The 49,505-nt window shown below is 62.1% G+C and carries 36 protein-coding genes and 3 pseudogenes; 20 read left to right on the top strand and 19 right to left on the bottom strand.

Features of this window, described 5'->3' with window-relative positions:
• Positions 1-1,314, bottom strand: a 1,314-nt coding sequence (locus UCMB321_RS13995; protein WP_040067697.1) for a methyl-accepting chemotaxis protein, incomplete at its 3' end; no start/stop codon positions are given.
• Between the two features lie 458 nt (positions 1,315-1,772).
• Here UCMB321_RS13995 and UCMB321_RS13985 point away from each other — a divergent pair.
• Positions 1,773-2,063 carry a DUF1652 domain-containing protein gene (locus UCMB321_RS13985; RefSeq protein WP_040067683.1) on the top strand — a complete coding sequence of 97 codons (291 nt, stop codon included), beginning with the start codon at positions 1,773-1,775 and terminating at the stop codon, positions 2,061-2,063.
• Between the two features lie 102 nt (positions 2,064-2,165).
• Here the strand turns inward: UCMB321_RS13985 and UCMB321_RS13980 are convergent, their stop codons facing one another.
• Both UCMB321_RS13980 and UCMB321_RS13975 read right to left on the bottom strand, forming a co-directional pair.
• On the bottom strand, positions 2,166-4,631 hold the full coding sequence (locus UCMB321_RS13980; RefSeq protein WP_040067681.1) for a UvrD-helicase domain-containing protein: 2,466 nt from the start codon (positions 4,629-4,631) through the stop codon (positions 2,166-2,168).
• An 83-nt stretch (positions 4,632-4,714) separates the two neighbouring features.
• The gene (locus tag UCMB321_RS13975) at positions 4,715-4,915 is read right to left on the bottom strand and encodes a hypothetical protein (protein WP_040067678.1); all 201 of its coding nucleotides are present in this window, start codon (positions 4,913-4,915) and stop codon (positions 4,715-4,717) included.
• Between UCMB321_RS13975 and UCMB321_RS13970 the strand changes: the two genes are divergently transcribed.
• Positions 4,914-5,612, top strand: a complete 699-nt coding sequence (locus UCMB321_RS13970; RefSeq protein ID WP_040067675.1) for a pirin family protein — start codon at positions 4,914-4,916, stop codon at positions 5,610-5,612. The genes UCMB321_RS13975 and UCMB321_RS13970 overlap by 2 nt on opposite strands.
• A gap of 71 nt (positions 5,613-5,683) precedes the next feature.
• On the opposite strand, the gene pgm is transcribed toward UCMB321_RS13970, so the two are convergent.
• Together pgm and UCMB321_RS13960 are read right to left on the bottom strand one after the other, a co-directional pair.
• Positions 5,684-7,330 carry a phosphoglucomutase (alpha-D-glucose-1,6-bisphosphate-dependent) gene (gene pgm, locus UCMB321_RS13965; protein ID WP_040067673.1) on the bottom strand — a complete coding sequence of 549 codons (1,647 nt, stop codon included), beginning with the start codon at positions 7,328-7,330 and terminating at the stop codon, positions 5,684-5,686.
• 161 nt (positions 7,331-7,491) lie between these two features.
• Positions 7,492-7,761 carry a DUF1652 domain-containing protein gene (locus UCMB321_RS13960; RefSeq protein WP_040067670.1) on the bottom strand — a complete coding sequence of 90 codons (270 nt, stop codon included), beginning with the start codon at positions 7,759-7,761 and terminating at the stop codon, positions 7,492-7,494.
• A gap of 426 nt (positions 7,762-8,187) precedes the next feature.
• Between UCMB321_RS13960 and eco the strand changes: the two genes are divergently transcribed.
• The gene (eco, locus tag UCMB321_RS13955; RefSeq protein WP_040067669.1) at positions 8,188-8,667 is read left to right on the top strand and encodes a serine protease inhibitor ecotin; all 480 of its coding nucleotides are present in this window, start codon (positions 8,188-8,190) and stop codon (positions 8,665-8,667) included.
• 11 nt (positions 8,668-8,678) lie between these two features.
• Here eco and ilvA read toward each other — a convergent pair whose 3' ends face one another.
• Together ilvA and UCMB321_RS13945 are read right to left on the bottom strand one after the other, a co-directional pair.
• Positions 8,679-9,707 (bottom strand): threonine ammonia-lyase, biosynthetic, encoded by a 1,029-nt coding sequence (gene ilvA, locus UCMB321_RS13950; RefSeq protein WP_084615021.1) that lies wholly within the window; start codon positions 9,705-9,707, stop codon positions 8,679-8,681.
• A 208-nt stretch (positions 9,708-9,915) separates the two neighbouring features.
• Entirely contained in the window at positions 9,916-11,502 is a 1,587-nt protein-coding gene (locus UCMB321_RS13945; RefSeq protein WP_040067668.1) for a RimK family protein, read from the bottom strand.
• Between the two features lie 92 nt (positions 11,503-11,594).
• On the opposite strand from UCMB321_RS13945, the pseudogene UCMB321_RS13940 reads away from it, so the two are divergent.
• Positions 11,595-12,050: pseudogene (locus UCMB321_RS13940) on the top strand (GNAT family N-acetyltransferase); the annotation flags it as partial.
• Between the two features lie 6 nt (positions 12,051-12,056).
• Here UCMB321_RS13940 and UCMB321_RS13935 read toward each other — a convergent pair.
• Complete coding sequence (locus UCMB321_RS13935; RefSeq protein WP_040067666.1) at positions 12,057-12,401, bottom strand: hypothetical protein; 345 nt, start codon at positions 12,399-12,401, stop codon at positions 12,057-12,059.
• Between the two features lie 108 nt (positions 12,402-12,509).
• A complete protein-coding gene (locus tag UCMB321_RS13930) occupies positions 12,510-18,857 on the bottom strand; it encodes a TcdA/TcdB pore-forming domain-containing protein (RefSeq protein ID WP_167337441.1) in 6,348 nt (2,115 codons plus the stop codon).
• 473 nt (positions 18,858-19,330) lie between these two features.
• Here UCMB321_RS13930 and UCMB321_RS31425 point away from each other — a divergent pair.
• The 3 genes and pseudogenes from UCMB321_RS31425 to UCMB321_RS13920 form a co-directional block, all read left to right on the top strand.
• Positions 19,331-19,550: pseudogene (locus UCMB321_RS31425) on the top strand (site-specific integrase); the annotation flags it as partial.
• Between the two features lie 12 nt (positions 19,551-19,562).
• On the top strand, positions 19,563-21,152 hold the full coding sequence (locus UCMB321_RS13925; RefSeq protein WP_040067664.1) for an ABC-F family ATPase: 1,590 nt from the start codon (positions 19,563-19,565) through the stop codon (positions 21,150-21,152).
• Between the two features lie 285 nt (positions 21,153-21,437).
• Positions 21,438-22,631, top strand: a complete 1,194-nt coding sequence (locus UCMB321_RS13920) for an MFS transporter (RefSeq protein ID WP_040067662.1) — start codon at positions 21,438-21,440, stop codon at positions 22,629-22,631.
• Position 22,632: 1 nt separating this feature from the next.
• Here UCMB321_RS13920 and UCMB321_RS13915 read toward each other — a convergent pair whose 3' ends face one another.
• Together UCMB321_RS13915 and UCMB321_RS13910 are read right to left on the bottom strand one after the other, a co-directional pair.
• Positions 22,633-23,673: an alpha/beta hydrolase family protein gene (locus UCMB321_RS13915; RefSeq protein WP_040067660.1), complete on the bottom strand. Its 1,041-nt coding sequence runs from the start codon at positions 23,671-23,673 to the stop codon at positions 22,633-22,635.
• A 251-nt stretch (positions 23,674-23,924) separates the two neighbouring features.
• The gene (locus UCMB321_RS13910; RefSeq protein WP_040067658.1) at positions 23,925-24,536 is read right to left on the bottom strand and encodes an FMN-dependent NADH-azoreductase; all 612 of its coding nucleotides are present in this window, start codon (positions 24,534-24,536) and stop codon (positions 23,925-23,927) included.
• Positions 24,537-24,666: 130 nt separating this feature from the next.
• On the opposite strand from UCMB321_RS13910, the gene UCMB321_RS13905 reads away from it, so the two are divergent.
• Both UCMB321_RS13905 and UCMB321_RS13900 read left to right on the top strand, forming a co-directional pair.
• Entirely contained in the window at positions 24,667-25,575 is a 909-nt protein-coding gene (locus UCMB321_RS13905) for a LysR substrate-binding domain-containing protein (RefSeq protein WP_040067656.1), read from the top strand.
• Positions 25,576-25,586: 11 nt separating this feature from the next.
• Positions 25,587-25,931: an MmcQ/YjbR family DNA-binding protein gene (locus UCMB321_RS13900; protein WP_422393971.1), complete on the top strand. Its 345-nt coding sequence runs from the start codon at positions 25,587-25,589 to the stop codon at positions 25,929-25,931.
• A gap of 28 nt (positions 25,932-25,959) precedes the next feature.
• On the opposite strand, the gene UCMB321_RS13895 is transcribed toward UCMB321_RS13900, so the two are convergent.
• Positions 25,960-26,787, bottom strand: a complete 828-nt coding sequence (locus tag UCMB321_RS13895) for an undecaprenyl-diphosphate phosphatase (RefSeq protein ID WP_040067652.1) — start codon at positions 26,785-26,787, stop codon at positions 25,960-25,962.
• A gap of 295 nt (positions 26,788-27,082) precedes the next feature.
• Between UCMB321_RS13895 and UCMB321_RS13890 the strand changes: the two genes are divergently transcribed.
• From UCMB321_RS13890 to UCMB321_RS13855, 8 genes and pseudogenes are all read left to right on the top strand, one after another.
• Complete coding sequence (locus tag UCMB321_RS13890; protein WP_040067651.1) at positions 27,083-28,717, top strand: methyl-accepting chemotaxis protein; 1,635 nt, start codon at positions 27,083-27,085, stop codon at positions 28,715-28,717.
• A gap of 61 nt (positions 28,718-28,778) precedes the next feature.
• A pseudogene (locus UCMB321_RS13885) lies at positions 28,779-29,300 on the top strand (AAA family ATPase).
• Between the two features lie 454 nt (positions 29,301-29,754).
• Complete coding sequence (locus tag UCMB321_RS13880) at positions 29,755-30,195, top strand: hypothetical protein (protein WP_040067649.1); 441 nt, start codon at positions 29,755-29,757, stop codon at positions 30,193-30,195.
• The gene (locus UCMB321_RS13875) at positions 30,192-30,764 is read left to right on the top strand and encodes a hypothetical protein (RefSeq protein ID WP_040067648.1); all 573 of its coding nucleotides are present in this window, start codon (positions 30,192-30,194) and stop codon (positions 30,762-30,764) included. The genes UCMB321_RS13880 and UCMB321_RS13875 overlap by 4 nt, the downstream gene beginning before the upstream one ends.
• 52 nt (positions 30,765-30,816) lie before the next feature.
• Positions 30,817-32,064, top strand: coding sequence for an autotransporter outer membrane beta-barrel domain-containing protein (locus tag UCMB321_RS13870; protein WP_040067647.1), 1,248 nt, complete (start codon positions 30,817-30,819; stop codon positions 32,062-32,064).
• Between the two features lie 70 nt (positions 32,065-32,134).
• The gene (locus UCMB321_RS13865) at positions 32,135-32,815 is read left to right on the top strand and encodes a C39 family peptidase (RefSeq protein WP_040067646.1); all 681 of its coding nucleotides are present in this window, start codon (positions 32,135-32,137) and stop codon (positions 32,813-32,815) included.
• Between the two features lie 33 nt (positions 32,816-32,848).
• On the top strand, positions 32,849-33,589 hold the full coding sequence (locus UCMB321_RS13860) for a hypothetical protein (RefSeq protein WP_040067645.1): 741 nt from the start codon (positions 32,849-32,851) through the stop codon (positions 33,587-33,589).
• A 46-nt stretch (positions 33,590-33,635) separates the two neighbouring features.
• Positions 33,636-34,910 carry a hypothetical protein gene (locus UCMB321_RS13855; protein ID WP_040067687.1) on the top strand — a complete coding sequence of 425 codons (1,275 nt, stop codon included), beginning with the start codon at positions 33,636-33,638 and terminating at the stop codon, positions 34,908-34,910.
• Positions 34,911-34,975: 65 nt separating this feature from the next.
• On the opposite strand, the gene UCMB321_RS13850 is transcribed toward UCMB321_RS13855, so the two are convergent.
• Positions 34,976-36,301, bottom strand: coding sequence for a sigma-54 dependent transcriptional regulator (locus tag UCMB321_RS13850; RefSeq protein ID WP_040067642.1), 1,326 nt, complete (start codon positions 36,299-36,301; stop codon positions 34,976-34,978).
• 359 nt (positions 36,302-36,660) lie between these two features.
• Between UCMB321_RS13850 and UCMB321_RS13845 the strand changes: the two genes are divergently transcribed.
• Complete coding sequence (locus tag UCMB321_RS13845) at positions 36,661-36,924, top strand: hypothetical protein (RefSeq protein WP_040067640.1); 264 nt, start codon at positions 36,661-36,663, stop codon at positions 36,922-36,924.
• 189 nt (positions 36,925-37,113) lie between these two features.
• Here UCMB321_RS13845 and UCMB321_RS13840 read toward each other — a convergent pair whose 3' ends face one another.
• From UCMB321_RS13840 to cobW, 4 genes are read right to left on the bottom strand one after another with little or no spacing between them, the layout of a single operon-like run.
• Positions 37,114-37,854 (bottom strand): vWA domain-containing protein, encoded by a 741-nt coding sequence (locus UCMB321_RS13840; RefSeq protein ID WP_084615015.1) that lies wholly within the window; start codon positions 37,852-37,854, stop codon positions 37,114-37,116.
• On the bottom strand, positions 37,779-38,792 hold the full coding sequence (locus tag UCMB321_RS13835) for a magnesium chelatase ATPase subunit I (protein WP_040067635.1): 1,014 nt from the start codon (positions 38,790-38,792) through the stop codon (positions 37,779-37,781). The genes UCMB321_RS13840 and UCMB321_RS13835 overlap by 76 nt, the downstream gene beginning before the upstream one ends.
• Before the next feature lie 12 nt (positions 38,793-38,804).
• Positions 38,805-42,578 carry a cobaltochelatase subunit CobN gene (cobN, locus tag UCMB321_RS13830; RefSeq protein ID WP_040067633.1) on the bottom strand — a complete coding sequence of 1,258 codons (3,774 nt, stop codon included), beginning with the start codon at positions 42,576-42,578 and terminating at the stop codon, positions 38,805-38,807.
• 3 nt (positions 42,579-42,581) lie between these two features.
• Positions 42,582-43,649, bottom strand: a complete 1,068-nt coding sequence (cobW, locus tag UCMB321_RS13825) for a cobalamin biosynthesis protein CobW (protein ID WP_040067630.1) — start codon at positions 43,647-43,649, stop codon at positions 42,582-42,584.
• Positions 43,650-43,854: 205 nt separating this feature from the next.
• Between cobW and UCMB321_RS13820 the strand changes: the two genes are divergently transcribed.
• Complete coding sequence (locus UCMB321_RS13820) at positions 43,855-45,147, top strand: glycosyltransferase (RefSeq protein ID WP_040067628.1); 1,293 nt, start codon at positions 43,855-43,857, stop codon at positions 45,145-45,147.
• Positions 45,148-45,156: 9 nt separating this feature from the next.
• On the opposite strand, the gene UCMB321_RS13815 is transcribed toward UCMB321_RS13820, so the two are convergent.
• Both UCMB321_RS13815 and cobF read right to left on the bottom strand, forming a co-directional pair.
• A complete protein-coding gene (locus UCMB321_RS13815; RefSeq protein ID WP_245220795.1) occupies positions 45,157-47,490 on the bottom strand; it encodes a glycoside hydrolase in 2,334 nt (777 codons plus the stop codon).
• Between the two features lie 123 nt (positions 47,491-47,613).
• Positions 47,614-48,369 (bottom strand): precorrin-6A synthase (deacetylating), encoded by a 756-nt coding sequence (gene cobF, locus UCMB321_RS13810; RefSeq protein WP_040067624.1) that lies wholly within the window; start codon positions 48,367-48,369, stop codon positions 47,614-47,616.
• Between the two features lie 128 nt (positions 48,370-48,497).
• Here cobF and UCMB321_RS13805 point away from each other — a divergent pair, with 128 nt between their 5' ends.
• Positions 48,498-49,403, top strand: coding sequence for an AraC family transcriptional regulator (locus UCMB321_RS13805; RefSeq protein ID WP_040067621.1), 906 nt, complete (start codon positions 48,498-48,500; stop codon positions 49,401-49,403).
• Positions 49,404-49,505 lie beyond the last annotated feature (102 nt).

The following is a 49,505-nucleotide window of genomic DNA, read 5'->3' as shown; positions in this document are numbered from 1 at the left end:
GGTGCCATTCTGGATCCCGGCGACCATCTGCTCGATTTCCTTGGTCGACTGCTGGGTGCGATGGGCCAGTGCCCGCACTTCATCGGCCACCACCGCAAAGCCGCGCCCGGCCTCGCCCGCCCGCGCCGCTTCGATGGCAGCGTTGAGGGCCAGCAGGTTGGTCTGCTCGGCAATGGCGCGGATCACGTCCAGCACCTGGCCGATGTCACGGCCCTGGGTCGCCAGGCCCTCCATCAGCACCGAGGTGCTTTGTACGTCCCGGGTCATGGCCTGAATCGCGTCCACTGTCTCCACCACCCGGTTGCGCCCTTCCAGCGCCGCCTGGTTGGATTGCTGCGAAGCCTCCGAGGTCGACACCGCGTTGCGCGCCACTTCTTCTACCGCACTGGTCATTTCGTTGACCGCCGTGGCGGCCTGCTCGATCTCGTTGTTCTGTTGCTGCAGCCCGCGGGAGGCCTCCTCGGTCACGGCGCTGAGCTCTTCAGCCGCCGACGCCAACTGCGTGGCCGAACCCGAGATCTGCTCGATGGTCTTGCGCAGGTTGCCTTGCATCGCCGACAACGCCGTCAGCAAACGGGCCGGCTCATCCTTGCCCTCGATGGCAATGGCCTTGGTCAGGTTGCCGCCGGCAATGGTCTCGGCGGCGGCGACCGCCTGGTTCAGCGGAGCCACGATGCTGCGGGTCAACAACCAGGCCAGCAACACGGTCATCAGCGCCGCCAACAGCGAAACCACGATGATGCCGGTACTGGCATTGCTGTATTCCTCGCCAGCCAGGTTCGACGCAGCCTTGGCCCCGGCCTTGTTGATCTCCACCAACTGGTTGAGCTGCACCCCCATCAGGTCCGTGCCGGCCTTGATCTGGTTGTTGATCAGGCTACGCACCTCCTCGACGTTGTTCTGTCGCGATAACGCCATCATCTGGTTCTGATCCCGGAGATAGGTGTCGAGCGTCGCCGCGAACTCCTTGTACTTGGCCAACTCCTCCCCATCCGCAGGCAAATCGGCATAACTTTTCACGTCCTTGCGAATTTTCTCCACCAGGACTGCAACGCGCGTTTCGGCGTCTTGCAGGGAGGCCGGATCACGGTTGATCAGTATGCGAAAAGACAAAATCCGCATACGCAATACACCTTCAAGCACATTGCCCAGATACCCCACACTGGGCAGTTGGTTCGTTTCCATGTCGATGGACGCCTGGCGAATCACTGTCATGCGGGTCTGGGAAAAGACGCCCAGCACAATCACCAGCAATGCAATGAATGCAAAACCGAGAAAGGCGCGAGGGGCGATATTCATATTTCGTAGGGACATGGGCTGCTCTCTATAAGACTGAGGACTACTAGCTTCCATGCCTGAGACGTGTCAGGTAGCAAAAGGCCATACCGACAGTGCTGGCCCGTTCTTCTTATCGACGGCGGGCTTGAACGGATTATCGGCAGGTGTTGTGACTTTATTCAGGGGGCAGTGAAAAAATATTTGATCTTATGGGTAGCATGCAAATAAGTGTCTCACTACTGATACACCGAAACCCTTGCCCACTCGAAGTTATGGCCATACGCCACCAACTGTACATACATGTGCAGATCATCGTCGTCGGACATGAAGCACTTGAACCAATGTAATAGACGCAGATCAAACTCCACGCAAACAATCACCGAGCGGCCTGAAAAAACGCTCCTGGTCCGCTGAACGGATGCTATTTTTATGCACTCTACTGGCGCGACCATGAGGTTGTGCCGTTCCTACCCGCGAGCAAAAGGAAGCGCTCAATGAAACAGGTGGGCAACATGAGTAATGTCTTCAGCAAGGTGACCTTCCCCAACGCTTGCCAACTGATGCGCTGGCATTTTCATCCCATGGGCTTCGAAGCCAGCATGGACGCGCCGGACAGCATGATCGCCCGGCTGTTCGACCGGGCCAGTGGCGAAACGCTGATCACCCTCGCCGGCATTCCCTGCGCCACGGTGATGAACGCCGCCGATGTGGAGCGCATCATCGAGGCGATTGAAGACGAACTCGAATCCTTCGTGCCACCCATGGGGCTGCGCGCCGTCAACTGACTGTATTGAATGAACGAGCCGGCTTGCCGGCAATAGCGATGGTGAATGTGACATCGCCATCGCCAGCAAGCCGGCTCCTACGGTCCGATACCTAGCAGGAATTCAGGGTTTGACGCGTAGATCGGCGAAGTATGCCTTGTCTCCCGCAATCCGATCCGAGGCTTTAGGCCCATTCCCGGCCTGGGCTTCCGGCCCGTCCAGATACCAGTAACAGTGTTTCACCGCCCGCGTGATGCCAACGTAGGCCAGCCTCAGGATTTCGTCCTTCTGCGCGTTGTCGTAGGCCTCGGCATCGCCGTCATCGCCCAACCCGGCCATGCGATAGACCTGGTTCTTGTACGGCGAGCGGGTCAGGTGCAGGCAATCGCCCAGCAGGAACACCACGTCGGCCTGTAGCCCCTTGGCACTGTGGTAGGTCAGTTGCCTGAGCCGGCGCTGCTCGGCAGGCAAGCTAGAATCAACATTAACCACGGACGAAATATACTCATTAATCAGTGACTTATCGCTACTTTTTCGAAATAACATCAAGATACTTTCACCGCGCCGGTAGTGCTCCTCCAGACGCTTGGCCAAACCGGCGTCGTCCCGATCCAGCACATTGACCGGCCACAGCGCCTTCGGCTCGCCGCTGGCCTTGGCCTTTTTCCCGGCAATCGCCGGTGCCGCGCGGACGATATGCTCGGCCGCGTCGATGATGTGCTGGTGACTGCGATAATTGTCGCTGAGCATGACCCGGGTGGTCCCCGGCGACGGGAATTGCTTGCTGAACTCCATGAAGTACTTGGGTGAGCTGCCACGCCAGCCGTAGATGGACTGCCAGTCATCGCCCACGCACAACAGCGACGAATGCCGGGCCGCGCGACCCACCTGCATGGCCGGGCCACGACGACGGATTTCCCGCAGGCTGGCCCGCAACCAGGAGACGATCTGCGGTGAAACGTCCTGGAACTCGTCGATCATCAGGTGCGACAACGGACGCAACAGCTCGTCGCTGAGCAGCGCCTGGTTTTCCGGGGTGTTTTCGCCGAACAGCGAGAACATGCGGTTATAGGTCATGATCGGCGGCGACTGGGCCAGCAGATGCGCTTCCAGGGCTTTCCAGAACAGGCTCAGGGCCTCGAAGAAGAAGCGGTCCGGATCGTCCTGGGCGAAACTCATCCGCGCCACGGCCGCGGATACATCCAGGCCGAGGTTCTCGATAAAACCGGCCGCCATGACGAAACAGTCGAGCAGCGGCGCGGACGCCAGTTCGCCCTTGACCTTGTAATCGAAGCCGGGACCGGCCGTGGCATCCCCAGCCAGAGAGGACAGGACGCACTTGGCCGACTCATAACTTTCAAGCCATATCAAAGGCTTACGACAGAAAGCTTGAAACAGGGTGCGCTTCACCGCCCATTCGGCCCGTACCGTGAGCTTGGCCCCGGGACGGCTGATCTGCGGGTTCTCCCGAGGGTCGAAGCCCAGTACCACCCAGGCTTCCAGTTCAGGAATGTAGCCGTGGCAATGGAAGGGCGAACCGTTGATCTCGATGACCTCACGGTCCGGCTCGATCCCGGGAATCGGCCAGGCGCCCGCGCGAAACCACAGATCCTCCAGGGTGTCGCACAGCTCCTCGTCGCGCTTGGACGCCAGCTCGGTGACCGCCATGCGCTTGCGCACATCCGGGTGGTCCTGATCCAGCTCCCGAAGCTGCAAGGCCTGTTTGTAGAGCGGCACCAGCACTTCGCGAAAACGCGGATTATCACTGTGCAGCCGGTGATAGCAGGCATTGAGCTGCTGGCGCTGGGCGTCGTTGATACGCAGATCGAACGGGTTGCTGTCGGCCCCCTCGTCAGCGAACAGACCGCGCTCGCTGAGGTTCTCGAACGCCTGCAACTGGCCGAATCCCGGCAGGCTGCGGACCATTGGCAAAATCCGCGAGTGGAAGGTTCGGACCACCTCCCGGGCCTCCCGGGGACTCAGCACATGCCCCCAGAGGCCCATGACCTCCACCAGCTTGGCCATGAAGTCCTTGCGCGACTCACGGGTAAAGGTCACCACCGTCATCGCGTCCAGCTCGAAGCCCAGGTAGTGGGTCAGCAGCAGGATGCGCAGGACCAGGGAAGTGGACTTGCCGGCACCGGCGCCGGCGATCACCGCCGTGGACGGCGTGTCGCTGAAGATCATTTTCCATTGCGCCGCACTGGGCTGCGCCTGTGCGGGCAGCAGTCGCGCCACATCGGCCTTGATACGTTTCTTCAACTCGGCCGTCAGCGGCAGGCGCCAATCGTCGAACAGGTTATCGTCGACCCCGGGCGCGCGGTGCTCCTGCGGACGCGTATCGCGGATCAGCAAGACCTGGCGTCCCTCCTCCAGGCCGTCGAGCCGGCCTTCGTTGTAACCGTACTCGACGCCCGCGCCATGCCCGCTGCGGAAGCCGTCGGCCTGGCCCTGCAACCAGGACGCCACGTGCTGGGCGCGAAGACGACTCAACCCGCCCCCCAGCAGCCTGGCCAGCAGACGTTTGAACAGAGGCAGTTGAGCCAGGGAGGAAAGTTCGGCAGGCGGTTCGGGTGTCGGTGATGGCACGCTGACTCCAGGTAGGCGACGGTCTGGGCGGAAGGCCTATGGTCGCTCCATTGCGTCCTGAGTTCTAGTCAATTGCTTGTCGATCAGCCATTTAGGCGACGAATTGAAAGTTGGGCGACAACTATTGCCTCCGAATACACATCTAATAAATAGATTGTTTTAAGGCATTTTTTACGCTTTTTATCGATATCAATCTGATAGATGATCACTGCCATCAACCACCGGTTACCGTCCTGCCCCGGCGCCTGCCGGCCCACGACGAACCTGAACAGGAGAAGACTCATGCTGCAACTTCGCCCCTTCAAGACCCTGGGCGGTGCTCATCACGGCTGGCTGGATGCGCACCACCACTTTTCGTTCGCCGAGTACTACGACCCGCAACGCATGAACTGGGGCAACCTGCGGGTCTGGAACGACGACGTGATCGCGCCCGGCACCGGCTTTCCACAGCACCCGCACCGGGACATGGAAATCATCACCTATGTGCGTGAAGGGGCGATCACCCACCAGGACAACCTCGGCAACAAGGGCCGCACTGAAGCCGGTGACGTGCAGGTGATGAGTGCCGGGACCGGGATCGCCCACAGCGAGTACAACCTGGAGTCGAAGCCGACCAAGATCTTCCAGATCTGGATCATCCCCAACGAGGCCGGTCTGGCACCGTCCTGGGGCGCCAAGCCGTTTCCCAAGGGTGAACGTGGCGAAGGCTTCGTCACCCTGGCCAGCGGCAAGGCCGGCGACGACCAGAGCCTGCGGATTCGTGCCGATGCACGCCTGGTGGCGGCCAACCTGAAGGCCGGGGAAACCGCCGAGTATCGCCTGGACAGCGGTCGTCGCGCCTATCTGGTGCCGGCCACGGGGGTGATCGAGGTCAATGGCCTGCGCGCCGAGGCTCGCGACGGGGTCGCGGTGGCCGATGAGCAGGTGCTGCGGGTGACGGCCGTACAAGACAGCGAAATCATCCTGGTGGACCTGGCCTGACCTGCTGAGCGGCTCAATAAAAAAGGGTGAACGACAATCGTCGTTCACCCTTTTTTGTCACTGGTGTTTTATCAGCTCGGCGAAATCGCCCCATCCACCAGCACCTGCGCCTCTTCCACCAGGCGCTTGAGGTGATCGTCACCCATAAAGCTCTCGGCGTAGATCTTGTAGATGTCCTCGGTGCCCGAAGGACGTGCGGCGAACCAACCGTTCTCGGTCATCACTTTCAACCCGCCGATGGCCTGGTCGTTGCCCGGCGCATGACTGAGGATGCGCTGGATCGACTCGCCCGCCAACTGCGTGGAGGTCACCTGCTCCGGGGCCAGCTTGCTCAGCAGGGCCTTCTGCGCCGGCGTCGCCTTGGCGTCGACCCGCACGGAGAACGGCTCGCCCAGCTCATCGGTCAGGGCGCGGTAGATCTGGCTCGGGTCGCGACCGGTGCGCGAGGTCATTTCCGCCGCCAGCAGGGCCGGGATCAGACCGTCCTTGTCGGTGGACCAGACGCTGCCGTCCTTGCGCAGGAACGAAGCCCCGGCGCTCTCCTCGCCACCAAAGCCCAGGGAACCGTCGAACAGACCGTCGGCGAACCACTTGAAGCCCACTGGCACTTCGTACAGGCGACGGCCCAGGCGCGCCGCGACCCGATCGATCAGGCCACTGCTGACCACGGTCTTGCCCACCGCCGCGTCAGCGCGCCAGTGCGGACGGTTCTGGAACAGGTAGTCGATGGACACCGCCAGGTAGTTGTTCGGCGCCAACAGGCCACCGGACGGGGTGACGATGCCGTGACGGTCATGGTCCGGGTCGCAGGCAAAGGCCACGTCGAAACGCTCTTTCAAACCGATCAGGCCCTGCATCGCATGGCTGGAAGACGGGTCCATGCGGATCTTGCCGTCCCAGTCCACGCACATGAAGCGGAAAGTCGGGTCGACTTCGGTGTTGACCACGTCCAGGTTCAGCCGATAGTGCTCGGCGATCGCCGACCAGTAGCGCACCCCGGCGCCGCCCAGCGGGTCCACGCCCAGGCGCAGGCCGGCGGAGCGGATGGCATCCAGGTCGATGACATTGATCAGGTCCGCGACATAGGTATTGAGGTAGTCGTGGCGATGGGTGGTGCCGGCCTTGAGCGCCTGCTCGTAGCTCACGCGCTTCACGCCGGCCAATCGGTTACCCAGCAGTTCGTTGGCCTTGGCCTCGATCCACTTGGTGACATGGGTATCGGCCGGGCCGCCGTTGGGCGGGTTGTATTTGAACCCGCCGCTTTCCGGCGGGTTGTGGGACGGCGTGATCACCACGCCATCCGCCAGGCCCGTGGTGCGACCGCGGTTGTAGCAGATGATCGCATGGGACACCGCCGGCGTCGGCGTGTACTCGTCGCCCGCGGCGATCATGGTTTCCACGCCATTGGCCGCGAACACTTCCAGCGCACTGGCGCCGGCCGGCGTGGACAGGGCATGGGTGTCGATACCGACAAACAGCGGACCGTCGATCCCCTGGGCCTGGCGGTACAGGCAGATGGCCTGGCTGATCGCCAGGACATGCCATTCGTTGAAACTCAGCTCGAACGAATTGCCGCGATGCCCGGAGGTGCCGAAGGCCACGCGCTGGGTGGAGATCGCCGCATCGGGCTGGCCGGTGTAATAGGCCGATACCAGTCGCGGGATATCGACCAGCAACTGTGCCGGTGCCGGCTTGCCCGCAAAAGGACTGAGTGTCATGCAAAACCTCTGGAGATGGATGGTACAGGGGAAGATGCGCAGTTTACTGGCAGTTCGACACTGAGGTTAAGGGTTCTATCCGTTGGCGTGAAGATTTTCCATGGGGCACGCGCTCCCCTGTCGCAAGCGCGTGCCTTGATGGGCGCAAATGAGGCGGCGCGTCAGCGCGCCCGGGCTTTCATTTCGCCAGGGGCACTGGCCTGATGCGTTTTCAGGTCATAGCGCAGTTCTGCAATCAGGTCGGAAATGGCCCGGCTGCTGTCCAGCGTCGAAGCCTGGATGCCGGTGACCACCAGGTCCACCCGTTCGGATTTTCGATCGAAGACCTTGACCGTCAACGACTCGTCCGCTCCCAGGCTGCATTGGCAGCGCGTGGGCAGGAAACTGCTTTCGATGATGTTGCGTAATTCCAACGTGGACAATACTTGCATGGCGACTCTCTCCTTTATGTGAGACGGCCAGGTCTTTGGCAGAACAGCCAGGGTCAGCCATTCACATCTGCGTCTGAAGCGGGCGCCCGGTCCGGCCATGGAGGACGACACCGTTTTCTAGATTAGGCCCTTTCACACAGACCGTTAAGGTTATTCGTCCGACAATCCAACACAATCGCCATGCACTCGATGTGCCGAAACAAGATGAATTATTGTTTATTGGAAAATTCGAGGCGTTAAAGCGCTAATGGGCCAGCGCGCCCGTGCAAAATGCATTAAATGGCTTCTAGGGTCATGCCGTTTGCCGGTATCGTGGCAGACGCCCCTGGCCTGGACCGGCATCCAAAGCCAGTGTCATTCGGCACCGTGCCGCCACCGCATCCATCAAACGAGGGAGTCCCCCTCATGACAGGGCAACGAGAGCTCATGAATTCGACCACTATCGCCGCAACCTTCCTGCTGGCGCTCACCACCACCGGCGCATTCGCCGCCGACAAAGCGGACCTGGCCCCCTTCCCCAAGGCCGAGGACGGTTTCACGCGCTCGGTCATTCGCGTGCCGAAGATGACCAAGGACTCCGATCACCGGGTCGAGATCATCGCCGGCAAGGTCATGACCGTCGATTGCAACCAGAAGCGCCTGGGCGGCAACCTCGACGAGAAAAACCTCGAGGGCTGGAGCTACTCCTATTACCGCCTGGAGAAAGCCACCGGGCCGGTGTCCACCCTGATGGCCTGCCCACCCGGCAGCAAGACGAAAAAAGACTTCGTCCCGGTGATCGGCGAGGGCTACATGCTGCGCTACAACAGCAAGCTGCCGTTGGTGATCTACGCCCCCGATGACATCGAGATCCGTTACCGGATCTGGTCGCCGTCCAAGCTGATCAAGCCTGCCAGCCGCGAATAATCCGCCCCGACTCATGCAGCGCCCAGGGCTGCGCGCTCGGCCACATGGCGAAGACTGTCGAAGTTGATGTTCGCCCCCGAGTTGATCGCCACCAGGGTCTGGTCACGCAGCCCATGGTCGGCCACGTACTGCTTGATGCCCGCCACCGCCAGTGCACCGGAAGGTTCGGTGATGGAGCGGGTATCGTCATAGATGTCCTTGATCGCGCTGCACAACTGGTCGTTGCTGACGGTGATAACCTCGTCGACATGCTCGCGGCAGATTTCAAAGCCATATGCGCCGATCTGCGCCACGGCCACGCCATCGGCGAAGGTCCCGACCCGTGGCAGCACCACCCGCTCCCCGGCCCTTAGCGCCGCTTGCAGGCAATTGGAGTGTTCCGACTCCACGCCGATGATCCGCACCTGTGGCCGCAGGTATTTGACGTAGGCGGCGATCCCGGCGATCAACCCGCCACCGCCTACCGGGACGAAGATCGCATCCAGCGGCCCGGGGTGCTGGTTGAGCAACTCCATGGCCACGGTGCCCTGCCCGGCGATCACCTGCGGATCGTCGAACGGCGAGACGAAGGTGTAGCCGCGCTCCTCGGCCAGTTGCAGGGCATGGGCCAGGGCGAACGGAAAACTCTCTCCCTGCAGCACGGCCGTGGCTTCGCGACTGCGCACCCCCTGCACTTTCAGTTCCGGCGTACTGGTGGGCATGACGATCGTCGCCTGGATCCCCAGGGTCCGGGCCGCCAGGGCCACGCCCTGGGCGTGGTTACCCGCCGACGCCGTCACCACGCCGCAGCGACGCTGGGCCTCGCTGAGCTGGGCCAGCTTGTTGTAGGCCCCACGGATCTTGAAGGAGAACGTCGGTTGCAGGTCCTCGCGCTTGAGCAGGATCTGATTGCCCAGGGCCAGGGACAGCGCCGGCGCCACTTGCAGGGGCGTACAGATCGCCAGGTCATAGACCGGCGCGGCGAGGATCTTTCGCACATAGTCGCCGAGCAGACGGGTATCGGTGGCAGGTTCCAGGCGGGTGGTGACGGTACGGGTCATGGCGGTCTCCGGGTGATCGTTTGGCCTCGGAGACAGAAAGAAAAAACCCGCCTCGGAGGCGGGTTTGGGTAACAGATACAGGTCAGCCCGCCAGATAAGGAATGGCGGTAATAATGCTTGGCTGAGAAAAACGCTGGACGGAAGTCATGCAGCGACGTTATCCGGGAGCCGGGGCCAAGTCAATGGTCGGATGCATCACCGCGCTCGCCTACCAGGCCTGGCCGCGACGCTTGAGTTCCAGGCGCCGGACGAACTCCTCGAGCACCAGGCCGTAGAGGTCATCCTGTAGATAGGCATCCTCGATGCCGGCGTCCAGGTTCGGGTTGTCGTTCACCTCGATCACCACCACCTTGTCGCCGGACTGCTTGAGGTCCACGCCGTACAGGCCGTCGCCGATCAGGTTGGCGGTCTTGACCGCCAGTTCCACCACCGCCCGCGGCGCCTCGTGAACCGCCAGGGTACGGCATTCGCCGTTGATGTCCTGGCCCTTGGCCTTGTGGTTGTAGATCTGCCAATGGCCCTTGGACATGAAGTACTGGCAGGCGAAGATCGGTTTGCGATTGAGCACACCGATGCGCCAGTCGTATTCGGTGTAGAAAAATTCCTGGGCCAGCAACAGGACCGAATGCTCGAACAACTCGGCGGTGGCCTCCAGCAATGCCTGCTGGCTTTCGACCTTGATCACGCCACGGGAGAAACAGCCGTCGGGGATTTTCAGCACCAGGGGGAACCCCAGTCGCTCACCTACCCGTTCGAAGTCCTCCGGTCGTTCCTTGTAGAGAATCTCGGTGGCGGGCATGCCCAGCTTGTGGCTCTTCAGCAGGTCGGTCAGGTACACCTTGTTGGTACAGCGCAGGATCGAGGTCGGATCATCCATGACCACCAGGCCCTCGCTTTCGGCTTTCTTGGCAAAACGGTAGGTGTGGTTGTCGACACTGGTGGTCTCACGGATCAACAAGGCGTCGTACTCGGCGATACGCGAATAATCCTTTTTCCCGATCAATTCGACATCGATGCCCAGGCCCTTGCCGACCCGGATAAAGTTCTCCAGCGCCCGGGCATTGGAAGGTGGCAGGGTTTCCTGCGGATCGTGCAGGACCGCCAGGTCATAACGGGCCAGACGCCGCGAACGGGGCACCCGCCAGATCTTGCGACTGAAACCGTCGAGGGCCTGGGCGAAATGATCTTCCCGATCTTCGCACAACTTGTGCAGGGTCCCCGACTTGACCCCTTCGATATGCCAGGCGTTGCTCTTCTTGAATTCGACCAGCAATATCGGGCAGGGAAAAACTTCAAATAACTGCCGCGCCAGGTCCTGTAACGGTTCGATCACCGTACTGCCAAAATACAAGGTCAGGGTAAACCCCTCGGTGCCTTGGTAAAGTTGATGCCCCAGGGCCTTGTCGAGGGTTTTGTCCAGATCATCCAGGGCCAGTCCGTAGAGCGCCTTGCGGGTCAATTCGCTGATCGTGCGCACCGATGGAATGACCTTGTGCCCACGCGCCTCGGCCAGCAGCGAGCAGTAATAACCGTGGCCCAGGTATTTGTAGCTACGGCACAGGTTGATCACCTGCACACGCTTGCCGGGCTCGCTGACACGGGTTTGCTCAAGGTACTCCTGAGCGGTGACGATGTCTTCGCTGGGAAAATAAGAGGTCCAGTCTTCCTTGCGCTCGACGATAATAACCAACTGACTACCGGGGTTATTTGCAGCAGACAAAATAGTTGTCGTGCTTATTGCTGTCAGTGAAGTTTGCTCGGATACTTCGCGCCAATGACCTTGTACCGCTGACATAGAAACCGGCCCCATGAAAAACAAGACACTTCCTATTAAGCACGAAGTTTTTTGAAAGTCCCGTTTCGTTACACAACTTTTACGGTGGTTATATGGATCTTGTCTTTCGCGTTGCCACGCCCGACGATTTGCCCGCCTTGCTGGAACTGGAAGAACACTGTTTCACCACCGACCGGCTGACCCCGCGCAGCTTCCAGTGGATGATCAGTCGGGCCCACGCGCAACTGCTGGTCGCCGAGCAACCCGACGCTCGACTGGCCGGTTATGCCCTGGTGCTGTTTCATCGCGGCACCTCCCTGGCGCGCCTTTACTCGATCGCCATCGCCCCCCATGCCCGCGGTACTGGCCTCGGCAAGGCGCTGTTGCACCGCAGCGAAGCCTGCGCCCTGGAACATGACTGCGCCTACCTGCGCCTGGAGGTGCGCACCGACAACAGCGCCGCCATCGGCCTCTACGAACGCAATGGTTATCGCCGCTTCGGACGGATCAGCGATTACTACGCGGACCACACCGACGCCCTGCGCCTGGAGAAATGCATTCTCGAGCACCATGGCTCAGCGTTGCGAATTCGGATCGCTGCGGGTCCCCGGACTGATCGGCACCGCCATCGGTGCTGACTGGTCACGGGGGTAGCCATTCTGGATCGCGCCGTTTTCGATCGTCGAGGGTCGTGGCTTGGGCAACGTATTGGGACCGCGCAAGGGCGGTGCGCTGGACTCCGAACCCTGGCGACTGTTGGGGTTGGCGCGGCGAATCGGGCTGTTATAGGGGTTGTCGCTGTTGAGCAGGTTCTGCGCCAGCCATGGCGTCGCAGGCAGGGAAGCACCCTCGACGGGCGTGACAGCGATCAGAAGCCCAACGACCAGCGGGGTTGCCAGCGCGAAGACTGGTCTGTTCATGACGCCTCTCTTCAAGCATGAGTTCGTTATGGGGTTGGACAACGCCTCACCCCATAATATACCCGCGGCAGCATCGACTTCAGTGCCGCGACGGGACGGCCTGCCTCGTCACGGACGGCTCAGCCCCGCCAGCAATCCGCTCAGCGCCTGGGGCGCCAGTTGCAATTTCGTCCCGTGCTGCGCCGCCTGCTCGATATCCGGGATCAGCAGGCTGGTATGGGCGTCGCTGTCGTAGAGCATCAGATCCTCGCCGCTGCGCTGCAACACCAGCCGCTCGGAATCGGTATGGATGACCGCATCACGGCTCTGCTCGTCAATGATGATCTGTCGATAATGGTTCAGCAGCCCACGATCCAGTGGGTAGTGATGCACACCCTGGCTGCGCCCGGAAACCATCAGGCACTCGGCCTCCTCCAGCACCGGCAACGGTTCGCTATCCGCCGGGCTGCTGTCGTCGAGCTGCAGGATCAGGTTGCCGTCGGACAAATGGACAAAACTGTAGCGCCCCACCGGCGTCGACTGCAGATTGTCCAGGCACCACAGTTGCCCGTTGTCTTCATCATGGATGTAACCGCCCGCCTGGCCTGCGGCCTTGCCCAGGTAAGTCAACCGATGGTCCGCCTGCGGACCTTGGGCACACAGCAGCTCCGCGCTGTCCGGCAGGTACCAGCCCGGGGCCTGGCCCGGCTCGGTCAACAGTCGCACGGCCGAGGGCAGGTCGTAATGCTTGCGCAACGCCGCGATCCGCTCGCCGACTTGCGCGATCTCCTGATGCGCCTTGATCCGCAGCGCAATCAGCACCGCCCGCTCCGTCAGGGTGGCGGCCACCGGCAGCAGAACCATGACGCCATCGCTGCTTTCCAGGTGCAGCCGAGTCCCTTGGCGCTGCCCCCTGATCCACTGCTGCGGCGCCGACCAGGCCAACGCATCGGGGGCCGCGGGTGATGGGAGCAACGGCTCGCTGAACGTCAACTCGGTCTCGGCCGGGAGCAGGGCCTGGCGATAGAGCTGCCGGCTCTCGCCATCCAGAATCCAGGCATGGCGGTCATCGGCCGTCAATCCCAGATAGGTCAGGTTCTGCCGACCATCAAGATTGCCGCCGCCCTGCACGAGCCGTTGCGCGGCACAGTCATACCAGGCGCCGGTGGTTTTTCCGGCGAGGCCTCCCAGCCCCCATAACACCAGGTTGTCGAGTCGCGCCGGCGCCGCGCTGGCCAGCCGCCCGAGCTCCGCCGTCAGATCTTCCCGGTGGCGGCTCAGCCAACTGGCAACCACACCCGCCAGCCGCGCAGTTCCACGGTCCAGCAGCCATAGGCTCCCCTCCGCCGTCAGGGCCAGCCACGGTGACTGATCGCCGCCCCGGACGGCACTGACCTCGCCGAGGGCCACCGCCGTAGCCGGCGTCCCGCTCATGCCTTCATCGGCCTGGAAGTAAGCTCGCCGCCCGTGTGGGTCGTAGAAGTAGAAGCCCGGCTTGTCCCCCCCCGTCGAACCGACCAGCGAAAGGTCCTGCGCCATGGCAGCCCCCAGGTTGGCCCGCACCACACGCGGCAGCAGGTACTCGTTGTTGAAAACCAGCCACTGGCGCTCTGTCGTCTGCCCCTGGCTGGCGGCGCAGGTCACTACTTGCGCGTGGGTGGCGCTGACTTGCCGCTCGGTCATCCGTTGTAGCGGATCACGCCAGTGTGCAGCGGCCGATAGCAAGGCCAGACTGTTTTCGCCGGGATTGAACAGTTGCCCGACCCGATGGATCGCCAGCAGTTTCAGCGAGGCCTCTTCGACCCGGTAGATGTGCTCGACGGAGCAGTCCGGCAGCAGCTCTTCAATCGCCAGCAGGAGCTGGCCATCGCGCTGCACCAGGCTGCTGTGGGTGATGTTTCCGCCAAAGCTCCGCGGCCGGTACTGGACCAGCACCTGCCCCGTGGCGATCGCCACCTGCCAGACATCCGCGCCCCGGTAGAACCAGGCCTTGTCTTCGACGATGCCGCCCAACAGCGCCTCGCCGAGAAACTCACTGGCCTGCGGATAATCGGTGTAGATAAAACGATCCAGGCTCACCTGATAGAACGCCCGGCCGATGTCATACCCGGCCCGGCGATAGTGATCAACCGCAACGAAGGGCTGGCTGTGGGGTGAATCAGCGGTCAACTGCTTGAGATGCGCATGCAGGGCCTGCCAATCCATAAACCCGCTGCCATCGGCTTCCAGCAGGATCAGTTGCTGCTTTTCCCGATCGACGGAAAACAGCTCGCCACTGGCGTTGATCAGCGAAATCTCGCCACAGTGCTCCGACAGCGTTATCGCCAGGCTGCCCACCTGCAACCGATTGCCATTGAGACTGATCGCGGCTTCCTTCAGTTGACGGGCATCCAGTGTCCAACGACTGTTCGCCGTGCCGCCCAGGGAAATCGACACGCCGTCCTGCAGGCTGAGACGGTAATGACCGCCCTCGCCCTCCAGTTGATAAGACAGCTTGCCCTGCAGGATATCCGGCAGCGCGGGCACCAGGATGTCACGCTCCTGCGCATCCAATAGCACCCTGACCGGCGTCTCCACGTACTCAGGCATGATCCGCCGGACAATCCGCTCGCCGGGGAAGGCGTAGAAATCAAAGTCGAAGCGACCGTCTTCCTCGAGCCTGCGCAGCACATCGAAACCGTGGTCGTTCCGGGAGGTGGCAAACGGCAGGATCATGTATTCGTAATTGAGGTACGACTTGGCGGTCATCGGCAGCACCAGGACCGCATCGCCGGGGACGAAGCTGACCTGGGCCTGGCGATAACCGATCCCTTCGCGAATATTGATCGCCAGGTTCTTATCCAGGTTCGCCCCACGGCCTGGCCACCAGAAGAAGTAGTTGCTCCTGCCGGAACCGACCGCGTTGGTGGGGTCGTTGCGGTAAAGGTATTGACTGTCCAGGGTCAGTTGCTGGCGACGCAGATCCAGTGTGCTGATCACCGCGCCCGGGATGGACTCCATCAGGACATGCCCAGGAGCATCATCCTGCACATGATCGGTGCTGTTTTTGCGTTCCACGCGTCGGTAGCCGCCCTGGCGATAGGCTGCATCGAGACCGGCAAAATAGCTGCCCACCTGGGCGGCCTCCTCGGCCACGGCGCTGAATGCCTGGGCCAAGGCGCTGAAGCCGATGCCCAGGCCCGCCAGGGGTGCCGCCAGCGCGCCGGCAAAACCCGAGGCGGTGGCGGCACCGACGATACCGGCATTCGCCGCCATCGAAGCGCCAAGACTGAACACGCCGAGGGCCAGCCCGGCGCTATCAAAGGCCAATTGGGTACCGAAGACCGCACGTTGGGCTTCATTCTGCGCCTGGGACAACTCAATGGCGTCCAGTACCACGCTACCCAGATTCAAGAACAGGCCAACGCCGATATTGAGTTTCGAGATCGAGGACATCACGTTGAGGGACTGCGCCTGACTGAAAAACGCCTTGCCCTTGCTGATCGCCAGCGCCGAACGAAACAACTGCACGACTTTCACCACATCCATGACCGTGCCATGGATGATCTGTGCCGTATTGAGCCAACCGTGCACCTGCAGCGAGCAGCCCAATACCCCCGTCAACTCGCCGCCGGACACCTCCGTGCGGCTCTTGTGGCTAAACCAGGCGAACAGGGTCTGGACAATAAACAGGGCATTGAGCCCATCGAGGGCCTCCCCTTCGGGCTCACCGGGCTGGCCCGCCAAGTGTTCGCCCTGCACCTCGCGAGCCTGCGCGACCTTGGTCAGTTGCCGGTTGTAGTCCTGCATGAATTCAACCACGCGCCGATCCGTCAAACGCACTACCCGGGTTGGTTGCTCAGGATGCGCAACTTGCACGAACTCCAACCGGTACTCGCCGCCCTTGGCGGCTTCCTCCTGCGTCAGACGGTGCCAGAGCGGCAACCATTCGCCCTCGGACAAATCATTGTCACGGTACAATTGCGCCATGCCCTGCTGAAATTCTTGCGCCCGCGACACCACGCCTAGCCGCTGTTTCTTCAGCCCCAACTGAGCCAGTTTTTCACCCAGCGTCTCCGTCAGCAGCAGGCTGTCGTCATAGCCGGTTTTTCCTGGCGCGACCACCGCCATCCAGGTATCGCCGCTACGGCGAAGAACCAGCTTGGTGTCCGTGAGGGTGACGCCCCGTTTGCCGCCCTGCGGATTGACGATAATCTTCGCCGAATGGGCCGCGACAGAACGTACAGAGAGTTTTTCCCGATCCAGGGCGTGTACAAAGGCCTGTATATAGCTACTGGTTGCTGTCGGCTCGTTATCCACCAGTGCGCACCCCACCAGGCTGATATGTTCCGGCGCGACAGCCCGCGCCTGCCCAGGCTGCAACGGATTGTCCAGCAACTGCTTGAGGGTTTGCGCCAATTCGGACGGCAGGTACCCCGCCAGGGTCCGCTGTCCAGCGGCGTCGTCACGGCCATGACCCACCGCTTGCAAACGCCAGTGGTTTTTCCCCTTCCGGTTCAACTGGTTGATACGTGCCAGCAGCGCGTCCTGGCCTTCGGCGAAGCGCAACTTGCCAGCGACGTCGAGCTGGAGCAGCAATGAATTCGATGGGTGTTTACCGGCCAGATCAATCGCCGCCTGCCTGACCGTCCGATTATCTTCAAGCTGAACAATCAGTTGGTAGTCGAACCGGCTGGTGCTCTCGCCTTCGTTGGACGCCGCCGGCGCCGGCAGATCCCACTCGCCGACCTCATCCCGGTTCAGCACGCTATCAGCTTGCGAAAGAGGCTCTCTGCCCTCGTCGTCAGCGGCTGCCAACGCCCACTGCTCGACATTCGCCCTCTGGGCAGCCTCGGGGTCGTAATAATCCTCGTCACTCCAGCCGACCAAGACTTCACCGGGAATAAAACCAACCCGTTTCTCGATATCATGCATCGCAACCACGAAATCGCGAAGACGGTTGTTTAATACCTCAGGTGTGCTGGAGGCCGCGACAACATTGCGCAACGCCAACAGATAGGATCTTTTGTTGTCATTCGATCGCGCATGCCGGGAAACCTGGAAACCACGCTGTTTGAAGCCCTGTTCCTTGGCTTCACTGAAGTCATTGATAATCAGGACCTGCGCGCCCTTTTCAACCGCTCGCGTCACATAACGATCGACTTTCTCATAAAACTCTTCGACGCTTAGATAGCTATTACTGAAATGCCCGCTGAGCAGGATCAAGTCACCTGGCCCCACATCGGCGCGCGTAAACAGCTCCCAACCATCACCGTTCAGGAACTCGGTGGTGTCGAGATTCCCACCGTGGAGCCGACTGATAAAAAACAACTTTCTTTCATTGGTGATCAGAGGGAGAAGGTGAACGTTGTAATGTTTCTCCGCCGTCAACAAGGACAGAGGCAAGTGCAACCTGTACCCTACCGAGGGGACCTGCTTGATGGTGACCGCACCACTATGATTGGCCGCATTCTGCATGACATAAAACAACGCGGCGACCCGTGTCCTGGCGGTTAAACGGCCACTTTGTGTCACCGCCGGCTCATCAACAACCATCTTGCCATCTTTCAGAGAAATCAATTCAGCCAGGCTGTCTTCAAAATAATCCTTTACCGCCTGACGAAGATTATCCGCCCGATCCTGCCTGACAAACTCCTTGAGCTTTTCCTGCTTTCTTATTCTTTCCTCATCCTTTTTTTTTGATAAAGGGACATCATCCGGAAAGACGCGCTCAAAGCTCATTGACAGGTTGTCGTCGAAATCAAAGCCATGCTGGCGGCTGATCGCCAGGAGGTCGGACTTGATCTCCTGGACGCCCCTGGTAACGCCCTGGGGATGACTGACCACTTCGCTCTGGGTCAGCGCGATCAAGGGATTGATATCGTTGAGGATGACTTTGCCCTTGAACCCCTGCGCCCTGACCCAGTTCGAGTAAACCCCCGAGCCGGCCATGGGTTCTATCACGCGGGTGACCACGGGTTCATGAGTTCCCTCTGAGCGGCGGTGAAGGATATCGGCAATCAGCGCGCCATCGACCTGCTCCAGTTCGTTCGCCACACTGCCCGGCATGTTGAAAAAAGTCAGGCCACGCAGATCAACCCTGAGGTCCATCTGGCTGAGCGCCCGGACCTTTTCTGCCCGTGTGCCACGGCTATCGCGCAGGCGCTCTTTCACCTTGCGCCAGAAATCGGGATCACGTTTGCCGTCGCCCCCCATGCCGGTCACCGGATAGGCGGGATGCCTGGTGTTCCAGTTCGAGACAGTGCTCAGATAGTCCTCGTAGATAGAACCTTTCAAGCCATAACTACCGAAGTGGTAGCGATCGCGCAGCCAGCCACGGAACTCGCTGATCTTGTTTTCCAGCAGGGCCGGCGTATAGCCGCTCAAGGTCCCTTCCGCACCCGCCGCACCGAGGACCAGGATACGGGCATACCCGTTCATGTGAGTGGGATCGCCAAGCACCAGCGCATAGCCCTGCCCGTTCAGCCGAAACCACACGGCGGGCTTGTCGGGATGCTGCAGTCCAAGTGAGCGTATGGCGTCGGCCGTCCCCGGGACCTCGCCGAGTTCCAGGATGACCTGGCTGTCAAAGGTTTCACCGGCCTCGTTGTAGCGCTTCGATCGCCCCCAAAGGGCGAGGTTGATCCCGAATGGACCCGGTTCATTGCCTTGTGTCGCAACGCCGGCTTCATTCTCCAGGATCCTGGGGCGTCCGCCTTCGTTCCGGACGGTCGAGCCGGGTCTTTTCCTCGACCCGCTGCTACCGTCCCCATCCATACCGTCCCTGGTTGTAGCCACTCCAACACCCATGCACCGTCTCCAGAATCATGATTTCAATCACTGATTGGCACCGGGCTTAAAAAAATAACACCCGGAGCGCTGGAACCTATTGTGCTGAGGAGCGGCATGCCTCAAGTCGTATATATGTATAGGCACAGCTCTGCGTCGGGCCGTCGCGAACAGACGCTCGCCGACAGCCATGTAACTGTCGTCATCCATATGCGACAATAGGCCCAATGTCTGGAATGAATCCCGCCTTTTAATTGCACAGCAGCTCGGACACACCGTCGGATGCTGCTCTTTACGTACGCGCGCTGGCTGAACTCCAGCGGTGACTGGAACGAGACGGAAAAGCTCGCAAATGCCCCGGGAATGGCCCAAGCACCCAATCGGCAGCGCGTAACCCCTTGATAGGTAAAGTAATTGATCTCCACCGCTAACATCACCCAACAGTTCGGCGCCAAGCCGCTCTTCGAGAACGTCTCGGTCAAATTCGGCGCCGGCAACCGCTACGGCCTGATCGGCGCCAACGGCTGCGGCAAGTCGACCTTCATGAAAATCCTCGGTGGCGACCTCGAGCCGTCCGGCGGCCAGGTCATGCTGGAGCCGAACGTGCGCCTGGGTAAACTGCGCCAGGACCAGTTCGCCTACGAAGAATTCAGCGTGATCGACACCGTGATCATGGGTCACGAGGAACTGTGGAAGGTCAAGGCCGAGCGCGACCGCATCTACTCGCTGCCGGAAATGAGCGAAGAAGACGGCATGGCCGTGGCCGAACTGGAAACCGAGTTCGCCGAAATGGACGGCTACACCGCCGAGTCCCGTGCCGGTGAACTGCTGCTGGGCCTGGGGATCGGCATCGAACAGCATTTCGGCCCGATGAGCGAAGTCTCGCCCGGCTGGAAACTGCGGGTGTTGCTGGCCCAGGCGTTGTTCTCCGATCCGGAAGTGCTGTTGCTCGACGAACCGACCAACCACCTGGACATCAACACCATCCGCTGGCTGGAAAACATCCTGACCCAGCGCAGCAGCCTGATGATCATCATCTCCCACGACCGGCACTTCCTGAACAGCGTCTGCACCCACATGGCCGACCTGGACTACGGCGAGCTGCGCCTGTTCCCGGGCAACTACGACGAATACATGACCGCGGCCACCCAGTCCCGCGAGCAACTGCTGTCGGACAACGCCAAGAAGAAAGCCCAGATCGCAGAGCTGCAGACCTTCGTCAGCCGCTTCTCGGCCAACGCCTCGAAAGCCAAGCAGGCCACCTCCCGCGCCAAGCAGATCGACAAGATCCAGCTGGCCGAGGTCAAGCCGTCGAGCCGGGTCAGCCCGTTCATCCGCTTCGAGCAGACCAAGAAGCTGCACCGCCAGGCGGTCACCGTCGAGCATATGGCCAAGGGCTTTGACGGCGTCACGCTGTTCAAGGACTTCAGCTTCACCGTCGAAGCCGGCGAGCGCGTGGCGATCATCGGCCCGAACGGTATCGGCAAGACCACCCTGCTGCGCACCCTGGTGGGTGAACTGAGCGCGGACGCCGGCTCGGTGAAATGGACCGAGTCCGCGGAACTGGGCTACTACGCCCAGGACCACGCCCATGACTTCGAAGACGACGTCAACCTGTTCGACTGGATGGGTCAATGGACCCAGGGCGGCGAGCAACTGGTGCGCGGGACCCTCGGTCGCATGCTGTTCTCCAACGACGAGATCCTCAAGTCGGTCAAGGTGATCTCCGGGGGCGAACAGGGTCGCATGCTGTTCGGCAAGTTGATCCTGCAAAAGCCCAACGTGCTGGTGATGGACGAACCGACCAACCACCTGGACATGGAATCCATCGAGTCCCTCAACCTGGCCCTGGAGAACTACCCGGGCACCCTGATCTTCGTCAGCCACGACCGCGAGTTCGTCTCGTCCCTGGCCACCCGCATCATCGAGCTGAGCCCGAGCGGCGTGATCGACTTCAGCGGCACCTATGACGACTACCTGCGCAGCCAGGGCGTGGTGTTCTAAATAGCCTGGAAAACCTGTGGAGCTGGCTTGCTCGCGATGGTGGGTCTTATATCGCTATCGCTGGCAAGCCAGCTCCTACAGGGTTCTGTGTACGACGATGCTTTACAGTCAAGCCCAAATCTGTAGGAGCCGGCTTGCTGGCGATAGCGGCAGTGAATCCTGCATCGCTATCACTGACAAGCAGATACCTGCAGAGCACATAAGAAACTAGTTAGCCTGCTTTCTTTTATCCTTCCGTCCCGCCATCATGCAGATCTCTAACCGCCCGCCCGCGAACGAGCCTTCATGTCCGCCCAGCAACCGCCCCGACCGACCAGCAACCTGACGATCACCCTGCAGATCGTCTCCATCGTCTTCTACACCTTCATCGCCTTCCTCTGCATCGGCCTGCCGATTGCGGTATTGCCCGGCTACGTGCACGGACAACTGGGTTTCAGCGCGGTGATCGCCGGCCTGACCATCGGCTCGCAATACCTGGCGACCCTGCTCAGCCGCCCCATGGCCGGACGCATGGCCGACGGTATCGGCACCAAGCGATCGATCATCTATGGGCTGTCGGGCATCGTTCTCAGTGGCGCGCTGACGTGGCTGTCGACCCTGATGCAGCACCTGCCGCTGCTGAGCCTGGGGATCCTGATCGTCGCTCGCCTGCTACTGGGGGTCGCCCAGGGCCTGATCGGCGTGGGCACCATCAGCTGGGGCATCGGCCAGGTGGGTGCCGACCAGACCGCCCGGGTCATCTCCTGGAACGGTATCGCTTCCTACGGCGCCATCGCCATCGGCGCACCACTGGGGGTGCTGATGGTCGAGGATTACGGCTTCGCCAGCCTCGGCATCGCCTTGTCGACCCTCTCCCTGGGGGCCCTGCTGCTGATCCGCAACAAACCCTCGGTACCGGTGATTCGCGGCGAACGCCTGCCCTTCTGGGCCGTGTTCGGGCGCATCGCCCCCTATGGCGCCAGCCTGACCCTGGCGTCCATCGGCTACGGCACCCTGACGACCTTCATCACGCTCTTCTATCTCAGTCGCGGCTGGAGCGGCGCGGCCTATTGCCTGACGGTGTTCGGCACCTGCTTCATCCTCGCCCGACTGTTCTTTATCGGCAGCATCAACCGCTTCGGCGGCTTCAAGGCCGCCATCGCCTGCATGAGTATCGAGACCCTGGGCCTGGTGCTGCTCTGGCTGGCGCCCTCCACCGGCGTCGCCCTGGCCGGTGCGGGCCTGGCGGGGTTTGGCCTGTCCCTGGTGTATCCGGCGCTGGGCGTGGAGGCGATCAAACAGGTCCCGAGCACCAGTCGCGGTGCGGGCCTGAGCGCCTATGCGGTGTTTTTCGACCTGGCACTGGCCATCGCCGGTCCGGTGATGGGCGCGGTGGCCTCGAACCTGGGCTATTCGTGGATTTTCTTCAGCGCGGCGTTACTGTCGGTCAGTGGCTTGGCGGTTACCGTGCTGCTGGCACGTCGCGCAGCAGCACAGTGACTTACTGATCGGTCTGATCGGCGGTCTGCATCCCGCCATGGCTCGGCACACTGAGGGTCTTGGCGAAGAAGCTTCCGGCCTCGTGGATCAGGTCGCGATGAATATCCTCGCGGTTGACCCCTTCGGCATCGGTACACAGCCCCGGCGTGGCCTTGAACTGCGCTTCGCTGCACGGCGCCATGAAGACAAAATGCCCGGCCCCGGCGATCAGCTTGAACTGCGGCGCCACCGGCAACTTGCGCGCCAGGGCGGCGGCATTCTTGTCCGGAAACACCAGTTTGTCGGCGCCGCCGCTGTACATCAGCACCGGCACATGGACATCCGCCAGGGTATGACGGCCGAACATCAGGCTCAGCGGCGCCATCAGCAACAAGGCATGCACCCGCGGGTCGGCCACCGGCTGCAGGTCATCGCGGTCGACGATCAATTCACCCTTGGTGTTGCAGGCATCCTTGTCATCCGGACGCTCCTGGCAATAGCGGCGCAAGCGCTCCAGGTTCGGTTGGGCTCCGGCCAGTATCAGCGCGGTCTCGCCGCCCGCCGAATAACCGATCACACCGACGTCCTCGGCTTCGACATAGGGCGATAGCATCGGATCGCCGAGGGTGGCGGTGATGGCTTCGGAAATCTGCATGGGCCGACCATACAGGTTGCTCAGGGTGCCCAGGCGGCTTTGATCCTTGTAGTTGTCGCCCGGGTGCAACACGGCGACCACGATAAAGCCCTTGCGCGCCAGGGAGGTGGCCAGGTCGTGCAAGGCCAGGGGAGTACCGGTGTTGCCATGGGACAACATCAGCAACGGATAGCGGCCAATGGCGACCTTGGCGTCTTCAGTCGCCTGAATCATGTAGCTGCCGATCCGGCTCTGGTGCTCACGGCCACTGGAGGGATAAAAGGCAATCGCCTTCATCGGCTGGAGGTCCAGCGGATCAAGGAAAGTCAGGCGATGGTAGCCGACGCTCCAATGAGCGGGTGGCGCCGCCTGCACCGTCAGGAGGCTGCTGGACAAGCAGATCAGTAACACTGCACAAAGACGCATCATGGGGATGCCCACCTTTGCTGCGAAAGTTAGCACACCAATTCTCTGCAATTCCTTGAAACCAAAGCTCTGGAGCAAGGCCTTGGCTGATGTTCGAGGTTTTTCAGAGTACCTATGGTTGATCGATGCTGCATAACTCGAGCCAAATCCGAACAGCCAGACGCAAAAAAACTCCGTACGCTGACCATTCAGGATGATCAGGGTACAGAGTTTAATCGGTGTTCCCGAAAGAAGCTTGCCTGTTTACGAAAGCTTTACGCGGTGGCGAACAGCTCTTCGCTGATGTGCGCCTGCGCAGCGCTCATGGCCTTGGCGCGGACGTCTTCGCCGTAGCCCAGGCCGTGGGCGCGGACGAACTCGATATCGGTGATACCGAGGAAACCGAACAGCACCTTCAGGTAATCCTCGTGGGCGACGCCAGTGGGCATGCCCGCATGCAGGCCGCCGGAGGTGGAGACGATCACCACTTTCTTGCCGCCAGCCAGGCCTTCAGGGCCGGCTTCGGTGTAGCGGAAGGTCTTGCCGGCAACGGTGATACGGTCGATCCAGGCCTTGAGCTGGGTCGGAACGCTGAAGTTGTACATCGGCGCGGCGATCACGATGGCATCGGCGGCGAGGAACTCTTCCATGGTCGAGGCGCTGAGTTCGGCTTCGTGGCGCTGGGCCGCGTCACGCAGCTCGGCGGCGGTACCGCCGGCCACCAGGGTCAGGCTGGAGAAGTGGCTGATGGCATCGCTGGCCAGGTCGCGGTAGGTCACTACGGCGGAAGGCTCGGCGAGTTTCCAGGCATCGACGACCTGGCGGCTCAGCTGACGGGAAGCGGAATTGTCGCCCAGGATGCTGGAATCGATATGCAAGAGTTTCATGCGGGATCTCCAAGTGAGGATCGCCACTGGGCGATCAAGTTGGGATAATCCTACAGGCGAAACCAATAGCCGATTAGTCGGCTAAAATGCGATAGTTCGTCCTACCTTTGGAACAATCGAGTCATTGCCCATGCAAGACCTCAACGATCTCTACTATTTCGCCAAGGTGGTGGAAGCCGGCGGCTTCGCGGCGGCCGGGCGCCTGCTGGGGATTCCCAAGTCGCGCCTGTCGCGGCGTATCGCCGAGCTGGAAGAGCGCCTGGGCGCCCGCTTGCTGCAACGCACCACCCGCCAGTTGAAACTGACCGCCGTCGGCGAGCGCTACCTGCGCCATTGCCAGGCGATGCTGCTGGAAGCCGAGATGGCTGACGAAGCCGTGGCCAGCATGTCCAGCGAGCCCCGCGGCCGCTTGCGCGTATCCTGCCCGGTGGGGTTGGCCCAGGAGTTCATGCCCTGGGTCATCTCCAGCTTCCTGAGCGCGCACCCACTGGTCCAACTGGAAGTGCTGATGGTCAATCGCCGGGTCGACCTGGTGACCGAAGGCATCGATGTGGCCCTGCGGGTTCGCGAACAGGGCGACGAGGACCCGTTGCTGGTGACCCGCCGCCTGCGCCAGGCGCAGACCTTCATACTGGCAACACCGGCCTTCCTGGAGCAACACCCCATCACCCGCCTGGACGACCTCAGGAGCGTCCCCATACTGGGCGCCCTGGAGGCCGACCGACTGGTGCACCTGAGCCTGATCAATGCCGAGGGCGAAAAACGCGAGCTGACCCTCGAGGCCCGACTCGGGGTCGACGACTTCGTCGTGCGCAAGGCCTGCGCCCTCGCCGGCCTGGGTTTCACCGTCCTGCCGATGCTGTACTGTGAAGAAGAGCTGGCCAACGGCACTTTCGTGCGGATACTCCCGGAGTGGTCCTTGCCCAGTGGCTGGTTGCAGGCCGTCTACCCCCATCGGCGCGGTGTACTGCCGGCGGTGCGGGCCTGGATCGATCACCTGGCCGAGGTTTTCAAAAGTTGCGGAGATAAGACACTGTGAAGGGATCAAGCATAAGCCCGGAAGACATCGCGCGTTTCTGCCTGGCACTGCCCGGGGCCCGGGAAGACTACAAATGGGGCGGCGTGCGGGTGTTTTCCATTGCCGGAAACAAGATGTTCGCCGTGCAGGGGCTGCGCGGCGACTCCCTGGCGTTCAAGGTCGACAAGGAGCTGTTCCTCGGCCACGTCGACCGTCCGGGGATCGGGCCCGCGCCGTATCTGGCCAGGGCCCACTGGATCATCATGGACACGCCCTACCCGCTGGGCCGTGAAGAGCTGCACGCACTGATACAGCGCTCGCATCAACTGGTGGTCGGCAAACTGCCCAAACGCGTCCAGGTCGGCCTGTTGCTATAGGTGCCCGGACTCACCGTCCGGGAGCTGCTCAGCCCTTGGTCGACCAGTCGACCCAGCCGAACTGCCAGGTGGCCAGAATCACCAGGCCGAAGGCGATCCGGTACCAGGCGAACGCCACGTAGGTGTGGCTGGCGATGAATTTCAGCAGGCCGCGTACGGCGATCATCGCGAAGACAAAGGACGTCACGAAGCCCAGGGCGATCACCGGCAGATCCGCCATCTGGAACTGATGACGGAAACCGTAGCCGGAATACACCGCCGCGGCGACCATGGTCGGCATCGCCAGGAAGAACGAAAACTCGGTGGCGGTCTTGCGCGACAGCCCGAACAGCAGCCCGCCGATAATCGTCGCACCGGAACGCGAGGTGCCGGGGATCATCGCCAGGCACTGGGCGAAGCCCACTTTCAGGGCGTCTTTCCAGGTGATCTCATCCACCGTATCGGCATGCACCACGTGCTGGCGACGCTCGGCCCAGAGGATGATCAGGCCGCCCACCACCAGCGCGGCGGCGACGGTAATCGGGTTGAACAGGTAGGTGGCGATGATCTCCTTGAACAACACCCCCAGCACCACCGCCGGCAGGAACGCCACCAGCAGGTTGAGGGTGAAGCGCTGGGCGTTGCGCTGCGTCGGCAAGTCCCTGACCACCGAGAACACCTTGTGGCGGAACTCCCAGACCACCGCCAGGATCGCCCCGAGCTGGATGATGATATTGAAGGCAACGGCCCGTTCCCCGCCGAAGTTCAGCAGGTCCGCCACGATAATCTGGTGCCCGGTGCTGGAGATCGGCAAGAACTCCGTCAAGCCCTCGACGATACCCAGAATCACTGCCTGTGCGGCGGTCCAAAGATCCATTATTCCCCCATGCGGCCACGCACCCCGCGTGACACCTGAAAAATGCAACGTTCGATAATCTGCCCGTGGGCAACACGCCTCCAGCGTGCCGCACCACTTGTCGCCAAACCGTAAAAAATGTCTGAAAAATCAAACATGAACTCAGGTTTGTCGGTTTTGCGCCGAGATCCTATCAGACAGGCCTGTTTGTGACTGCCCGGATACTAGCCATAAGCATACTGGCCAAGCTCGGCAAAACCTGTTTCGATACAGATCGGCGATGATCACAACAAGAAGAACAAGGAGTAGTGTCCTTATGAATAGTTTGCGAAATGTGTCGATCAGTCGGCGGTTGTGGCTCATCCTCATCGTGGCCGTGGCGATGCTGCTCACCCTGGGCCTGTTGATGCTCAAGCAGATCCATGACGACCTCTACCAGGCCAAGGCGCAGAAGACCCAGCACGTGGTCCAGGTCGCCAGTGGCATCCTCAACTACTACCACGACCTGGAAAGCGCCGGCACCCTCAGCCGCGAAGTCGCGCAGAAACAGGCCCTGAGCGTGATCCGCGGGCTGCGCTACAACCAGACGGACTATTTCTGGATCAACGACCTGCGTCCGGTGATGGTCATGCACCCGGCCAACCCCAAGCTCGAAGGCCAGGACCTGTCGGGCATCAAGGACCCGGACGGCTATGCCCTGTTCAACGAGATGGTCACCCTGACCAAGGCCAAGGGCGCGGGCATGATCGACTACCGCTGGCCGAAACCGGGGGCCAGTGCACCGGTGCAGAAAACTTCCTATGTGCAGCTCTTCGAGCCCTGGGGCTGGATCGTCGGCTCGGGCGTGTACGTCGACGACCTGCAGGACGAGTTCTATGGCCAGGTCTGGCGAGCCTCGCTGATCGGACTGGGGATCGCGCTGGTCATGGCGCTGCTGGTGATGATGATTGCCCGCAGTATCGCGCGCCCCTTGCAGGAGGCGGTGAACGCCATGGCCAATATCGCCAGCGGTGAAAGCGACCTGACCCGTAGCCTCGATACCCACGGGCAGGACGAAGTGACGCAACTGGCCCGCCACTTCAACGGCTTCACCACCAAGCTGCGCAGCGTGGTCGGCCAGTTGCAGGCCTCGGCAACGGAACTGGGTCAGTCCTCCACGGACCTGGGCAGCAACGCCACCCAGGCCCAGGCCCGTAGCCAGCAACAGTCACAACAGATGGAAATGGTCGCGACGGCGATCAACGAAGTCACCTATGGCGTGCAGGATGTGGCCAAGAATGCCGAACAGGCCGCCAGCGAGATGCGTGACGCCGAAGCCCAGGCTCGCCAGGGTCAGTTGAATATCGACAACAGCCTGCAACAGATCGATTCGCTCTCCGCCACCATCGACCAGGCGGTGGAGGTGATCCGCACCCTGGCGGCCGAAAGCACGCAGATCGGCAGTGTCCTGGAAGTGATCCGCTCCATTGCCGAGCAGACCAACCTGCTGGCCCTGAACGCTGCCATCGAGGCCGCCCGGGCCGGTGAACAGGGTCGCGGCTTTGCCGTGGTGGCCGATGAAGTCCGCCTGCTGGCCCAGCGGACACAGAAGTCCACGGCGGAGATCCAGTCGATGATCGAGCGCTTGCAAGGTCATTCCGAAGCGGCGGTGAAAGTGATCGGCGACAGCAGCCGCGCCTCGCAACTGACCATCGAGCAGGCGGGCCTGGCCGGCGAAAGCCTGAATGCCATCGGCCAGGCCCTGCGCAACCTCAACGGGCTCAATGCCTCAATTGCCAGCGCCACCCTTGAGCAGTCCCATGTGGTGGAGGAAATCAACCAGAATGTCACCGATGCGGCGGGCCTGTCCCACAGCACGGCGCTGGCGGCCGAGCAATCGAGTGCCGACAGTGAAAAACTCAGGGCCCTGAGCCAGCAGCTCAATGCCTTGCTGAAGCAGTTCAAGGTCTGAGGGTGGGAGGGTACAATCGCCCTCCTTCTTTGCAGCCCAAGGAATTCCCATGTCTGCGCCCATGAGGGTCGTCGTCCTGACGGGGCCTGAATCCAGCGGCAAAAGCCGGTTGTCCGCCGAACTGCAAGCGCGCTTCGGCGGCCTGGTGGTGGGCGAATACGTGCGCCATTTCATCGAGTGCAACCCACGCGATACGTGCCTGGCGGACATCCCGCAGATCGCCCGCGGGCAGTTGGCGTGGGAGGACGCGGCACGCGCACAAACACCAACGCTGCTGATTCTTGACACTCACTTGCTGAGCAACCTACTCTGGAGTCAGACGCTGTTCGGCGAGTGCCCGGCGTGGATCGAACAGGCCCTTCTGGCGCGTCACTATGACCTGCACCTGTTACTGCGCCCCGAAGGCATGCCGTGGACAGACGACGGCCAACGCTGCCAACCGGAGCTGGGCGAACGCTAGGTGTTTTTCAGCGCCAGCCTGGACTGGCTGACACGCCATCGACAAGCAGTGAGCGTGATTGGCGGCGATTGGCAAGCGCGACGCGAACAGACCTTCGCCGCCGTCACCCGGCTGCTGAAGTAAAATAGAATCCTGAAACACCACCCTTGCCCTGTGGGAGCCGGCTTGCTGGCGATGGCGTCGGCGAGGCAGGCGCAGGACTCAAGACCTGATCGCCAGCAAGCCGGCTCCTACAGGAAAGGTTGTGTTTTCCAGGCCAGTGTCCACTCCTGAAACACTCCGCGCGCTGCTGAACCCTCAAAATCAACGGCCCACGCTTCTTGACGCCAACGGTGTTAAATCGCTGATACAACCGCCTTGAAAGCCCGTATTACCGCATTGCAGCGAAACTCCCCCCGTCCTGCCCCCACCCTGCCTCCTCGATCCTGTCTCGCCCCTGAAACAACTTTCGCGTACTTCATCCACCTTCAAAAACAACCCATTATTTTCAAAGAGAAAATAAAAAGCGGCACAGCTTCTGCTCTCTCCTTCACAACGCTGACCAGAGCCAGCGCAAAAAAGAAGAGGGAGTGCCGACGTGGAGACAATTGATAAAGGCTTTATCCGCCTTCTGCTGATCGGATGTGCGTTCAGCTCTGTCATCAGTCTGCCTGTCCAGGCCGCCGATGGAGTCATCATCATCCAGCGGGAAGTCCAAACGCGTAACGCGACTCGCCGCCCCATGGTTCCCGACCCTACCCCCCTGACCGTCAATGCCAACCCGTCCAGGCAAGTCATCAGTGCGACCAACGAACTGTCGGACAGTGACATTTCCGGCATCAGCAGCGGTGCAAGCATCGCCAGCACGATCACTCATGCCACCGGCACGCTGAGCGGCAACATCAACGGTCAGACACAGCTGCCCGGCTTGTCCGCAGGACATTCCGCAGGCTCCGGCAACGGCATTGCCAACAGGATCGACGGCACCATCCAGCAAGGCCTGGGCAGTCTGAATGTTATCGGGGGGGCAATGAAATGAAACGCACGCTGCTGATTCTGGCCATGTTTTGCAGTGCGCCGACCTTTGCCCAACCGCCTGTCATCGATACGGCCACCATCGACAACTCCGGCAGTCAGTACCAGGGCAACTTCTCGGTCAACCAGGCAGCCGGCGATCAGCAACAACAAGCCAACGCCCGAGCCATCGCCATTGACACCGACGCCAGCGCCACCACACAGATTCGCCAACGGTTGCGTACTCAGGTCGATCCCAGGATCGATGCCCAGTCAGCCATTAAAGGCAACGCCTTCAGTAACGGCAATGGCGTACTGGGGGTCAACCAGAGTTCGGGCGCCAGCAACCAGCAAGCCAACGCCCTGCGGATAAGCATCAGTGCTACGCCGCAAAGTATCGACGACAGCGTCCTCAAGCAACAGAACGTGGCGCTGCTCAACAGCTCCGATTCAACGGATCCTACTCCTGGCCATCGCCAGGTCGCTACCAGCGACCAGGCCTTCACCGGTAGCCGTGGGGTGATCCAGTTGAATCAGAGCGCCGGGGTGGGAAACCGAACGGCCAACACCCTGAGCGTACGGGTCGCGGATTGACCCAAAAGGTAAATACAACACTTAACCTAAAAATAAAGTACGGAGAATCAGCATGAAACCCTCAATGGCACTCAAGCCTCTGGTTTTCGCAATCGCCGCGGTAATGGCTATTGCTGTACAAGCTGGCCAGCGTGATGACGAGCATCATCATCGTCATCACATGAATCCAAAAGACACCACCAATGCCGGCGCCACTGCCAACGCTACCGATACTCAAACCAGCACTGGCAACTACATCAGCAATGAAGGGACTAAAAACACTGCCAACATGACCAACTCGGCCACCGGCGCCTCCGGTAACGTGGGCGTCAACGTTGCAGCAGGCGACGGCAACCAACAAGACAACGCTGCCGCCATTGCCAGCGGCGATGGCTCGTTTGTCTTTGGGTCTGTGGTGGCAACCGCCAAGGTTACGCAAACCCAAAACAACAACGAGGTCAACAACTACTCCACCAACAACAGCGCCAATATGAGCGGTTCGGCTAACGGCGGCAGCGGCAACATGGGCATCAACATGGCTGCTGGCGACCTTAACCAACAGAAAAACACCATGGCGATCGCTGTATCTGGCGGCAAGCACGCAACTGCAACCGCGAGTGCCAATCAATCAGGCCCAGGCCTGAGGGTGGATAACGACGCCGATCGGACGTTCCGCGTGGATACGCTGTCGCGTACCGTCTCAGTCAGCGGTCACGAGTCTTTCAGCGAGGCATCCAAATCGCACTCTGCTTCGGACTTTACCAAGCGCTTGGATGCGGCCTTTGCTACGCACGAAGCTACCAGTTCTGCTTCGCGCTCTGCTAGCGCCTCTGCCAGCGCCGCGGCTTCGCATGCTGCTGTGAATGCTAGCCTGGATGCGAACGTGGACGTGGATGTTAGCTCCAGCAGGACTCATGGCTGGCACACCAGCAGCAGCAGCGCGACTTTCGACGCCGATATCGACGCATCGCTCGCCGCATCGATCGACAAATCGCACAGCGCATCGAGCAGCGCATCGCACAGCGCATCTAGCAGTGCATCGCGCGACGCATCGGGCAGCGCATCGTTCGCCGCTTCTGGCAGTGAATCGAAAGATAAGTCGCAAAGCTTCAGCGAGTCCAGCTCCTTTGACTTGAGCAACACCGTGTCCTGGCAAGTGCTGACCCCAACTGGCTGGGCAAACCCTGTGACCAACACTGCCAACCTGAACGGTTCGGTGAATGGTGGCAGTGGCAACCTCGGCGTCAACGTGGCGGCCGGTGTTGGCAACCAGCAAAGCAACTCGCTGTCCATTGCATCCGGTTGCAGAACCTGCCTGTAAACCTGGCTCCAGAGTCTGGAGAGCCCCCTTCGGGGGGCTTTTTTTCACTCGTGCACGAGGGCTACCGATCATGCGCATTCTCGCCTTGGTGTTCCTGGTTTTTCTGGCTGGTCTAAGCGAAGCGGGACAAATGCCGCTTTCCGTCTTGCCAGGCGGAGCGGTCGTTTTCAAACCTGTCCAGAGCATGCGTGAGCGCAAATTTGCCGACCTGGTCCAACAGAAAACCGACTTCAGTTGCGGTGCAGCTTCCCTGGCGACCATATTGCGCCAGGCCTATTGGCTGGACGTAACCGAGGCACAAATCATCGAAGGCATGCTGGCTCACTCCGACCAGAATCTGGTTCGCGTCCAGGGCTTCTCCATGCTCGACATGAAGCATTACGTGGAAAGTATCGGCATGCGGGCCCGTGGTTATCGAGTAACGCCGGAAACTCTGACCAGCGTCGCCATTCCGGTCATCGTGCTCATGGACATCCGTGGCTACAAGCACTTCGTGGTCATGCAAAAAGCGGAGAAAGACTGGGTGTATATCGGTGATCCGGTACTCGGTCACAGACGCTTCAAGTTCGACGATTTTGTCAAAGGCTGGAACGGCATCATCTTCGCCGTCATAGGCCAGGGCTACGACAAGACCAACGTCTTGCGCGATCCACCTTTGCCACTGACCGCCAAGAACCGCATCAACACCTTCAACCCGGTGCCGGACACAGAATTGATGGATTTCGGATTCATCCAAAGCGACTTTTTCTAATGACAAGGGAGCACGAAGCTCCGGGAGTATCCAATGAAGACTCCATACTGGCTGGCCGTCGTTTGCCTGGCCGCCAGCCTGCCAACACACGCACTCACGTTCAAACCGATTGAACTCAAGGATCAGGAGTTGGCGACCCTTCGCGGCCGGTTTGTCATGCCGGGCCGGATCATCAGCTTCGGGATTGTCATGACCAGTACCTGGCAAAATGCGAGCGGTGAAGTGATCGGGGCAACCTCCTCGATGCAGATTCAGGAATCGACCATCAAGCCACAGTTCTATGTGTCGATGATCGACAAGAAAGGTGACGGTTCGCCGGTCTCCCAGGGTTCCGGCAATGTCAGCGGCGGTGGCAGCCTCAGCACCACCCAGGGTGTCACCCAGGTCGTGCGCGCCGCCGGCGACTACAACAGCGCGTACAACAATGTCGACATCAACGTCAAAGAAGCCAACCAGGCACCACAAATGGATACCCAGGGCCAGCCATTGGCCGCCGGTACGACCCTGTCTGCGTCCAACGGTGCCGGGACCTTCAGCATGTCGTCAAGTAACGCTGGCGTGCAGTTGAGCATCCAGGCCAACAACAATCAGGGCAGTACCGTACAACGCCTCGCCCAGGGCGGCCTGATGCAGAACGCGACCTTGCTCGGCGGAAGAAATCAGGTGAACAACCTGACATCCCTCAATGTTGTCCTGCGCAATAACCTGCCGACAGCCGGGGCGCTGGACTGCAGTCTGGACCAACTAAAAGGCCTACGCACTTTAGGATACTGATCTACGCTGAGTCTCATCGAATGTAGTCAGAATGGACGACAAACCCATGCACAGATCTTTTACGTTCAGAGCTGTCGTTTGTTTGAGTACCTTGGTCCCGGCCACTTTGCTGCAAGCAGCACCGGATCCTCAGGTAGAGGCCTTAAAACAAGAACTCATGGAGCTGAAACAGCGTTACGAAGCACAACAAAAAGCGCTGATGGTACTTGAGCAGCGCGTTAAACAAGTCGAAGAAACACCAGCAACACCTGCTCCCAAGCGCCTGACCCGCTCCCCTGCCGAGAAGACCGCAGGCGCCAAGACCGTGGCCACGGGTGCCCCAGGGACCACTTCGTATGGGCAGTCGCTCAAGGACGACTCGGGACCGGCGCAAAGCGTGTCCAACCTGTATGACGAAGCCAGCGGCTTCTTCGGTGGTGGCAAGTTCAGTTTCGAAACGGGCATGACGTATACCCACTATGACACCCGTGCATTGGTGCTCAATGGCTTTCTGGCCCTTGACTCGATTTTCCTTGGCAACATCAACATTGACCGCATCAAGGCCGACAGCTGGACCCTGGACCTGACAGGCCGCTACAACGTGGCGCAACGTTGGCAATTCGACATCAACGTCCCGGTCGTCTATCGAGATTCGACGTACTCCTCTGGTGGTGCAGGAGGCGCAGCCCCGGTCTCATCCGACGCCACCGTCAAGCGCGATCCGACCATAGGCGATGTCAACTTTGGTGTTGCCTACAAGTTCCTGGATGAATCGGAAAACCTGCCCGACGCAGTCGCCACTCTGCGAATCAAGGCACCGACCGGTAAGAATCCGTACGGAATCAAGCTGATCAAGGACCCGGGTAACGACAATTTGTCGGTACCTCAGTCACTCCCTACCGGCAACGGTGTCTGGTCGATTACCCCGGGTATCTCGCTGGTCAAGACCTTCGACCCCGCCGTGCTCTTCGGCAGCCTGTCCTATACCTACAACATGCAGGACTCCTTCAGCGATATCAGCCCCACTGTAAATTCCAAGGTCCCGGGAGACGTGAAACTCGGCGACTCCTGGCAGATCGGCGCCGGCATTGCGTTTGCCTTGAACGAGAAGATGAGTATGGCGTTTTCGTTTTCCGACCAATTCGCCCGCAAAAGCAAAGTCAAACCAAGCGGCCAGGACTGGCAATCAGTCCCGGACAGCGACTACAACGCTGCCAATTTCAACATCGGCCTGACCATAGCGGCAACCGACAAACTGACGATAGTCCCCAACCTCGCCATCGGCTTGACCCAGGACGCACCGGCCTTCTCCTTCAGCCTGAAATTCCCGTACTACTTCTAAACACCACACAAGGAAAAGGCCCGCTGCGACGTAAATCGCAACGGGCCTTTTCGTTTCTCCGCGCCCTAGCGGATCTGGTGCTTATGCAGCAATCGGTAGAAAGTCGGGCGGGAAACCCCCAGCACCCGCGCGGCCACGCTCATATTGTCGCTGTGCCGGTTCAGCACGTCGCACAGCGCCTGGTGTTCGGCCCGGTGCACATAGTCTTCCAGCGTACCCATCGGCGCGCCGTCACAAGCCGGACTGTGCAACCCCAGGTCGCGGGCCTCGATCTGCCGCCCTTCGGCCAGGACCAGCCCGCGCCGGACCCGATTGGCCAACTCGCGGACATTGCCCGGCCAGGCGTGATTGCCCAAGGCGATCAGCGCCTCTTCACTGAAGCTGCGCGGCCTGCGCCCGGTTTCCTGGCTGTAGAAATGGGAAAAATGGTTGGCCAGCATCGCCACGTCGCCATGCCGCTCGCGCAGCGGCGCCGTCATCACTTGCAGGACGTTGAGCCGGTAATAGAGGTCCTCGCGGAAACGCCCGGAGCCGATGGCCGCTTCCAGATCGACATGGGTCGCCGCCAATACCCGTACATCCACCGCGATCGGGTGGCTGCCGCCGACCCGTTCGATGTGCTTTTCCTGGAGGAAACGCAACAGACTGGCCTGCAATTCCAGCGGCAAGTCGCCGATTTCATCGAGGAACAAGGTACCGCCGTTGGCCGCTTCGATACGCCCGATCTTGCGCTGATGCGCGCCGGTAAAGGCGCCCTTCTCATGGCCGAACAACTCGGACTGGATCAGGTGTTCCGGAATCGCCCCGCAATTGATCGCCACGAACGGCTTGGCGTGCCGCTGGGACTGACGGTGCAGGGTACGCGCCACCAGCTCCTTGCCGGTCCCGCTTTCGCCACGGATCAATACCGGCGACTCGGTGGGCGCCAACTTGTCCAGGAGTTTGCGCAGCTCGCGGATCGGGCGGCTGTCGCCGAGCAACTCGTGCTCCGGTCGATCGACATGGATCGAACCCTGGCCGCGCAAGCGCGCCATGCCGAAGGCGCGACCCAATGTCACCTGGACCCGGGACACATCGAACGGCAGAGTATGGAAATCGAAGAACCACTCGCAGACAAAGTCACCGACATTCTGCAACCGCAGCACTTCCTGGCTGAGGACCGCGATCCATTCGGTACCGCTGCGGCTGATCATGTCCTTGACGGCTTCGGGACGTTCGAGATGAAAAGGTTGCAGTCGCAACAGGCCGACATCACAGGCACGGTCGCCAGCGAACTCCAGGTCGCAGCTGTCGACATCCCAACCCACCGTACGCAAACCGGGTAGCAAGCGATGACAGTCATCGCAAGGATCCACCACCAGCAGGCGTCTGAGCGGAGCCGCTTCTTGCATGACTGATCCCTGGCGTCAAAATTTTAAATACCTATTGGAAACAATCCGTTGGTAACGCTGTCTGTAACACTAGCAAGAATTTGACGCCAACTTGTACCGTTTGGTTATAGACACGTCACCGGGTAAGTCCGAATTTGCGATATCAGCTGCCAAGGCCCTTGAGTCATACCGGCAAGCCCTTCAGGGCTGGCCTGGTCATCCCGGGGCTTGAATCGAGTCCATGAAAGAAAGTTAAAAAAACTTCACGACTTGTGTGACCTGATGCCCGTGATGGGACATCAGTACAAGTAACCGACCGAGACGGTGAGCCCAAGCCGACGGTCCAGCGAACTGTTTGGGCATACTTGAGAGAAGACCCCATGAACGCCCCGCTCCGCATGAACGAAGCACTGCTGATGGCCGGCCAGGCCCTTAAGCCATTCCAGTGTGTTGCCTGGGTTGCACAGGACAAAGGCGAACTGAGCCTGACCGTGATCGACCGCACCAACAACAGCATCGGCCGCCAGCAGATTCCTTGCAGCGCCTACTCCGACGCCGAGCAACTGGTGAGCCTGCTGCAACAGGCCCGCGCGGAGCTGAGCCAGAAAGGCTATGACCTGCAGCCGTGGACATTGTCGGCGTAACACGCGCTCTTTTGTAGGAGCCGGGCACGGCAATGACTCTGCGCTGGAACACCGATCTGTGGGAGCCGGCTTGCTGGCGATAGCGTTCGGACAGTCGCCGCAAGACTCAAGGGCCCTATCGCCGGCAATCGAGCGTCGACCGGCCGCTCCTACAATTGATCGTGTTCCCCTGCAGGATCGCGGCGCCTGTCAGAGCGTGGCCAGCTCCTCGATATGCCGGTACTGCGCGCCCAGCTCCAGCGCCAATTGCACGGCACGCCCCAGGCGAATCGGACCCTTTTCCAGGTCCACCAGCAAGGCCTCGCAGTTGAACACCGGCAACCCCGACCAGGCTTTCAAGCGCCCGTCCGTCAGCAACAACACCCGCTGGTATTCAGCCGCATAACGCCGCTGCCGCTTGCCCAGCCAATCCGCTGCTTGCACCAATGCTGCCTGCAAGGGCGTACCGCCCCCAGCCCCCAGACCGTCCAGCCAACCGCGCAAGTCACTCGAAGCCCTCAAGCCCTGAAACTGCCACCGGGGCCGATCGCCGCTGGCCGTCATCAGCGCCAGGCGCGCCCGCTGCCGGTAAGCGTCGTCAAACACCTGTGCCAGCAAGCCCTTGGCCTCACTCAGCGCCTGATGCCGACGGGTCGACGCCGACGCATCGACGATCACCAGCCACAATTCATGGGGCGAGCGGCTGCGCGGACGAAAGCGCAGGTCCTTGTGCGAACGCGGGCGCCCACCCAGCAAGGTCTCCAGCCAACTGATCGCGCCGCTCCCGCCGGCCCGGCTGACACCTTGGCGCCCGCCCTGCAAGCGACCTGGCCGAGGCCTGGCATCCGCCCCCGGCGTCAGTCGAGGGCGGATGCCTAGGGCTTTTTTGGCCAGCTCGGAATTTCCCGGCGAGCCCCCACTGGCAAGGCCTGGGCCGGCAGTTCGCCCCATTGCCCCTGGCCTTGCTCCTTATTCTGGGTCGGCTCACTGGCCGCCTGGGGCGCCGCGCCCGAATTCAAGGGTGATGTCGGCGGCATCGACTCACGACGCCGATGCCGCAAGGCAAACTCGGCCACCGCCTCGATATCCTCCGGGGCAATCCACCCGGCACCGCGCCACGCCGCATGAGCCCGGGCGGCACGCAGCCACACCAGATCCGCGCGCATGCCGTCGACACCCGCGGCAAAGCAGCACTCGGTAATCGCTGCCAGGGCCTGGTCGTCCAGGGCGATCTCCGGCAGGCGCGTACGGGCCTGGCGGCAGCGCTCGCGCAAGGCCTCCTGCGCAGGCGCCCATTGCTCGCAAAAACCTTGCGGGTCGCTGTCGAAGTCCAGGCGCCGACGGATGATCTGCCCACGCTCACTCGGCTGCGGCTGGCCGCTGAGCGCCACGTTCAGGCCGAAACGGTCCAGCAACTGCGGGCGCAACTCGCCCTCTTCCGGGTTCATGGTGCCGATCAGCACGAACCGCGCCGAATGCCGGTGGGAAATGCCGTCGCGCTCGACCCGGTTGACGCCGCTGGCGGCGACGTCCAGCAGCAGGTCCACCAGATGATCGGGCAACAGGTTGACCTCATCGACGTAAAGCACCCCGCCATCGGCCTTCGCCAGCACGCCGGGGGAAAACTGCGCCCGGCCTTCGCCCAACGCCGCGTCCAGATCGAGGGTGCCCACCAGCCGCTCTTCCGTCGCCCCCAGGGGCAAGGTGACGAACAACCCGCTGGCCAGCAAATCGGCCAGTCCACGGGCCAGGGTCGACTTGGCCATGCCCCGTGGGCCCTCGATCAGCACGCCGCCGATCTTCGGGTCGATCGCCGTCAGGCACAGCGCCAGCTTCAGGTCGTCAGCGGCGACCACGGCCGACAGCGGGAAATGCGGGATATCGCTCATGACTTGCACACCTCAGGAATCTTCTTCTATATCCAGCAGCAGGTTCTCCAGCGCCTCGCGGTACTCGCCGGGCTCGCGCCACAACCCACGCTGCTGGGCTTCCAGCAGGCGCTCGGTCATGTCCCGCAAGGCCGGCGGATTGTGCTGGCGGACGAAGTCGCGGGTGTCCGGATCCAGCAGGTAGGCATCGGCCAGCAAGGCGTACTGGTGATCGTCGATCAGGCCGGTGGTGGCGTCGAACGCGAACAGGTTGTCCACGGTCGCCGCCAGTTCGAACGCGCCCTTGTAACCATGGCGCTTGACCCCGTCGATCCATTTCGGGTTCGCCGCCCGCGAACGGATGACCCGGTTCAATTCGTCCTTGAGCGTGCGGATCTTCGGCAGGTCCGGCTGGCTGTGGTCGCCATGATAGCTGGCGGCCGGTTCACCGCGCAGCGTCTCCACCGCCGCCAGCATGCCGCCCTGGAACTGGTAGTAATCATTGGAGTCGAGCAGGTCGTGCTCACGGTTGTCCTGGTTCTGCAGCACCGCCTGGACCTGGCCCAGCCGTCGCGCAAACTGCCCGCACGCCGCCGTGCCTTCATCCACGCCGCCATAGGCATAACCGCCCCAGTTCAGGTAGACCTCGGCCAGGTCCTCGCGGCTCTGCCACAAGCGCCCGTCGATCGCATTCTGCACCCCGGCGCCATAGGCCCCCGGCTTGGCCCCGAAGATCCGCCAGCCGGCCTGGCGGGCCGCCTGCTCCTCATCCAGGCCTTCGGCCAGCAGCTGCGCGCGCTCCTCCGTGACCCTGGCGGCCAGCGGGTTCAGGTCCGCCGGCTCATCCAGCGCCGCTACCGCCTGCACGGCCGCGTCGAACAGTCGGATCAGGTTGGCGAAGGCGTCGCGGAAAAACCCGGAGACGCGCAAGGTCACGTCCACTCGGGGACGGTCCAGCAGGCTCAGGGGCAGGATCTCGAAATCGTCGACCCGCTGGCTGCCGGTGGCCCAGACCGGCCTCACGCCCATCAGCGCCATGGCCTGGGCGATATCGTCGCCGCCGGTGCGCATGGTCGCCGTGCCCCAGACCGACAGGCCGAGTTGGCGCAGATGATCGCCATGGTCCTGCAAATGCCGTTCGAGAATCAGGTTGGCCGACTGAAAGCCGATGCGCCAGGCGGTGGTGGTCGGCAGGTTGCGCACATCCACGGAAAAGAAGTTGCGCCCGGTGGGCAACACATCCAGGCGTCCGCGACTCGGCGCACCGCTGGGGCCCGCGGGCACGAAGCGGCCCGCCAGGGCATCAAGCAGGCCACTCATCTCCGCCGGGCCACAGGCATCCAGGCGCGGGGCAACCACCGTCAGCAGCCCGTCGACGATCAGGCGCACATCGGCCCACGACGCCGTGTCCGGCCAATCGACCTCACCTTGCAGCGCCCGCTCGATCAACCGTCCCGCGTACAGCTCAAGGCGCTCGCGGCTGTCGCCGGCGGTGCGCCAGGTTTCCTCGCTGACCGCACACAACCACTCGGGACGCGGCCCGGTCCAGGGTTCGGCCAAGGCACAGTCCAACGGATCGAAGCCCATTTCAAATGCCCTGGACAAGGCCCGCAACAAGCTGGACTGGGCGCCACGCCCGTCGCCACGGGGGATGCGCAGCAAGGCCAGCAGCGTGTCGATGCGCAGACGCCCGCTCGGCGATTCGCCGAACACATGCAGGCCGTCGCGAATCTGCGACTCCTTCAGGTCGCAGAGGTAGGTGTCCAGCCGGGGCAGCCAGATCGCCGCGTCGGCATCGCTGTCCAGCCCCGCGTCCAGTTGCAGCTCACGGTCGATCTGGGTCTCGCGGACCAGCTTGAGAATGTCCCGCTGCAACTCGCGGGCACGCCGTGGGTCAAGTAACTGGGCTTCGTAATATTCGTCGGCCAGCCGCTCCAGGTCGCGCAGCGGGCCGTAGGTCTCGGCCCGGGTCAGCGGCGGCATCAGGTGATCGATGATCACCGCCTGGGTCCGGCGCTTGGCCTGGGCGCCCTCGCCCGGGTCGTTGACGATAAAGGGATAGATATTCGGCAGCGGCCCCAACAACGCATCCGGCCAGCACTGCTGCGACAGCCCGACGCCCTTGCCCGGCAGCCACTCCAGGTTGCCGTGCTTGCCGACATGGATCAGCGCATGGCTGCCATAGGTGTGCCGCAGCCAGAAGTAGAACGCCAGGTAGCCATGGGGCGGCACCAGGTCCGGGTCATGGTAGACCGCGCTGGCATCGACCTGATAACCCCGGGCCGGCTGGATGCCGACGAAGGTCAGGCCAAGGCGCAGGCCGGCCACCATCATCCGTCCGCCACGGCACATCGGGTCCTGTTCCGGTCGGCCCCAACGCGCCAGCACCGCCTGGCGATTGGCCTCGGGCAGGCGTTCGAACATCGCCTGGTAGTCGGCCAGGGCCATGCTCTGGTGACAAGGCCGCAGGTCGAGGCTGTCGAGATCGTTGCTGACGCCGCCCAGCAAGGCCTGGATCAGCGCCGTGCCGCTCTCGGGCAGGGTGTCGCTCAACGGGTAACCCTGATCCTTGAGCGCGCGCAGGATATTCAGCGCCGCCGCCGGCGTATCCAGGCCCACGCCGTTGCCGATCCTCCCGTCGCGGGTCGGGTAGTTGGCCAGGATCAGCGCGACGCGCTTTTCCCCGTTGGGCACCCGCGCCAGATCGACCCAGCGGCGGGCCAGTTCGGCGACGAAATCCATGCGCTCGGGCTGGGCGCGGTAACAGACCACATCGCTCTGGCTGCGCTCGCTGCGCCAGGCCAGGTCCTTGAAGCTGATGGGCCGGCTGATGATGCGCCCGTCCAGTTCCGGCAAGGCGATGTGCATCGCCAGGTCGCGGGGCCCGAGGCCCTGCTCGCTGGCCTGCCAGCCGGGCTCGTTGTCCTGGGCGCAGATGGCCTGGATCACCGGGATGTCGCGGCGAAACGGCCGCAGGTGTGGAGCCTCGGGACTGGACTGGGCAAATCCGGTGGTGTTGAGGATCACCGCGGCCGCCACCTCGTCCAGCAGGTCCTCGACCACGCTCAGGCAAGCGGGTTCCTTGAGGCTGGCCACGGCAATCGGCAAGGGATTGAGCCCCGCCGCCAGCAAGCGCTGGCAGAACACATCGACGAAGGCGGTATTGGCCGCCTGCAAGTGCGAGCGATAGAACAGCAAGGCCGCGACCGGTTGACCGGGCTGCCAGTCGGCGCGCCAGTCAGCCAGGCCGGCGGCGCCATGGCGCGGATGATAGATCGCCGTACGCGGCAACGGCTTCGGCTCTTCCCAGGCATAGTCGCGGCCCAACCAACGGCTGGCCAGGCAGCGATACAGGTCCAGGGCATTGCCCAGACCGCCCTGGCGCAGAAAGTGCCAAAGTCGCTCGGCGTCCTGCGCGGGCACGTTGCCCAGGTCGCTCAGCTCCGGGTCCGGACGATCGTCCCCCGGCACCAGGATCAGGGTCACCCCCCGTTCGGCCAGCTGCACCAGCCGCTCGATCCCGTAGCGCCAGTAACCGATCCCGCCGTGCAGGGACAGCAGGATGACCCGCGCGTGTTGCAGCACCTGGTCGACATAAAGATCGACCGAGGCGTGATTCTGCACCTGCATCGGGTTGGCCAGGCGCAGGCTCGGGTAATCCTCGGGCAGTTGCCCGGCCGCTTCGGCCAGCAGCGCGAGACTGGAGTCGCCGCTGCAGAGGATCACCAGCTCGGCGGGGGTTTGTCCCAGGTCGGCAATATTGTCATCCGACACGAAACCGCCGGGCTGGGTCCTGAGCAGGTGCATGGGTCAGACGGTCAGCGCGGTGCGCAGGGTCGACTCGAGCAGCGCGGCATCCAGCTCCTGGCCGATCAGCACCAGGCGGGTGACACGGGGCTCATCGGCGCGCCAGGCACGGTCGAAGTGCTTGTCGAAGCGCGTGCCCACGCCCTGGACCAGCAGGCGCATCGGCTTGTTCGGGATCGCGGCGAAACCCTTGACCCGCAGGATGCCGTGCTTGACCACCAGTTGCGTCAGGGCGTCCAGCAGCAGGCTTTCATCCGCCTGCGGCAGCTCGATGGAGATCGAGTCGAAGGCATCGTGATCGTGATCGTCATGATCGTCGCCGTCATGGTGGTGATCATGGTGACTGTGACGAGCGTCGATGTGTTCCTCGGAACCGGCGCCCAGGCCCAGCAGCACATCCAGGGGCAGGCGACCGCTGCTGGCCTCGATGACCTTCACCGCCGGCGGCAGTTCCTCGGCCACTTCCAGGCGGACCTTGGCCAGGTCGGCCGGGCTGATCAGGTCGGCCTTGTTGAGAATCACCAGGTCGGCGCTGGACAGTTGGTCGGCGAACAGCTCGTGCAGCGGCGATTCGTGGTCCAGGTTCGGGTCGAGCTTGCGCTGGGCATCCACCTGATCGGGGAACGCGGCAAAGGTGCCGGCGGCCACGGCCGGGCTGTCGACCACGGTGATCACCGCATCGACGGTGCAGGCACTGCGGATTTCCGGCCACTGGAAGGCTTGCACCAGGGGCTTGGGCAGCGCCAGGCCGGAGGTTTCGATGAGGATATGATCCAGGTCGCCGCGCCGCGCCACCAGCTCGCGCATCACCGGGAAAAACTCTTCCTGGACGGTGCAGCAGAGGCAACCGTTGGCCAGTTCATAGACGCGGCCGTTGGCCTCTTCTTCGCTGCAGCCGATGGCGCACTGCTTGAGGATCTCGCCGTCGATGCCCAATTCGCCGAATTCGTTGACGATCACCGCGATGCGACGGCCCTGGGCGTTGTCCAGCATATGGCGCAACAGCGTGGTCTTTCCCGAGCCGAGAAAGCCGGTGACGATGGTGACGGGAAGCTTGGCCAGTGTTTTCATCGGATGCCCTTTGGCAAAGTGGCGGGCATGCGGGACGAGAACCGCGGCCCCTGGGGCGCGGATGCGTTCGCCACCGGATCACCCCGCCCGGTCATAGTGAAAAGGAATCAAGGCTACGCAGTGCGTCGGGGCAGGTCAATCACGAGCGCCGCTGTGGTTTAATTGCGCCCCTTTCCCGCCCTGCCCGTTTCAAGGAAGCCTGTTCATGAACGCCACCGACATCACCCAGGTCCTGGTTATCGGTTATGTCTGGCCGGAACCGCGTTCATCGGCCGCCGGCGGACACATGATGCAGATCCTCGAGAGCTTTCTCGACGCCGGCTGGCGCATCACCTTCGCCAGCCCTGCCGCCATCGGCGAACACAAGGCCGACCTGGCGAGCCTGGGCATCGACGAGTGTCGCATTGAACTCAACAACAGCAGCTTCGACAGCTTTGTCGGCGAGCTGCAACCGGATGTGGTGTTGTTCGACCGTTTCATGATGGAGGAGCAGTTCGGCTGGCGGGTCGAGAAGCACTGCCCCCAGGCCCTGCGCGTGCTGGAAACCTCGGACCTGCAAAGCCTGCGCGATGCCCGCCAGCAACAGCTCAAGGCGCGCCTGAAAGACGATCAGGACGCGAATGACTTCAGCGCCCTGTTCGCTCCCGACCAGCGGCAGATCTTCGAACAGATGAGCGAAACCGATCTGGCCCAGCGGGAAATCGCCGCCATCTATCGTTCGGACCTGAGCCTGATGATTTCCGAGGTCGAGTCGCAACTGCTTATCGAGCAGTTCAAGGTCCCGGCGGCCTTGCTGCACGGGTGCCCGCTGATGGTCGACCCGCCCACCGAGGCCCCTCGCGGTTTCGACGAGCGTGCGCACTTTCTCAGCATCGGCAACTTCCGCCACGCGCCGAACTGGGATGCCGTGCTCTGGATGAAGACCACGATCTGGCCGCTGATCCGCCAGCAGCTGCCCACGGCCCAGCTGCATATCTATGGCGCCTACACGCCGCCCAAGGCCACCGCGCTGCACAACCCCGCCCAGGGCTTTCATGTGATGAACTGGGCCGAGGACGCCTTGCAGGTGATGGCGGCGGCGCGCATCTGCCTGGCACCCTTGCGTTTCGGCGCAGGGATCAAGGGCAAGATCGTCGACGCCATGCTCTGCGGCACACCGAACGTCACCACCCCCATCGGTGCCGAAGCCATGCACGGTGACTTGCCTTGGGCCGGTGCCATCGAAACCAGCGCCACCGCCCTGGCCCAATCGGCCGTGCGCCTCTATCAGGACCGCGTGCTCTGGAACCAGGCCCAGGCCAACGGCCAGAAGCTACTGGCCGAGCGCTATGACCGGCAGGTCCACAGCCGCGCGCTGGTTGCCCGGATCCAGGCCTGCCGCCAGGACCTGGCCGCCCATCGCCGGGACAATTTCACCGGGGCGATGCTGCGTCACCATCACCACAAGAGCACCCAGTACATGTCGCAGTGGATCGAGGCGAAGAACCGCGCCAACTGAGGCCGCGTTTCAGGAGGCGCCGAGGACCTGGCGAATCTCGATCAGTTGCGCCGGCTCTCCGGCCACGATGACATGGGCCGACAACGGCGGCAGTTGCCGGCCTTCCGGCGTGCGGCGAGGCCTGACGGAGAAGTTGACGGTAATCAGGGTCCCATCGGCGAAGGTCGAGCGCTGCAGCAGGCGGTCCCCGGACAGGACCTGGAAGTCGTCCATGGCCTGGGTGAACAGTCGCTCGTGCAGCGGGCGGAATACCTTGTCGTAGGCACTGATCAGCGGCAGGTCGTGGGGGATCACCTGATCGTTGAGGTGATACAGCGGCGGCACCATGTACAACAGTTGCAGCAGGGCCGTGACATTGCGCTCGCTGGAGAACTTCAGCGAGCCGTATTCCCAGTGATGGGTACTGACCAGGCTGTCGTGCAACACCATCTGGTACAGCGGCAGGCGAAACTCGGCCGAGGTCACGAAGCGCGCCACCTCCGGCTTGAGCGGTACCGCCTTGAAATACAGGTTGGGGGTCTCCGGCGGCCAGTAGCCGCCCAGGTAATAGCGCGAGCGCTTGTTCTTGCGCATGTCCGGGTCCATCCAGGCAAAGGGCTGGGTGGCAATGCCATGGCTGAAGGCGATGATCGGCGCATAGAACGACAGCCCGCCCTCGCTGCCCGTGACCAGGCCCAGAGCCTGGATCGGATACGCCAGGCGGCGTCGACGGGCCTCGGCATCCTGCGCCTGGCTGGTTTCCCGTCCCGGCGTGTAATCGCTGAACTCGGGGCCGGCGGCATCGACGTCGAGAAAGTAGCTGTTCAGGCGCCCCGCCTGCGCCACGGCGCTGATCCGCCGCCGGGCATAGGCTTCGACACTGCGGGGATTGACGTAGACACCGCGACCATTGAAGCCCTGGATTTTCTTGCCCTGTTCATCGGTATAGCCGGCGGCGACGAGTTCATCGCCCATCTTCGCGGTCGCCCAGCTGGCCTGCAGGTTCGACGGATGCGCACTGCCGTAGCTGTCGTAGACCGATACCAGGTAGCCGGCGGCCTTCGCGGCCTCCACCGCCTCGGGATGCCAGAACGTATCGCGCCAGTCATCGGCTCCCAGCCAGGCCCGCGCCAATCCCGCGCCTTGCAATGCGGCAACGGTGTCGAGGGACAAGCCACCGCCCCAGTGCTCGGCCGGCGCCAGCAAGTCACCAAAGGCTTCGCGCAACTGCCGACGCACCGTTTGCGCCCAGACCACCTCGGCCTGCGGGTCATGATTGCCGGGCAACGGCGCCAGGGCTTCACGCGCGATCGCGTATTGCAACCCGGTATTGATGGCCCGGATCACCTGGGTCCGGGCGAAAGGCGGGACAGGCTCGAGCGTCCTATCGGCTTCGGCCAATGCCAGGAGGAAGGCCTCGCGGGCCTTGAGCTCGAAGCCCCCCCAGAGCCTGGACGCCAGGTGATCGCTGTCCTCCCGGTGCCGGGCAAAAAAACGCAGGAATTGCGGCCAGTGCAGGACATCGCCAGCCTTCAACGGCCCGGCATCCCAGAGATAGATATGCGGCGCACCGCCCAGGCGGGCCACCTGCGGTTGAGCAGCGATTTTCTCGCGCAACGAAACGAACCGATGGTGATCGCGCAACCATTGCCGGTACAGCCGGGCGCCGACCAGAGGCTCCCTCGGGCCGACGACGATGCGGACCCGGTAAGGCGCGTCGGGAGCCAGGCGATTGAAGGCATGGCTGAGGGTCGGCAAGGGCCGCCCGTTCTGCTCCTTGATGCCAAAGCGGGTGTTGAAGGGTGTCTCGACGATCCAGGTCAGCGAGTAGTCCTTGCGCAGTTCGGTCCAGAACGGCATCGACAACACCCCGTTGAGGCGCGCCGGCGGATAGCGCCGCAGCAGCCAATCCAGCCATTGCGGATCGTCACTGGGGATATAGGCGCCCTCGCCAAACGGAATCGCATGGGCCTCGATCGCCCCGTCCTCCATGGGACTGGGCCAATCCAACCGTCCCGGTTGCCTGGAGTGAACCGTCACCACCAGGGCCTCCCGGTCCAGCCGGGCCTCGACCCTGAAGTCCCGGTCCGCGTGCCGGACCCGCCAACAGTTGCCCGTTCGCTCGATAACCTGCGCGTCCTCGTGGAAGGCCGGGGCGCTGAGCAGGGCCTGGTGCGGATGTTCGCCGCCAGGGTGCAGGGAAACGGCCAGGGTGGCCGGATCGATGACAAAGGTACCTGAACGATGAGGCAGGTAGACCAGCGAAGCCCCTTCGACCGTCAGGGACAAGGTCCATCCGAGCAGCGTCAGCCAGATCGGCAGGCAGCGACGATCATTCACCAACCGCAGCGGCATGGGCTTCATGTTTTCCTCGTCGATTCAGGTGTGTAAACCGACCAACCTTAACCGACGCAGGAGAACACCCTCTGTAGTCCCCTTCTCCTCAAATCGAGTGAAAACACTAAAAGTCCCGATACCCCCAGGCTTTCAGGACTTGAGCGGCCGGCGCAACAGATAACAGTCCATGATCCAGCCCTTGCGCCGTCGCGCGGCTTCGCGCAAACGGCGAATCCGCTCGCCCACCTCGTGCAGCTTGCCGGCGACCAGCAACTCGTCTTCGGTGCCCAGGTAAGCGCCCCAATAGATTTCCAGGTCCTGGTCGGCGAACTGGCCGAACGCACAGCGGGCATCGAGCATGACCACCACGTTATCCAGATCGGCCTTCTCCAGGCGACGCCCGGTGGTGATACGCAGCGGCTCGCCGATACGGTTCAGGGGAATCCGATGTTGCGCGGCGAGCACCTGGATGCTGCTGATACCCGGGATCACCTCGACGGCGAACGTCGGACCGCCGAGCGCGCGGACCCGCTCCAGAATTCTCAGGGTGCTGTCATAGAGCCCCGGATCGCCCCAGACCAGGAAGGCGCCGCACTCATCCATGCCCAGTTCTTCGTCGATCAAGCGCGCGAACAGCGCGGCCCGTTGCTTGTGCCAATGCTCGACACCGGCCTCGTAGGACGCCGCCGAATCCTCGCGCACCGGATCGCTGACCTGCACCTGCCGGTAACCGGGCTGCTGGATGTAACGCTCGCAGATGGCCTTGCGCAAATTCAGCAGATCGTCCTTGGCCTCGCCCTTGTCCAGCAGGAACAGCACCGAGGCGCGGTTGAGCGCGTTGATCGCCTGAACGGTGATCTGCTCCGGATGGCCGGGGCCCATGCCGATCAGCAGAAGGGTTTTCATGGATGGCGCTCCAGGTGTCTGGCGCCAGGCACGGTCCCGCCTGGGGCGCGGTGCAACTGGCGTGATGGCAAGGATGAGGGCATTATCGGCAGGCGCCCACGACAAAAAACGACAAAAAGTAGCTTGGTATGACCCGAACAGCCCGCGTCACCGACCCTTCCTACGAGTTGATGGACGACCACAACGGCCTGTCGATCATCTATCGCCAGCATGGTTTCCCTTGCCCCCTGGTGCGTTGGCATTTTCACAAGGAATACGAACTGCACCTGATCGTCGCCAGCTCCGGCAAGGTGTTCATTGGCGACTACATCGGCAACTTCTACCCTTACACCCTGTTCCTGACCGGTCCCAACCTGCCCCACAACTGGATCAGCCAGGTGGCCGAGGACGAAGTGGTGCCCAAGCGCGACATGCTGGTGAACTTCACCGACGAGCTGTTCGACAGCGGCCATCAGGTGTTCGCCGAGCTGAAAAGCCTGGCGCCCCTGCTGGAACGGGCCCAATACGGTATCGAGTTCCGTTGCCGGCAGACCGTTCGCCAGGCCACGACACTGATGCAGCGTATTGCCGACTCCCAGGGCGTCACCCGGCTCGGCCACTTCCTGATCCTGCTGGAACTGCTCGGCAACTGTGACGACTACCAGCTGCTGTCTGGCGTTACCACACCACAACTGGCCGACGAGCACAATATCGACCGCACCAACCGGGCGGTCGACTACATCTTTGCCCACTATGCCCGGGAACTGCCGCTGGAAGAAGTGGCCGAGTACCTGGGCATGAAGCCCACCTACTTCTCCCGGGTCTTCAAACAGGCCACCGGCCGTTGCTTCGTCGAGTTCGTCAACCGCCTGCGTATCAGCAAGTCCTGCGAATTACTGGCGGACGGCGACAAGCCGGTGACCGATGTCTGCTTCGAGTCGGGTTTCAACAACATCTCCAACTTCAACCGCCGCTTCCAGCAGCTCAAGGGCATGACCCCCTCGCATTACCGACGTTTGGCGGTACAACGCCTGACGGAGCAGAACCACGGTTGATTACCCGGGTTTGGCGGAAGAACGCGGACGTGTAGGAGCCGGCTTGCTGGCGATAGCGGCCGAACCGTCGATGCAAGACTCACAGGCCTCATCGCTGGCAAG

The organism is Pseudomonas batumici, from assembly GCF_000820515.1.
GTDB lineage: Bacteria > Pseudomonadota > Gammaproteobacteria > Pseudomonadales > Pseudomonadaceae > Aquipseudomonas > Aquipseudomonas batumici.
This window is presented reverse-complemented; position numbering and strand designations above follow the sequence as displayed.

What these genes read in the sequence shown, in the direction of transcription:
- UCMB321_RS13890 (WP_040067651.1), top strand. Translation starts at nt 27,083, where the DNA reads ATGAATAGTTTGCGAAATGTGTCGATCAGTCGGCGGTTGTGGCTCATC.
- UCMB321_RS13915 (WP_040067660.1), bottom strand. Translation starts at nt 23,673, where the DNA reads ATGATGCGTCTTTGTGCAGTGTTACTGATCTGCTTGTCCAGCAGCCTC.
- pgm (WP_040067673.1), bottom strand. Translation starts at nt 7,330, where the DNA reads ATGACACTCAGTCCTTTTGCGGGCAAGCCGGCACCGGCACAGTTGCTG.
- UCMB321_RS13975 (WP_040067678.1), bottom strand. Translation starts at nt 4,915, where the DNA reads ATGAGTCTTCTCCTGTTCAGGTTCGTCGTGGGCCGGCAGGCGCCGGGG.
- eco (WP_040067669.1), top strand. Translation starts at nt 8,188, where the DNA reads ATGAATTCGACCACTATCGCCGCAACCTTCCTGCTGGCGCTCACCACC.
- UCMB321_RS13960 (WP_040067670.1), bottom strand. Translation starts at nt 7,761, where the DNA reads ATGCAAGTATTGTCCACGTTGGAATTACGCAACATCATCGAAAGCAGT.
- UCMB321_RS13870 (WP_040067647.1), top strand. Translation starts at nt 30,817, where the DNA reads ATGAAACCCTCAATGGCACTCAAGCCTCTGGTTTTCGCAATCGCCGCG.
- UCMB321_RS13985 (WP_040067683.1), top strand. Translation starts at nt 1,773, where the DNA reads ATGAAACAGGTGGGCAACATGAGTAATGTCTTCAGCAAGGTGACCTTC.
- UCMB321_RS13875 (WP_040067648.1), top strand. Translation starts at nt 30,192, where the DNA reads ATGAAACGCACGCTGCTGATTCTGGCCATGTTTTGCAGTGCGCCGACC.
- UCMB321_RS13865 (WP_040067646.1), top strand. Translation starts at nt 32,135, where the DNA reads ATGCGCATTCTCGCCTTGGTGTTCCTGGTTTTTCTGGCTGGTCTAAGC.
- cobF (WP_040067624.1), bottom strand. Translation starts at nt 48,369, where the DNA reads ATGAAAACCCTTCTGCTGATCGGCATGGGCCCCGGCCATCCGGAGCAG.
- UCMB321_RS13895 (WP_040067652.1), bottom strand. Translation starts at nt 26,787, where the DNA reads ATGGATCTTTGGACCGCCGCACAGGCAGTGATTCTGGGTATCGTCGAG.
- cobN (WP_040067633.1), bottom strand. Translation starts at nt 42,578, where the DNA reads ATGCACCTGCTCAGGACCCAGCCCGGCGGTTTCGTGTCGGATGACAAT.
- UCMB321_RS13970 (WP_040067675.1), top strand. Translation starts at nt 4,914, where the DNA reads ATGCTGCAACTTCGCCCCTTCAAGACCCTGGGCGGTGCTCATCACGGC.
- UCMB321_RS13805 (WP_040067621.1), top strand. Translation starts at nt 48,498, where the DNA reads ATGACCCGAACAGCCCGCGTCACCGACCCTTCCTACGAGTTGATGGAC.
- UCMB321_RS13920 (WP_040067662.1), top strand. Translation starts at nt 21,438, where the DNA reads ATGTCCGCCCAGCAACCGCCCCGACCGACCAGCAACCTGACGATCACC.
- ilvA (WP_084615021.1), bottom strand. Translation starts at nt 9,707, where the DNA reads ATGACCCGTACCGTCACCACCCGCCTGGAACCTGCCACCGATACCCGT.
- UCMB321_RS13815 (WP_245220795.1), bottom strand. Translation starts at nt 47,490, where the DNA reads ATGAAGCCCATGCCGCTGCGGTTGGTGAATGATCGTCGCTGCCTGCCG.
- UCMB321_RS13845 (WP_040067640.1), top strand. Translation starts at nt 36,661, where the DNA reads ATGAACGCCCCGCTCCGCATGAACGAAGCACTGCTGATGGCCGGCCAG.
- UCMB321_RS13905 (WP_040067656.1), top strand. Translation starts at nt 24,667, where the DNA reads ATGCAAGACCTCAACGATCTCTACTATTTCGCCAAGGTGGTGGAAGCC.
- UCMB321_RS13945 (WP_040067668.1), bottom strand. Translation starts at nt 11,502, where the DNA reads ATGTCAGCGGTACAAGGTCATTGGCGCGAAGTATCCGAGCAAACTTCA.
- UCMB321_RS13935 (WP_040067666.1), bottom strand. Translation starts at nt 12,401, where the DNA reads ATGAACAGACCAGTCTTCGCGCTGGCAACCCCGCTGGTCGTTGGGCTT.
- UCMB321_RS13850 (WP_040067642.1), bottom strand. Translation starts at nt 36,301, where the DNA reads ATGCAAGAAGCGGCTCCGCTCAGACGCCTGCTGGTGGTGGATCCTTGC.
- UCMB321_RS13820 (WP_040067628.1), top strand. Translation starts at nt 43,855, where the DNA reads ATGAACGCCACCGACATCACCCAGGTCCTGGTTATCGGTTATGTCTGG.
- UCMB321_RS13840 (WP_084615015.1), bottom strand. Translation starts at nt 37,854, where the DNA reads ATGGGGCGAACTGCCGGCCCAGGCCTTGCCAGTGGGGGCTCGCCGGGA.
- UCMB321_RS13910 (WP_040067658.1), bottom strand. Translation starts at nt 24,536, where the DNA reads ATGAAACTCTTGCATATCGATTCCAGCATCCTGGGCGACAATTCCGCT.
- cobW (WP_040067630.1), bottom strand. Translation starts at nt 43,649, where the DNA reads ATGAAAACACTGGCCAAGCTTCCCGTCACCATCGTCACCGGCTTTCTC.
- UCMB321_RS13860 (WP_040067645.1), top strand. Translation starts at nt 32,849, where the DNA reads ATGAAGACTCCATACTGGCTGGCCGTCGTTTGCCTGGCCGCCAGCCTG.
- UCMB321_RS13855 (WP_040067687.1), top strand. Translation starts at nt 33,636, where the DNA reads ATGCACAGATCTTTTACGTTCAGAGCTGTCGTTTGTTTGAGTACCTTG.
- UCMB321_RS13835 (WP_040067635.1), bottom strand. Translation starts at nt 38,792, where the DNA reads ATGAGCGATATCCCGCATTTCCCGCTGTCGGCCGTGGTCGCCGCTGAC.